This is a genomic window from Pseudomonas sp. FW306-02-D09B (assembly GCF_058782685.1).
In genome coordinates this window covers 1-57671 of sequence record NZ_JBYSXY010000016.1, presented here as the reverse complement: position 1 = coordinate 57671, position 57671 = coordinate 1, and the positions used below count along the sequence as shown (strand labels likewise).

General features: G+C 58.6%; 48 protein-coding genes and 1 tRNA gene (1 of these 49 running past the window's edge). 22 read left to right on the top strand and 27 right to left on the bottom strand.

All coding sequences use genetic code 11. The features are described 5' to 3' along the window. From pqqF to rpsU, 12 genes are all read right to left on the bottom strand, one after another. Nucleotides 1-1544 carry the 5' portion of a pyrroloquinoline quinone biosynthesis protein PqqF gene (gene pqqF / locus AC3WK5_RS23315; protein ID WP_103315903.1) on the bottom strand. The gene continues 940 nt to the left of window position 1, outside the view, so only the first 1544 of its 2484 coding nucleotides appear in the window; it begins with the start codon at nt 1542-1544; the stop codon falls past the left edge of the window. Nucleotides 1545-1592: 48 nt separating this feature from the next. Beyond that, nucleotides 1593-2387, bottom strand: a complete 795-nt coding sequence (locus AC3WK5_RS23310) for a carbon-nitrogen hydrolase family protein (RefSeq protein ID WP_054594328.1) — start codon at nt 2385-2387, stop codon at nt 1593-1595. Nucleotides 2388-2399: 12 nt separating this feature from the next. After that, nucleotides 2400-4082 carry a flavin monoamine oxidase family protein gene (locus tag AC3WK5_RS23305; RefSeq protein ID WP_103315904.1) on the bottom strand — a complete coding sequence of 561 codons (1683 nt, stop codon included), beginning with the start codon at nt 4080-4082 and terminating at the stop codon, nt 2400-2402. A 140-nt stretch (nt 4083-4222) separates the two neighbouring features. Continuing rightward, nucleotides 4223-4684: an Lrp/AsnC family transcriptional regulator gene (locus tag AC3WK5_RS23300; protein WP_008067391.1), complete on the bottom strand. Its 462-nt coding sequence runs from the start codon at nt 4682-4684 to the stop codon at nt 4223-4225. Nucleotides 4685-4791: 107 nt separating this feature from the next. Next, entirely contained in the window at nt 4792-5586 is a 795-nt protein-coding gene (locus AC3WK5_RS23295) for a WaaZ-like lipopolysaccharide core biosynthesis protein (protein ID WP_054598193.1), read from the bottom strand. A 1043-nt stretch (nt 5587-6629) separates the two neighbouring features. Continuing rightward, nucleotides 6630-6872, bottom strand: coding sequence for a hypothetical protein (locus AC3WK5_RS23290; RefSeq protein ID WP_054594326.1), 243 nt, complete (start codon nt 6870-6872; stop codon nt 6630-6632). Nucleotides 6873-6902: 30 nt separating this feature from the next. Next, the gene (locus AC3WK5_RS23285) at nt 6903-7145 is read right to left on the bottom strand and encodes a hypothetical protein (RefSeq protein ID WP_103315906.1); all 243 of its coding nucleotides are present in this window, start codon (nt 7143-7145) and stop codon (nt 6903-6905) included. A 345-nt stretch (nt 7146-7490) separates the two neighbouring features. Continuing rightward, nucleotides 7491-7567 (bottom strand) — tRNA-Ile (locus tag AC3WK5_RS23280). A gap of 15 nt (nt 7568-7582) precedes the next feature. After that, nucleotides 7583-11326: a bifunctional diguanylate cyclase/phosphodiesterase gene (locus AC3WK5_RS23275; RefSeq protein WP_103315907.1), complete on the bottom strand. Its 3744-nt coding sequence runs from the start codon at nt 11324-11326 to the stop codon at nt 7583-7585. A 123-nt stretch (nt 11327-11449) separates the two neighbouring features. Further along, nucleotides 11450-13297: an RNA polymerase sigma factor RpoD gene (gene rpoD, locus AC3WK5_RS23270; RefSeq protein WP_019693936.1), complete on the bottom strand. Its 1848-nt coding sequence runs from the start codon at nt 13295-13297 to the stop codon at nt 11450-11452. A 67-nt stretch (nt 13298-13364) separates the two neighbouring features. Next, nucleotides 13365-15326, bottom strand: coding sequence for a DNA primase (dnaG, locus tag AC3WK5_RS23265; RefSeq protein WP_285379220.1), 1962 nt, complete (start codon nt 15324-15326; stop codon nt 13365-13367). A gap of 489 nt (nt 15327-15815) precedes the next feature. Then, nucleotides 15816-16031, bottom strand: coding sequence for a 30S ribosomal protein S21 (rpsU, locus tag AC3WK5_RS23260; protein ID WP_002551877.1), 216 nt, complete (start codon nt 16029-16031; stop codon nt 15816-15818). A gap of 199 nt (nt 16032-16230) precedes the next feature. Here rpsU and tsaD point away from each other — a divergent pair, with 199 nt between their 5' ends. Beyond that, entirely contained in the window at nt 16231-17256 is a 1026-nt protein-coding gene (gene tsaD, locus AC3WK5_RS23255) for a tRNA (adenosine(37)-N6)-threonylcarbamoyltransferase complex transferase subunit TsaD (RefSeq protein ID WP_054594322.1), read from the top strand. A 36-nt stretch (nt 17257-17292) separates the two neighbouring features. On the opposite strand, the gene plsY is transcribed toward tsaD, so the two are convergent. Continuing rightward, on the bottom strand, nt 17293-17862 hold the full coding sequence (plsY, locus tag AC3WK5_RS23250) for a glycerol-3-phosphate 1-O-acyltransferase PlsY (protein WP_103319625.1): 570 nt from the start codon (nt 17860-17862) through the stop codon (nt 17293-17295). Between the two features lie 74 nt (nt 17863-17936). Here plsY and folB point away from each other — a divergent pair, with 74 nt between their 5' ends. Further along, nucleotides 17937-18290, top strand: a complete 354-nt coding sequence (folB, locus tag AC3WK5_RS23245; protein ID WP_103319627.1) for a dihydroneopterin aldolase — start codon at nt 17937-17939, stop codon at nt 18288-18290. Continuing rightward, a complete protein-coding gene (gene folK, locus AC3WK5_RS23240) occupies nt 18281-18799 on the top strand; it encodes a 2-amino-4-hydroxy-6-hydroxymethyldihydropteridine diphosphokinase (RefSeq protein ID WP_103319629.1) in 519 nt (172 codons plus the stop codon). Before folB ends, folK begins: the two co-directional genes overlap by 10 nt. Before the next feature lie 108 nt (nt 18800-18907). Here the strand turns inward: folK and AC3WK5_RS23235 are convergent, their stop codons facing one another. The 11 genes from AC3WK5_RS23235 to AC3WK5_RS23185 form a co-directional block, all read right to left on the bottom strand. Further along, nucleotides 18908-20137 carry a multifunctional CCA addition/repair protein gene (locus AC3WK5_RS23235; protein WP_103319631.1) on the bottom strand — a complete coding sequence of 410 codons (1230 nt, stop codon included), beginning with the start codon at nt 20135-20137 and terminating at the stop codon, nt 18908-18910. 63 nt (nt 20138-20200) lie between these two features. Beyond that, nucleotides 20201-21763 carry a SpoVR family protein gene (locus AC3WK5_RS23230; RefSeq protein ID WP_103319633.1) on the bottom strand — a complete coding sequence of 521 codons (1563 nt, stop codon included), beginning with the start codon at nt 21761-21763 and terminating at the stop codon, nt 20201-20203. Continuing rightward, nucleotides 21760-23031, bottom strand: a complete 1272-nt coding sequence (locus AC3WK5_RS23225) for a YeaH/YhbH family protein (protein WP_054594316.1) — start codon at nt 23029-23031, stop codon at nt 21760-21762. Before AC3WK5_RS23225 ends, AC3WK5_RS23230 begins: the two co-directional genes overlap by 4 nt. A gap of 208 nt (nt 23032-23239) precedes the next feature. Continuing rightward, nucleotides 23240-25162: a PrkA family serine protein kinase gene (locus AC3WK5_RS23220; protein WP_054594315.1), complete on the bottom strand. Its 1923-nt coding sequence runs from the start codon at nt 25160-25162 to the stop codon at nt 23240-23242. Between the two features lie 287 nt (nt 25163-25449). Next, nucleotides 25450-25779, bottom strand: a complete 330-nt coding sequence (gene glpE, locus AC3WK5_RS23215; RefSeq protein ID WP_054594314.1) for a thiosulfate sulfurtransferase GlpE — start codon at nt 25777-25779, stop codon at nt 25450-25452. 33 nt (nt 25780-25812) lie between these two features. After that, entirely contained in the window at nt 25813-26694 is an 882-nt protein-coding gene (locus AC3WK5_RS23210) for a symmetrical bis(5'-nucleosyl)-tetraphosphatase (RefSeq protein WP_103319635.1), read from the bottom strand. Then, a complete protein-coding gene (apaG, locus tag AC3WK5_RS23205) occupies nt 26694-27074 on the bottom strand; it encodes a Co2+/Mg2+ efflux protein ApaG (protein WP_103319637.1) in 381 nt (126 codons plus the stop codon). Before apaG ends, AC3WK5_RS23210 begins: the two co-directional genes overlap by 1 nt. Before the next feature lie 118 nt (nt 27075-27192). Next, entirely contained in the window at nt 27193-28011 is an 819-nt protein-coding gene (gene rsmA / locus AC3WK5_RS23200) for a 16S rRNA (adenine(1518)-N(6)/adenine(1519)-N(6))-dimethyltransferase RsmA (protein WP_103319640.1), read from the bottom strand. Next, nucleotides 28008-28997, bottom strand: coding sequence for a 4-hydroxythreonine-4-phosphate dehydrogenase PdxA (gene pdxA / locus AC3WK5_RS23195; protein WP_103319642.1), 990 nt, complete (start codon nt 28995-28997; stop codon nt 28008-28010). Before pdxA ends, rsmA begins: the two co-directional genes overlap by 4 nt. Continuing rightward, nucleotides 28994-30316 carry a peptidylprolyl isomerase SurA gene (gene surA / locus AC3WK5_RS23190; RefSeq protein WP_173859940.1) on the bottom strand — a complete coding sequence of 441 codons (1323 nt, stop codon included), beginning with the start codon at nt 30314-30316 and terminating at the stop codon, nt 28994-28996. Before surA ends, pdxA begins: the two co-directional genes overlap by 4 nt. Further along, nucleotides 30291-33107, bottom strand: a complete 2817-nt coding sequence (locus AC3WK5_RS23185) for an LPS-assembly protein LptD (protein ID WP_103319644.1) — start codon at nt 33105-33107, stop codon at nt 30291-30293. The genes surA and AC3WK5_RS23185 overlap by 26 nt, the downstream gene beginning before the upstream one ends. Nucleotides 33108-33237: 130 nt before the next feature. Here AC3WK5_RS23185 and AC3WK5_RS23180 point away from each other — a divergent pair, with 130 nt between their 5' ends. From AC3WK5_RS23180 to AC3WK5_RS23170, 3 genes are read left to right on the top strand one after another with little or no spacing between them, the layout of a single operon-like run. Continuing rightward, nucleotides 33238-34263, top strand: coding sequence for an aminoglycoside phosphotransferase family protein (locus tag AC3WK5_RS23180; RefSeq protein ID WP_103319646.1), 1026 nt, complete (start codon nt 33238-33240; stop codon nt 34261-34263). Continuing rightward, nucleotides 34260-34931, top strand: a complete 672-nt coding sequence (gene murU / locus AC3WK5_RS23175; protein WP_103319649.1) for an N-acetylmuramate alpha-1-phosphate uridylyltransferase MurU — start codon at nt 34260-34262, stop codon at nt 34929-34931. The genes AC3WK5_RS23180 and murU overlap by 4 nt, the downstream gene beginning before the upstream one ends. A gap of 1 nt (nt 34932) precedes the next feature. After that, nucleotides 34933-35700: a TerB family tellurite resistance protein gene (locus AC3WK5_RS23170; RefSeq protein WP_103319651.1), complete on the top strand. Its 768-nt coding sequence runs from the start codon at nt 34933-34935 to the stop codon at nt 35698-35700. Nucleotides 35701-35892: 192 nt separating this feature from the next. Here AC3WK5_RS23170 and AC3WK5_RS23165 read toward each other — a convergent pair whose 3' ends face one another. Beyond that, nucleotides 35893-36885, bottom strand: a complete 993-nt coding sequence (locus AC3WK5_RS23165) for an alpha/beta hydrolase family protein (RefSeq protein WP_103319654.1) — start codon at nt 36883-36885, stop codon at nt 35893-35895. 74 nt (nt 36886-36959) lie between these two features. Here AC3WK5_RS23165 and AC3WK5_RS23160 point away from each other — a divergent pair, with 74 nt between their 5' ends. The 10 genes from AC3WK5_RS23160 (at nt 36960) to trpE (ending at nt 49497) form a co-directional block, all read left to right on the top strand. Continuing rightward, nucleotides 36960-39350 (top strand): PAS domain-containing sensor histidine kinase, encoded by a 2391-nt coding sequence (locus tag AC3WK5_RS23160; protein ID WP_103319656.1) that lies wholly within the window; start codon nt 36960-36962, stop codon nt 39348-39350. A gap of 83 nt (nt 39351-39433) precedes the next feature. Further along, entirely contained in the window at nt 39434-40063 is a 630-nt protein-coding gene (locus tag AC3WK5_RS23155) for a response regulator (RefSeq protein WP_054598191.1), read from the top strand. Between the two features lie 416 nt (nt 40064-40479). Further along, the gene (locus AC3WK5_RS23150; protein WP_054594303.1) at nt 40480-41604 is read left to right on the top strand and encodes an ABC transporter ATP-binding protein; all 1125 of its coding nucleotides are present in this window, start codon (nt 40480-40482) and stop codon (nt 41602-41604) included. A 47-nt stretch (nt 41605-41651) separates the two neighbouring features. Continuing rightward, nucleotides 41652-42692: an ABC transporter substrate-binding protein gene (locus AC3WK5_RS23145; RefSeq protein WP_054594302.1), complete on the top strand. Its 1041-nt coding sequence runs from the start codon at nt 41652-41654 to the stop codon at nt 42690-42692. A gap of 226 nt (nt 42693-42918) precedes the next feature. Further along, nucleotides 42919-44166 (top strand): ABC transporter permease, encoded by a 1248-nt coding sequence (locus AC3WK5_RS23140; protein WP_054594301.1) that lies wholly within the window; start codon nt 42919-42921, stop codon nt 44164-44166. A 13-nt stretch (nt 44167-44179) separates the two neighbouring features. Then, nucleotides 44180-45004 carry an ABC transporter permease gene (locus AC3WK5_RS23135; RefSeq protein WP_103319659.1) on the top strand — a complete coding sequence of 275 codons (825 nt, stop codon included), beginning with the start codon at nt 44180-44182 and terminating at the stop codon, nt 45002-45004. A 210-nt stretch (nt 45005-45214) separates the two neighbouring features. Next, complete coding sequence (locus tag AC3WK5_RS23130) at nt 45215-46363, top strand: iron-containing alcohol dehydrogenase (protein WP_103319662.1); 1149 nt, start codon at nt 45215-45217, stop codon at nt 46361-46363. 92 nt (nt 46364-46455) lie between these two features. After that, the gene (rpe, locus tag AC3WK5_RS23125) at nt 46456-47130 is read left to right on the top strand and encodes a ribulose-phosphate 3-epimerase (RefSeq protein WP_019693907.1); all 675 of its coding nucleotides are present in this window, start codon (nt 46456-46458) and stop codon (nt 47128-47130) included. Next, nucleotides 47127-47945 carry a phosphoglycolate phosphatase gene (locus AC3WK5_RS23120; protein WP_054594298.1) on the top strand — a complete coding sequence of 273 codons (819 nt, stop codon included), beginning with the start codon at nt 47127-47129 and terminating at the stop codon, nt 47943-47945. Before rpe ends, AC3WK5_RS23120 begins: the two co-directional genes overlap by 4 nt. A 70-nt stretch (nt 47946-48015) precedes the next feature. Next, a complete protein-coding gene (trpE, locus tag AC3WK5_RS23115) occupies nt 48016-49497 on the top strand; it encodes an anthranilate synthase component I (protein WP_103319664.1) in 1482 nt (493 codons plus the stop codon). A gap of 176 nt (nt 49498-49673) precedes the next feature. On the opposite strand, the gene estP is transcribed toward trpE, so the two are convergent. After that, complete coding sequence (estP, locus tag AC3WK5_RS23110) at nt 49674-51584, bottom strand: esterase EstP (protein WP_103319666.1); 1911 nt, start codon at nt 51582-51584, stop codon at nt 49674-49676. A 400-nt stretch (nt 51585-51984) separates the two neighbouring features. Between estP and AC3WK5_RS23105 the strand changes: the two genes are divergently transcribed. The 4 genes from AC3WK5_RS23105 (at nt 51985) to AC3WK5_RS23090 (ending at nt 55239) form a co-directional block, all read left to right on the top strand. Further along, complete coding sequence (locus AC3WK5_RS23105) at nt 51985-52578, top strand: aminodeoxychorismate/anthranilate synthase component II (RefSeq protein ID WP_103319668.1); 594 nt, start codon at nt 51985-51987, stop codon at nt 52576-52578. A 9-nt stretch (nt 52579-52587) separates the two neighbouring features. After that, on the top strand, nt 52588-53637 hold the full coding sequence (trpD, locus tag AC3WK5_RS23100) for an anthranilate phosphoribosyltransferase (RefSeq protein ID WP_054594295.1): 1050 nt from the start codon (nt 52588-52590) through the stop codon (nt 53635-53637). Further along, nucleotides 53634-54470, top strand: a complete 837-nt coding sequence (trpC, locus tag AC3WK5_RS23095; protein ID WP_054594294.1) for an indole-3-glycerol phosphate synthase TrpC — start codon at nt 53634-53636, stop codon at nt 54468-54470. Before trpD ends, trpC begins: the two co-directional genes overlap by 4 nt. A gap of 67 nt (nt 54471-54537) precedes the next feature. Next, a complete protein-coding gene (locus AC3WK5_RS23090) occupies nt 54538-55239 on the top strand; it encodes a lipoate--protein ligase family protein (protein WP_054598190.1) in 702 nt (233 codons plus the stop codon). Here the strand turns inward: AC3WK5_RS23090 and crp are convergent. Further along, complete coding sequence (crp, locus tag AC3WK5_RS23085) at nt 55236-55880, bottom strand: cAMP-activated global transcriptional regulator CRP (RefSeq protein ID WP_054594293.1); 645 nt, start codon at nt 55878-55880, stop codon at nt 55236-55238. The two genes, AC3WK5_RS23090 and crp, sit on opposite strands and share 4 nt — an antisense overlap. Nucleotides 55881-56118: 238 nt before the next feature. Between crp and AC3WK5_RS23080 the strand changes: the two genes are divergently transcribed. Both AC3WK5_RS23080 and speD read left to right on the top strand, forming a co-directional pair. After that, nucleotides 56119-56541 carry an OsmC family protein gene (locus AC3WK5_RS23080; RefSeq protein ID WP_017138086.1) on the top strand — a complete coding sequence of 141 codons (423 nt, stop codon included), beginning with the start codon at nt 56119-56121 and terminating at the stop codon, nt 56539-56541. Between the two features lie 238 nt (nt 56542-56779). Then, the gene (gene speD / locus AC3WK5_RS23075) at nt 56780-57574 is read left to right on the top strand and encodes an adenosylmethionine decarboxylase (protein ID WP_054594292.1); all 795 of its coding nucleotides are present in this window, start codon (nt 56780-56782) and stop codon (nt 57572-57574) included. Nucleotides 57575-57671 lie beyond the last annotated feature (97 nt).

Sequence of the window (57671 nt, the reverse complement as noted above, 5' to 3'; positions counted from 1 at the left end):
TTCAGCAACCATTGATTGCCCGTTTCGCTGAAGGACAGCTCGACGCCTGCCTGACTGGCGTCATCGCACAGGCCTTGCAGGCTGCGGGCCAGTGTCGGCTGAAGATTGGCTGGCGGTGCGGAGTCGAGGCGCCAACGCAGGCAAATCGCCGCTTCGCCATTATCGCCTGCGAGACCTTGGCTGAACTGCATCGGCGAGCGCTCACGGCGACCGCGCGTGCGATCCTGGGCAAACGTGCGCAAGCCGCGATGAGCGCTGGTTTGTCCACGGATCAAACCGGCTGGTGCTGGCACTTCGGCGGAACGCAGGAACGGATTGGCGGGTGGCAGTTGCCAGACGACATCCAGGTTATCCACAGGTGTCGGGCTCATCTGCTGCACTATGGCTTTAAGCGCAATGACACCCGAATCCGACAGCTCTGGTTCAAGCTTCTCACTGTCCAGTCGGGCAAGTGCCAAGGCGTTGCTGGTTTGACGCTTTTGCTGTTGCAGCAGGGCATATTCTTCGCGCAGCTTTGACCAGTCGGCAGCGTCGGCGAAGAAGCTCAGCCAATCACCCAGCAGCTCACGGATTATCCCGGCCTGCGTTGCGGCACTGGCCGTCAGGTTGAACTCAACCTGCAGTAATGCTTGTCCGGCGAATTGGTACAGCGGCGCCGCCTTCAGGTTGTCGATCAATTGGCGATGGCGTAACTCGGCGAAGACGCCTCCCGGTTTCGACGTGTTCAGCCAGGTGCAGAGAAAATCCAGCGCTTCACGGGATGCGTTCGGCAAGGCTTCGAATGCAAACAGCAGGTTGAGTCGGCGTTCGTCAGCCTGTTGATAACTGTTGTTTGCGGTTGCCATCAACGCGGGCGGGGCGCTTTGCGGTTGCTGTTTACCGACGGCGAAGTCGCCGCTCAAACGCTCGGCCAGGCTACGCAACTCATCCACAGACTGCGGACCGGCAAGGCTCAGCGTTATTTGACCGGTTTGGTAGAAACGCTGATAGAACGCGCTTAAGGCCTGTTGAAACTCAGGCTGCTGTACCGCCAGGCTGTCGCGATTGCCGGCATGGAAACCGCGCAACGGATGATCTGGCGAAAGCCCTTCAAACAATGCGAGGTGTCGCTGTGCCTCAACATCTTGAGACCAGGCAATGAATTCAGCTTCCAGTACTTCCCGTTCACGCAACTGATCATCCGGATTCAGGCGCGGGTGGGCGAGCATGTCGCACAAACGCTCAAGCCCTCCGGCGAAGTCCTGAGGCGGCAGTTCGAAGAAGAAGTCGGTGGTGCGCTCGCGGGTGCTGGCGTTCAGTTGCCCGCCGTGACGTTGCACGTAGGCCATCAACCCATCGTCAGCAGGAAAGCGTTCGGTGCCGAGAAAGAACAGGTGTTCAAGAAAGTGCGCCAGCCCAGGCCAGGCCAGCGGCGCATCGTGACTGCCAGCAGCAACCCGTAAAGCCGCGGCGCAGCGTTTCAAACCGGGCGCATGACGAAGCGAAACCCGCAGGCCGTTGGCCAGGGTTTCGACGTGAGGGAGAAGGTGGGTCGGCGCAGGCATGAGCACTTCCGCTACTTAAGAAGTGCTCATGCTAGCGAAAACATGGGATCAGCGCTTGTTCAGCTCGCCGTAGAGTTCTGGTCGACGATCGAGAAAGTAGCGATTGGCGGCACGAGAATCGACCATCAGTTGGCGATCCAGCGTACCAACTATCAGCGCTTCATCCAGGCCGGCCTGGGCGATGCGACTGCCATCCGGTGCGGCGATGCTGCTTTGACCGCAGTAGTGGATCTCGCCTTCGTGCCCGCAGTAATTGGCGTACGCCACGTAACATTGGTTCTCGAAGGCCCGCGAACGCACGGTGACATCGGCGATGAAGTCGTAGGGAATCATGTTCGCCGTCGGCACCAGAATCAGCTCGGCGCCGGCCAGCGCCAGGCGCCGGGCGTTTTCCGGAAACTCCAGGTCGTAGCAGATCAAAAAGCCCAGCTTCCAGCCGTTGAGTTCCACCAATGGAAACTCATCCGGCCCAACGCTGAACATCGAATGATCGAGCTCGCCGAACAGATGAGTCTTGCGGTAGTTGGCCAGACGCTGGCCCCGGCTATCGATCAACTGCACGGCGTTATAGATCTGCCCGTCCTCGGCGCGTTCCGGATAGCCATACACAATGGCGATACCGGAGGCCTTGGCGATGCTCGCGATGTACTGCGCGCAAGTGCCGTCTTGCGCCTCGGCCAATGCGCCAACCGCTTCGGCGCCGATGTTGTAGCCGGTCAGGAACATCTCCGGGAACACCAGCAGATCAGCGCCTTTGGCCTCTGTAGCAAGCTTTTGCAGGCGCTGCAGATTGCCGGCAACGTCGAGCGGCAGCGGCGGGCATTGGTAGAGCGCTACGCGCATTTCGGAGTCCTCTTACTCGGGCAGGGCAATCGGGCCGATTTCATGGAACACATCGCCCGGGCCTGGGTTTTCGACGTGGGTTTTACCGCCGAAGTGATTCATGATGCCCCATACCGCGTTGAGCGAGGTTTGTACCGCGCCTTCGACCCAGGCCGGTGTCCACGAAACATCGTCGCCAGCGATAAAAATCCCACGCTGTTCGGCGGGCATGTCTTGTTGCATGAAGTGTGCATACATCCGCTGGTTGTAGCGATAGTGACCGGGCAGGGCGCCTTTGAATGCACCGAGGAAATGCGGGTCGGCTTCCCAGGACACAGTAATCGGGTCGCCGATGATGCGCGCGGCGATGTCGACTTTTGGATAGATCTTCCTCAGTGCATCCAGCGCCAGCTTCACGCGTTTTTCGATTGGTTGCGGAAGCATTTTCAACGCGTCGCTCATCCACGAATACGACAGGCAAATCACGCCCGGCTTGTCGTCGCCGTTATCGAAGAGGTAGGTGCCACGGGTCAGGCGATCGGTGAGGGTCATGCTCATCAGGTCGCGACCGGTTTCCGGGTCTTTGTCTTTCCAGAACGGCCGGTCGACCATCACGAAGGTTTTCGACGATTGCATGTAGCGGGTGCGGTCCAGGGCCATCCACATTTTTTGCGAGAACAGCGACTCTTCGCACTCGATCTGAGTGGTCAGCAACCAGCTCTGGCAAGTGGTCAGCACAGCGGCGTATTCGCGGGTGTCACCCCAGTTGTCGGTCACGCTGAAACGGCCATCGGCGGCGCGTGCGATGCGTTTGACCCCGGTGCGCGGTGCACCGTTGTGCAGTGAACTCAGGCTGGTGCCTGCCGGCCAGTGAGCGCAGCGCTCCGGCACATGGCGCCAGATGCCCAACGGCACCTGCTCTACACCGCCGACCACCAGGTGTTGGTGATCGTCGCAGTTGGTCATGACTACGCGGAAGATTTCCAGCATCGAGTTCGGGAAGTCCGAGTCCCAGCCACCGGTGCCGAAACCGACTTGGCCAAATACTTCGCGGTGGTGGAACGACAGCTTGGCGAAGGCTTTGGAGGTGGCGACGAAGTCGTAGAAAGTCCGGTCATCCCACAGCGGAACGAGGGTGTTCCACAGCTCTTTGAGGCGCGGTACATTGCGATCGCGGATCGCTTGCTGAATCTCGCCAAAGCGTGAGCCGTCTTCCAGTGCATCGGCCCAGGCGTCAGCCACTTCCTGGAACAGTGCAGGAAGGTCGGCGAGTTTCTGTGCGTAATGGGTTTGGCCTTCCAGGTCGATGACGGTGCTGCCGGAAGCTGGGGTCAGCGGGTTAGGGAAAGGCTTGGTCTCAAGACCGAGCTTGTCGACGTAGTGATAGAACGCAGTAGACGACACCGGGAAGCGCATGCCACCCAACTCGGCGATGATCCCTTCAGCGCCTTCGAAGGCCTGGGAGCGCAAGCGGCCACCCATTTTCGAAGCTTCATAGACGACCGGCTTGAGGCCCAGTTTCATCAGCTCGTATGCGGCCACCAGCCCCGCGATACCTGCGCCGACAATCGCCACTTCCGCGCCGTGGTTGTGCGCAGGAATACTGCCTAAGCCAGCCGGGTGCTCGATCCAGTCGTCAAAGGCGAATGGAAAGTCCGGGCCGAAAATGGTGACTGGTTTTTTACCGTCTGCAGGATGGCGATTGTTCTTGTTCATGGCTGACCTTGCTGGCGACTCGCACTCGGTGCTGAGTATAGGAAAAGACTGTCGCCATTCTAGGGAGCGTAGAGCACGTTAATAAGACGCAATGTGTCGTCGTTCTGCATATTGTTTGTGCAATATGACGAGATGATCGATCAAACTGGCTGGCCACGGTCAATTTTGCTGCTGAGGATGATCGACGTGGTGGTTTTTTCTACGCCGTCGACACTACCGATCTGGTCGAGCAACTGGTCGAGCTGTTCCGGTGAATCGGTACGCAGCCAGGCCACGTAATCGAATTCGCCGCTGACCGCACACAACTGCTGAACCTGCGCCATGGCGCTGAGCCGACGCAGTACTTCCTTGCCGGAGCGCGGTTGCACGGTGATCCCGACATAAGCCTGCAAACCGCCATCGACCACTCGCTGCCCGAGTCGCACGCCGTAGCCGGTAATGACCCGGGCCTTTTCCAGCCGCGCCAGGCGTGACGTCACTGTCGTGCGTGCAATCCCCAATTGCCGGGCGAGCATGGCCACGCTTTCACGAGCATTGATCTGCAAGGCCGCGATCAGTTGGCGGTCGATTTCGTCGAGGACGGGAGGGCGGGTATCAGGCAAGGTCATCTCCGGCGGCACATTTCGGTGGCGAGCATGTTACCGACTGGTGAGCCGTAAAGGGCTGTGCGATGGATCGGTTTACACGCAGAACACCTGCATGATGCAGGTCATTTGACCAAGGCCCTGACTTCTTGAATTTTTATATTGGGTATCACGCTGTCGGGGATTCTAGAGTTGCCAGAGAGGTTGTAGACAGAGAAGTTCTTGTTCATGACTTTTTTCGACATCAACTTCAATGACGGAAGAATTCGGGTGTGGAAATGTTGATCGAGTTCACACGGGGATATGCGGCTATCAGCCGTTTCATAGAACCGACCACTGGATTGTTGCAAGTCAACCCCGACCAGGATCACCTTGGTGAAACCGGCATGGTAGGCAAGTTGTAGAGCAAGATAAGCCACGGTGCGGGAGTCGAAAAAGCCATCGCTGAGATTTTTGCTAAACCCGATGCTCTTTCTTCGGTGGCCAAAAATAGAACGACTGCGTACGAGATCGTTGTTCTTTTTGAAGATCGAATCGACCCAGGATTGTTTAGCTGCCGACTTTAGCGCGTATAGCTTGCCGTGAGGTCGAATGCTGTTTCGCCGGATGAACTCCTCCCACAAGGCGACTCGCTGGCTAATCTGCATCGCGTGCGAAAATAGTTCGGGCTGCTGAGTCGGGAAGCTCATGTCCGTACAAGCGTAGAAAAACGGCTGGATCGCGGTGCCCTCGAAAAGTGCGACCGCGCCGTTCATTGTGATCATCGGTACATGAGCGAATTCTTCAATGGGAAAGTCTTTGGCGGAACTGCCGGAGGCAATGATGAAAACAGTTCCTGTTTCTATGTTGTGACACTCATTGAACCCGTTCACATAACTAAGTTTGTTATCGATCATGAAATATTTTTCGCTTGCGTTCATCAGGTGTCCGTTGGTCATGCCAATGGCATCGATTGTTTATTCTTGTCGGTGGTTGGCATCGATACCGAATTTCAAGATATCTGATAGCGCGTCATTCGTCATGGGGCTTCGATGTAGCCTGATGAGCGCTTGATATCGAATGTGGGTCAGGAAAGGGTCTCGAATACCAAGCCCGACACGCTCGTGCGACGTGGGTTTTCTATCGGGCCGACCGATGACCTGCTACTTGCGCCAAGGCGCGTGAACTCAAAAATGCACAAGATATTGCGCTGGGTATGCATGGGGTCATGAAAACATGAACTGTAGACGTTTTTTTCGCTAAATGCATGGCGTAAATGCCATGGGCTTGGCGTCCTGGACTTCTCATGGGTACAGAAAAGCCGCGCAATGCGCGGCTTTGAGTTTGGTGGGCCCACACGGACTTGAACCGTGGACCAAAGGATTATGAGTTGCTGGGCGAGCTGATATGCCTAGAGAAAGCGTTCGTAGGTGAACGTAGGCTGGCATAGCTGGAGGCCCCGTAATACGTGGTGTTAAGCGTAATTTTGAGAAGGTTGCTCAAGCTGAGTACTGTACCGTGGTTGTACTGATTTTGCAGCCTTTGAGTTTCGCAATTCGCCCCGCAGTGAATTCTTCGCCCACGATCTTCTGTAGTGCCCCCGGGCTAATTCTCTCGCAGCGCCAAACCACGTTCCATTCACAGATCGAGAAGCAAAACGCGGCTTGGCCTAAGGCATGCGTATAGTCTGACTTTAAAGGTTGGCGATTGCGGTGACCTTTCATGTGCGCTAGATCCGTGCTGTCTAGGATCAGAATTAGGCCCATTTCCGACTGCACCTGGCCTGCGTTACAGCCGCCACCCATCATTTAGCAGTGATTTTGGCGGCATCTAACCTACGTTAGGAGTTACCAGTATGTTCAAAGTAACCCCCCAATCCGCCGGCAAGGTCCAACGCTAAGATAATCGATCAACGCGCTGTTGATCGACTGTTGTCCCATATGATTTTGGGTCAGAGACGGCACCGAGAAATCGTGCCAGGGCTTCAGTCCCCCTCCGTGAACCGCCGCCGCGTCAGGAAAAGCACCACGCCCAGCGGCACGGCCAGCAGTGCTAGCAGCTCCAGGTCAAAGCCCAGCACCTGCTGCTCACCAACCTTGAAGATGCTGACCAAGCCCGTTGCCAGCAGCGCCAAACCCAGCCACTTGCGCAGCGGGTATGGTTTCAGAAACTGAACGAGGATCGCGCCCAGCACCAGAAGGACGACAGTTTGCATGATGTAGGGCATGTGCAGTTCCTCAGACCTTGATGACCAGCGTCACGACAGAGCGCTGTGGGCCAATCCCGCCATGGACCTCTCCCTCGATGCTGACCAGCGCGTCACCTGCATTCGGTCGTACATATCGACGACCATGCTGTTGACTTGGTAATGGGCGCGTTTCGCTTCGCCAAAGTGCAGCTCGCGCAGGCGACCTCGGTCGCTTTCCATGAGGGTGATTTGAGACCTATTGAAGACGATCCCTTCCTCGGACCTGTACTGCGTGGTCTGCTCGAACTTCATGCGCGTATCCATTCGTGCAAAAAGACGATGATTTTCTACAAGCGGTGACTAAGATGCAAACGGTCTTTGATGTGAGGCCCCGGGGAATTTGACGTCTGCACGGGTCTCATCGCCAGCGAGCCAACTCCCCGGCAGATAGCACCTCAAACTGGTGTCATGTATCTGTGGAGATCGATGGTGAGGATGTTGAGGGGTGGGTATACCGTCCATTCACGCTCGGTATCTGATAGAACCAGCGGTCTCTGTGGACGTTTTGTGGACACTGATAGTGAATTGAAAGGAAATGATCCATCGAGAGTGAATGTCTCAGATGCACAAAAGCCGCGCAGTGCGCGGCTTTGAGTTTGGTGGGCCCACACGGACTTGAACCGTGGACCAAAGGATTATGAGTCCTCTGCTCTAACCAACTGAGCTATAGGCCCTCAGTAGGCCGCGGATTATAGCGATGGTTTCCCGACTGTGCTATCCGAAAAGTCTGAAACTGCGATACGAAGAAAGGTTGCGGCGAATTCGTCGGCGGGTAGAGGCAGGCTAACGATGTAGCCCTGGATCTGTTCGCAACCCTCGGCAGTCAGGAATTGCTGCTGCGCGTGAGTTTCAACGCCTTCGGCTATGATCGTGAATTGCATGCTGCGGCCCAGGGCAATAATTGCGCGGACAATGGCGGCATCGTGCGGGTCGTCCGGCAGTCCGCGGACAAAGGACTGGTCAATTTTCAGGAAATCCAGCGGCAAGCGTTTGAGGTAGCTCAACGAGGAATAACCGGTGCCGAAGTCGTCGATGGCCAACTGCACGCCCAGACGTTTGAGTTGATGCAGGACTTCAAGTGCCTCTTCGGCTTGGCTCATGATGAAGTTTTCGGTGATTTCCAGTTGCAGGAAGCCCGGTTTGAGGCGGTTGTCCTTGAGCAGTTGTTCGATGCGGACCAGCAGGTTCGGCTGGCGTAGTTGTGCTCCGGCCAGGTTGACTGATAGCGGGCCGAAACTTTCATAGCGCTGGTTCCACTCATGCATCTGCAGGCAGGCCTGTTCCAGTACCCAGTCACCGATTTGCAGGATCATGCCGTTTTCTTCGGCCAGCGGGATGAAGTGCTCGGGCGGCACATCGCCGAAAGCTGGATGGCGCCAGCGGATCAGGGCTTCGGCGCCTACCAGGCGCGGATGGTTGAGACTCACTTTGGGTTGATAGAACAGCGTCAGCTCATTGCGCTCGATTGCGCGGCGCAGTTCATGCTCCAGTGCCACGCGTTCGCTGGCCTGTGCGGTCAGGTCGCGGGTATAGCTTTCAACCCTGTTGCGACCTTTGGCTTTGGAGCGGTACATCGCGGCATCGGCGTTTTTGACCAGCGTGGCGACGTCGATGCCGTCATTGGGGTAGAGGCTGGTACCAATGCTGGCGCTGATGAAGAACTCATGCTCGCCAGCCTGGAAGGGCGCGGTGAAGCAGTTCAGCAGCTTGTTGGCAATATGGTCGGCGTCGCTGGCTTGCTGCAGGCCCGGCAGCAGGATGATGAACTCGTCACCGCCCAGCCGCGCCACGGTATCGATGTCCCGAAGTTGCTCTTTGAGCCGCACCGCGATGCCTTTGAGCAGCAGGTCGCCAACCGGATGACCCAGGCTGTCGTTGATGTGTTTGAATCGATCGAGGTCAAGGAACAGCACTGCGCCCTGGCCACCGTTTTCTTGCTGGTTGTTGAGCGCGGTCAGCAGGCGGCTTTCGAAAAGCGTCCGGTTTGGCAGACCTGTCAACGGATCGTGGTGGGCCTGATAGTCGAGTTTGGCCTGGGCGTGCTTGAGGCTGGAGATATCGGCAAATACCGCCACGAAGTGGGTGATGAAGCGGTCTTTATTGCGCACCGCGCTGATGGTCAGCCAGCTGGGGTACAGCTCGCCATTCTTGCGGCGGTTGGAAATTTCGCCCTGCCAATGCCCTTCGGCGGTCAGTTGATGCCACATCGCCGCGTAAAAGGCGCTGTCATGCAGGCCTGAGGCGAGCAACCTTGGCGTATGGCCCAGGGCTTCGGTTTCGCTGTAGCCGGTGATTTCGGTAAACGCGCGGTTGACGGCGCTGATGTGCTGTTGGGTGTCGGTGATCAATACACCTTCTGCGGTGCTCTCGAATACCGTGGCGGCCTGTTGCAGTTTTTCCTGCATCAGATGCCGCTCGGTGATATCCCGGGCGATGGTCAGCATGCAATCGTCATCGCCAATTGGCAGCGGCCGGCTGGACATCTCGCAGAGACGGATCTGCCCATCGTTGCGACGTATATGGCAACTGAAGTCACGCACGAAGCCGTCGCGTTTCAACAGGTCGAGCATCTGCCTGCGTTCATTCAGGTTGACCCAGATGCCGAGGTCGAAGGTCGAGCGGTCCAGCGACATTGCGCTGTTGAAGCCGGTGATGCGGCTGAAGCCTTCATTGACCTCGATCAGCAGGCCGTCGCTCACGCGTGACAGCAACAAGCCGTCAGGGGACGCATGGAAGGCTTTGGCAAATTTCTCTTCTGAGGTTTGCAGTTGTTGTTGGGTTTCCTTGAGCTGGCTGATGTCACGCACTACCACGACCAGCGCGGGGGTGGTGTCGAGCTGGAAGGGTTCGGCGGAGATCAGGCCGGTGAACACCTGGCCATTGCTGCGACGAAAGGGCATCTCCAGATTGCGAATACTGCCGGCTTGCAAGCGCTGCAAGAGCCCGGGACCGACACCGGCGATGCCCCAGATGTTCAGCTCGGTGGCGGTCCGTCCGATCACTTCTTCGGCAGTGAGGCCGATTTGCTCTTCGAACGCCTCGTTGACCTCCAGCAGACAACCGTCGGACAGACGTGCAATAACCAGTATGTCCGGGCATTGCTGGAACACCGAGGCAAACTTCTGCTCGGAGCGGCGCAAGGCTTCTTCGGTTCTTTTGGCTTCGCTGATGTCGATCATCAGCCCGCGCAGTATCGGCTCGTGGCCGTGCTCTATCAGGCTGACGATATCGCGTACCCAAAGGCAGCGCCCGTCGGCAGTGATCACCCGGTAATCGAGGCTGTGATCGCGTCCGGCAAGTACTTCGTGATCACAAAATGCCTGGGCGCGCGTGAGGTCGGCGGGGTGGATGATATTGCGCCAGAAGCCCGGAATCAGCCAATGGGACAAGGGGTAGCCGAGCAGGCCTTCGGCATGGGGAGACACGTAGCTGTACGTAAAGTCGCTGATTCGCGCTTCCCAGGCTATCGCCGAAAGGCTCTCCACCAGGCCGCGGTAATGGTATTCGCTGGTGCGCAGCTCCTGTTCCAAGGCTACCCGGCGGGAAATTTCCGAGCTCAAGCGACGATTGATGCGGATCACCACGGCCAGAACGGTCACCAGCAGCAGTACGCCGGGCAAGCCGTACATCAGCAGGTCGGACCAGAAGGTGCGGTGGTCGAGGACATTACCGACCCAATGCTCCTGGATGGCGCTGATTTCACCGGGGCTCATGTCCGCCAGCACTTTATCCAGAATGCCGACCAGCATTTTGTCGTCTCGCGGTACGCCCATCGCCAATTGGTAGCGATACGGCGTTTCGCCGCTGACGTAGAGCCCGTCGAGTTTGAGTTGGCGAAGGCTCCAGACGCTTGAGGCCAGATCGCCGACTACCGCGTCGACCTCGTCGGTGGCCAGCGCCTGCAAGGTCGAACTGACATTGGGCATGGGGACCAGATTGAGGTCAGGATGGTGGGTGCGCAGCAGTTCATGGGGGGCGTAGTTTTCCACGACGGCAACTTTCAGGCCGTAAAGGTCTTCCAGCTTGTGCGGCTGTGCACCTTTCACATGGGCCAGGATGACGATCGGAAAGTCCAGGTAGGGCCGCGTGAACGCGAGGTAACTTTGCCGTTCGGGCGTCGACATGACGCCGGGCAAGAGGTCCAGCTTGCCCTGTTTGGCCTGTTCCAGGACTTCGGTCCAGCTCACAGGCTCAATGGGCGTGACCTTGATTGCCAGGCGATCACGCACGATGTTGATGTAGTCAGCGGCAAGGCCTTGGTATCGGCCTTGCTCATCGCGAAATTCAAACGGTGGCCAGGAAGCGTCGACACCCAGGCGAAGTTCCGGGTGAGCCGCAAGCCAGACACGTTCTTCGTCGCTCAGAGTCAGCGCGCCAGCCGTTGTGGTCCAGGTCATCAGCAATAGCAAAAGCACGGCCGGCAGTCTGGGCATAACGGTCTCGTTATGGCTTGGGGGGGAATGTTTCGAGTGTAGACGGGCTAGGCGGCGGGAGCGAAGCGAAGGGGATTTAATCTACAGAAAGCAAAACCCCCGGCAGGGCCGGGGGTTTTGTGATCACTCGTCGAGGAAGGAGCGCAAATGTTCGCTTCTCGTCGGGTGGCGCAGCTTGCGTAGCGCCTTGGCTTCAATCTGACGAATCCGCTCACGGGTAACGTCGAACTGTTTACCAACCTCCTCGAGGGTGTGGTCGGTATTCATGTCGATACCGAAGCGCATGCGCAGAACCTTGGCTTCACGGGCAGTGAGGCCGGAGAGAACTTCGCGAGTCGCTTCTTTAAGGCTCTCAACGGTAGCAACATCGATTGGCGACTGCATGGTCGAGTCTTCGATGAAGTCGCCCAGATGGGAGTCTTCGTCATCACCGATCGGGGTTTCCATGGAGATCGGCTCTTTAGCGATCTTCAATACCTTGCGGATCTTGTCCTCAGGCATTTCCATGCGTTCGCCCAGCTCTTCCGGAGTCGGTTCGCGACCCATTTCCTGCAGCATCTGACGGGAAATACGGTTGAGCTTGTTGATCGTCTCGATCATGTGCACCGGAATACGGATGGTGCGTGCCTGGTCGGCGATCGAGCGAGTGATCGCCTGACGGATCCACCAGGTGGCATAAGTCGAGAATTTGTAGCCGCGGCGGTATTCGAACTTGTCTACCGCTTTCATCAAACCGATGTTGCCTTCCTGGATCAGATCGAGGAATTGCAGGCCACGGTTGGTGTACTTCTTGGCGATCGAGATCACCAGACGCAAGTTGGCTTCGACCATCTCTTTCTTCGCGCGGCGGGCTTTGGCCTCACCGATCGACATACGACGGTTGATGTCCTTGATCTCGGCAATCTTCAAGCCGGTTTCGGCTTCAAGTGCGGTCAGCTTCTGCTGGCAGCGAACGATGTCGGCCTGCAGGCGACCAATGGCTTCAGCGTATTTGCTTTTGCCTTTGGCCAGTGCTTCGGTCCAGCTTTCGTCAACTTCGTTGCCCGGGAACTGGCGCAGGAAGTCGGCACGCGGCATGCGTGCATCACGAACGCAAAGTTGCATGATCGCGCGCTCTTGCTGACGCAGACGATCCAGGGCGCTACGTACACGCTCAACCAGGCCTTCGAATTGCTTCGGAACCAGTTTGATCGGCATGAACAGCTCAGCCAGCGCCAACATCTCGGCAATGGCCTGCTTGTTTTCACGACCGTGCTTTTTCAGCGCCTTGCGGGTGATTTCCATCTGATCGGCCACAGCGCCAAAACGCTGTGCTGCGATGACCGGATCCGGACCGCTTTCGGCTTCTTCTTCGTCGTCACTGGCTTCAGCGTCGTCGTCATCGGTGTCGTCATCCGCTTTCACGGCTTTCGGGTCGACAGGCGGCGGCACTTCTGCAGCAGGCGGCGCAATGCCGTCGTCCGGGTCGATATAACCGCTCAGGACGTCGGACAGGCGGCCACCTTCGGTGGTGACGCGAGTGTATTCGGAGAGAATGTGGTCAACCGTGCCAGGGAAGTGCGCAATTGCGCCCATCACTTCACGGATGCCCTCTTCAATACGTTTGGCGATTTCGATTTCGCCTTCACGTGTGAGGAGCTCTACGGTACCCATTTCGCGCATGTACATGCGCACTGGGTCGGTAGTGCGACCAATGTCGGTCTCAACCGCTGCCAACGCTGCCGCCGCTTCTTCTGCGGCTGCTTCGTCGGTATCGGCGTCGGCCAGCATAAGGGAATCCTTATCTGGCGCAACCTCGAATACGTTGATCCCCATGTCATTGATCATGCGGATGATGTCTTCCACCTGTTCCGGATCTGAAATATCCTCCGGCAGGTGGTCGTTGACCTCCGCGTAAGTCAGGTAACCCTGCTCACGACCAAGGGTGATCAACTCTTTGATACGAGACTGCTGTTGCGCTTTTCCGGACATAACACCCTATCCACTGAAGGTCTTGGCGGGCAAAAAACAAGCCGAGGATTATACCTTAGCTATGACCTCACGCGCCACTTGAGGTCGGGTTTGATGCGGAAACATTCCGTTTTAGTAGGTCGCGCATCTGATTTGCTATTTGATTCGCTTCCTCGGCAGTCAATCCTGGCTGCCGTGCTTTCTTGATGAGGTCGTCGAGGGTCTGCGTGTGCTGACCCGCTGATAACCTAGTAATGGTGTCTAAAAACTGTTGTTCAAGGTTGTCACCTTCAATTAACCACTCCTTTTCCGCGAGTGCTTTAAGCAGGCGTCCTTGCTCGGTTCCATGCCAGCGGGCCATTAGCTGGATAGAGTTTAGCTTAGGATTTTTTTGCACGGCCTCGATCAGGGCTATTAGCAGTTGCGCATAAGTGTTGCTTTCATTTGCGAAGTGGTCGGCGGTCTCAACTTTGCCGGCCAGTTGCGGATGATGAATTAGTGTGCGCAGCGCAATCAAGGTGGGGGCCTCGACAGCAATCGGGGTGCGGGGTGGGCTCCGCTCGTCGCGTTTGCCTTTCTTGTCCCAGGGTTTGTTGTCCCACTTCTTGCCGCCGCTGCCCGGTTTTTTCGGCGTCCAATCCTGTTGAGGTACATAGGCCTCTTGCGGTTGGTGGTAGTCGGAATAGTCCGGCATGGCGTCGTAATCGATGCCGGGGTCGTAGGCGGGAGGTGCATCCTGTGGCGCGCTGTGCACCAGCTGACTGACTGCCTCGCTGTTCAGGCCGGTAATTTCGGTCAGGCGCTGGCGCATCAGAGTGCGCAGGTTGGCTCCCGGGACTTTGTCGATCAGCGGCGCGGCGAGGGTGGCCATGTGGGCCTTGCCTTCGAGCGAGCGCGGATCGGACTCCTCGATCAACTGCTGAAAAAAATAGTCTGCCAATGGCTGGGCGTGTTGATTGATCCGCGCGCGAAAGGCGTCGGTGCCTTCGGAGCGGATCAGCGTGTCCGGGTCTTCGCCTTCGGGCAGGAACAGGAAGCGCGCACGCCGTCCGTCTTGCAGGCTCGTAAGCGTTGACTCCAGGGCGCGCCACGCGGCATTGCGGCCAGCCTGGTCACCGTCGAAGCAGAACAGTACGTTGGGCACCACGCGAAACAGCCGCTTCAAGTGTTCTTCGCTGGTGGCGGTGCCGAGTGTGGCGACGGCATTGCGCAGGCCTTGCTGGGCCAGGGCGATGACGTCCATGTAGCCTTCGACGACGATGATCTCATCGAGATTGCGGTTATTCTTGCGTGCTTCATACAGGCCGTAGAGTTCCTGGCCTTTATGAAATACCGGGGTTTCCGGTGAGTTCAGGTATTTCGGTTTGTCGTCGCCCAGTACTCGGCCGCCAAACGCGATGATGCGCCCGCGGCTGTCGCGAATCGGGAACATTACGCGATCGCGAAAGCGATCATAGCGTTTGCCGGTTTCGGCGTTCTCGATCAGCAGGCCGGCGTCGATCATGGCTTTTTGTTGCAGGGTGTCGCTGCTCAGATGCTTGAACAGATTGTCCCAGCCCGGAGGTGCGAAGCCGAGGCCGAAATCGCGGGCGATCTCGCCGGTCAGGCCGCGACCCTTCAAGTAGTCGACGGCTGCTTTTCGCGCCGGATGGCTTTTCAGTGCCTGGCGGTAGAAATCAGCAGCGGCGGTCAGCAGTGGGTAGAGCGGCGAGTCGGTCGGTTGCCGCGGTTTATGCGGGCGACCGCTTTCCTCGCGGGGGATTTCCATGCCGGCGGCTTTGGCCAGTTCTTCGACAGCCTGGGGAAAATCCAGGTTGTCGTGGTCCATGATGAAGCCGAGGGCATTGCCACCAGCGCCGCAGCCAAAGCAGTAATAGAACTGTTTGTCCGGGCTGACGCTGAAGGAGGGGGTTTTTTCTTTGTGAAATGGGCAGCAGGCGGTGTAGTTCTTGCCGGCTTTTTTCATTTGCAGGCGCGAGCTGACCACATCGACGATGTCGGTGCGGTTCAGAAGGTCGTCAATAAAGCTCTGGGGAATTAGCCCGGCCATGGCGTTCTCGTCATCACTGCGCTGAAAATCTAACCCGCGCGAAAGGCGGCCTGATGCTGGTCATTATGTTGAGGCGCGGAGGATGTGCGGCTCGACCAGGTATCGTCTGCGTATTCGCTGTCGGGAAGTGTATCTGCCGAAAATCCGCTGGCGTTAGTGCTCATCGGTATTCGACTGTTTGAAAGTGTTGCGCTGAGTCCGCATTGGCCAAAGGGAGGCCTCGGATAGCTCATAAGTGGGCACGCAAAATCGTGCCTTGGGCTGATCGTCGTGAGAGGAATCAGTAAAAGGTTGTGCTCGTCAGTAGCCTTGGAAGGCTCGTCAGAAGAGACGTGCACCGCTGGCAAAAGAGCCAGGTCTGACGTGTGAAGCAGGTTTGTCTCGGTCGCGTCTGCGGCTTTGACAGTGAAGCATCAAGCGATATCCGCAAATGCCATAAGCCCGGCTGAGGGCCGGGCTTGGCAGAAGCTTGCTACGAACGTCTGCGTATTAGTACAGACGAACGGCGCGGCGCTGTTCGCGCTGAACTTTCTTGGCGTGACGCTTAACAGCGGCTGCTGCTTTACGTTTACGCTCAGAAGTCGGCTTCTCGTAAAATTCGCGGCTACGAACTTCAGCCAGAACACCGGCTTTTTCGCAGGAGCGCTTGAAACGACGCAGAGCTACGTCGAAGGGTTCGTTCTCTTTAACTTTGACGGCTGGCATCCAGAGCTACCTTCATTCATTACCGGGGTCAACATCCTCGCGGCAAAAGTGCACTTGAAGACGTCGGTTTTTAAGGGTTGCGGATGTTAACCCCTCATCGCTCGGAATGCAAAGCCTCTGATCGAAAACCGCTGGTCGGGGCATCACGTGGCGACTATTATGCGCGCCTTCGAATTTAGCCTAAACAAGGCGCAAACCCATGCTAGTACTGGGATTAGAAACCTCCTGCGACGAAACCGGCGTCGCACTTTACGACAGTGAAAAAGGCCTGTTGGCCGATGCACTGTTCAGCCAGATCGACCTGCATCGCGCCTATGGTGGCGTGGTGCCGGAGCTGGCTTCGCGTGACCACGTCAAACGTATGCTGCCCTTGATTCGTCAGGTGTTGGCTGAAGCCGACTGCGTGCCGACCGAGATCGATGCCATCGCCTACACCGCGGGTCCTGGCCTGGTCGGGGCCTTGCTGGTGGGGGCGTCCTGCGCTCAGGCACTGGCGTTTGCCTGGGGTATTCCAGCCTTGGGTGTGCACCACATGGAAGGTCACTTGCTGGCGCCGATGCTGGAGCCGCAACCGCCCGAATTTCCGTTCGTCGCTTTGTTGGTGTCCGGTGGTCATACCCAGCTGGTTCGAGTCGATGGCATCGGTCAATACGAGTTGTTGGGCGAGACGCTGGATGATGCTGCCGGTGAGGCGTTCGACAAGACGGCGAAGATGATGGGCCTCAATTACCCTGGTGGTCCGGAAATCGCACGATTGGCCGCGCAAGGCGTCGCCGGACGTTTCGTGTTCCCGCGTCCGATGTGTGATCGGCCGGGTCTGGACTTCAGTTTCAGCGGCTTGAAAACCTTTGCCTTGAACACGTGGCAGCAGTGCGTCAGCGCTGGGGACGACGGCGAGCAAACACGCAGCGACATCTCGCTGGCCTTCCAGCAGGCAGTGGTGGAGACTCTGACCATCAAGTGCAAGCGTGCCCTGAAGCAGGCGGGCCTCAAGCGTCTGGTGATCGCTGGCGGCGTCAGTGCAAACAAGGCTTTGCGTGTGTCCCTGGAGAAAATGCTTGGCGACATGAAGGGCGACGTTTACTACGCACGTCCGGAGTTCTGCACCGATAACGGCGCAATGATCGCTTTTGCCGGGTGTCAGCGGTTACAGGCCGGTCAGCAGGAAAGTCTGGCGATCAGCGTGCAGGCGCGTTGGCCGATGGAGCAGTTGTCACCTGTGTAAAGACGGGTGAGTCAGGGTCGTACTCGGCAAGAGTATTTAAAAATGCCGTTCGCGCCCGGCAAACAGGTCGCGTAGATTGCCGCGATGGCGCCAGACGATCAGTGCTGTCAGTGCGCTCATGGGCAGCAATGCTCCCGGCTCCTGCCAGGCCAGCAGTGGCAGGGTCAGGGGCGTGGCGATCAGGGCGGCCAGCGAGCTGGTGCGTGTGAGGTAGAAGGTCAATAGCCACGCGCCGATAGCCAGGAGCGCTGCCGGAGGGTAAAGCCCCAGCAGCATGCCGGCAGCCGTTGCAACACCTTTGCCGCCGCGAAAGCGGAAGTACAGCGGATACAGATGGCCGATCACGGCATAGACGCCGACCCAGGCCTGTTGCTGTACCGAGAGGCTCGCAAGCCCTGCCATCAACACGGGTAGCAGGCCTTTGCAGAGGTCGCCGAGCAAGGTCAGGACGGCGAGTTTTTTGCCGGCCAGGCGTAACATGTTGGTGGCGCCGGCATTACCCGAGCCACTCATTCGCGGATCGGGGTTACCGGTCAGGCGGCTGAGCAAAATGGCAAAGGACAGAGAGCCAAGCAGGTAGGCGAGGATCGCCAGTAACCAAAACATGCTAACTATTCCGGGCGAGGACGCCCTGATTCTAACGGCGCATTGCGCCCTTGTCGTGCTGCGGAGAAGAGTGCTTGGACAGAGTGTTTATCGAGGGCCTGGAAGTCGACACGGTGATCGGTGCCTACGACTGGGAGCGCGGCATCCGTCAGTGCCTGCGTCTTGATCTGAGTTTCGCCTGGGACAATCGCCCGGCAGCGGCCGGTGATGACCTGACCCTGGCGCTCGACTATGCCAGCGTGACGGCACGTATTCAGGCGTTCGCCGAGCAGGCGCAGTACCAACTGGTTGAAACCTTTGCCGAGCGTCTGGCCGAAGTCTTGATGAGCGAATTCAAGATTAGCTGGCTGCGCCTCAAGCTGACCAAACCGGGGGCTATCCCGGCTGCAACGGGCGTGGGCGTGGAGATCGAGCGCGGATGTCGCTAACTCAGGTATTTCTTGGGCTCGGCAGCAATGTCGAGCGCGAAGCTCATTTGCAGGCGGGGCTGGAAGCGCTTGCCGGTTTTCTGGTGGATATACGCTGTTCGGCGGTGTTCGAAAGTCAGCCGGTGGGGATCAAGAGCGGGCCTTTTTTCAATTTCGTGGTATCGGCGTTTACCGATCTGCCGTTGATGGAACTGGACCGTCGGTTGAAGTTTATCGAGGCCGACAACGGTCGTTATGCCCCCGATCGCAAGGGTTTGCCGTTGGATATCGACGTGCTGCTGTATGGCGATCTGGTGGGCAATTTTGACGGATTGATCCTGCCTCGAGCGGAAATCCTGAAAAATGCCTTTGTGCTGTGGCCGTTGTCGCTGATAGCGCCGGACAGGGTGCATCCGGGTGTAGGTAAAAGTTTTGCCTCTCTGTGGAGTGAGGCGAAGATTGATCAGGTATTGGCGCCGGTTGCGTTTGAGTGGCGCGGTGAGCAGTTGACCCCTTCGAATCTGCTGTGACCTTGATGACGCCATCGCGGGCAAGCCTTGCTCCTACAGTATTGTGTCGTACGCCATTTACACGCTCGGCATAGGTCTCGTAGGAGCAAGGCTTGCCCGCGATGCTTTTCAAGCAGACGCCGCTTCTTTGTAGGCCTTCAGAGCCTTGAGCCGTTCGCGCTTGAGCGCCTCGCCCAGCTCCGGGCCTTTGAATCCCAGCTCCAGCAATGGCTGAACCGCCACGGTGCGTGCGGCGGTCGCCGCGCCTCGCAAATAATCCGCTTGTGGATAACTTCTCTGCTCAAGGCCTTTGCGGCCACGGGCATCCATTTCGCAGGCGTTGATGAATTCTTCAAAGCGCTGCGGCCGTCGGTAAACGTCGAAGCTCTGCAGCAATTCCAGCAATGTCGAGGGCTTCAGTTCCAGTGCGCGGTGACCATGGGTGTGGTACTCGCCAACCAGCAACGCCAGCTCCTGGCAGTCGCGCGGGGCCTTGAAGCGCTCGTTGACCGCTTTGATCAGATGCAGGCCCTTGTGCTCGTGAGCGATGTGTCTGGGCCACTGGCTCTCGGGTGTCAGGCCTTTGCCCAGATCATGCAACAGGCAGGCCCAGCGCACGGTCAGCGGCTGCTTGTGCAGGGCGGCCTGCTCGAGAACGCTCAGGGTGTGCACGCCGCTGTCGATTTCCGGGTGGTGGGCTTCGGGTTGTGGCACACCGAACAGCGCGTCAAGCTCGGGGATCAAGACTTTCAGGGCGCCACAGTCACGCAGAACCTGGATGAATACGTGCGGCTGATCTTCCATCAGGGCGCGGGAAATTTCTTTCCAGCTGCGTTCTGCGGTCAGCGCCTCAAGCTCACCTGATTCGCTGAGCTGACGCATCAGCTCCAGGGTCTCGGGGGCTACCGTGAAGCCGAGCCCGGCATAACGTGCGGCGAAACGGGCAACACGCAGTACACGGAGAGGATCTTCGGCGAACGCGGGGGAAACGTGGCGAAGCAGGCGCGCTTCAAGGTCGCGCTGGCCATGATACGGATCGGTTAATCGACCGTGATCGTCTTCGGCCATGGCATTGATCGTCAGGTCGCGACGAATCAGGTCTTCTTCCAGGGTGACTTCCGGACTGGCATGGAAGGTGAAGCCGCCGTAGCCGCGTCCGCTTTTGCGTTCGGTGCGGGCAAGCGCATATTCCTCGCCGCTTTTGGGGTGAAGGAATACCGGAAAATCGGCGCCTACCGGGCGATAGCCCTTGGCGAGCATTTCTTCGGTGCTGGCGCCCACCACCACCCAGTCGATGTCGGTAACAGGCTTGCCGAGCAGGCGATCACGGACCGCGCCGCCGACTTTATAAATCTGCATAAAAAACCTCCGTTAGCCCGACAGGATAACCCTTGCGTCGAACTTTCGGAGGTCCGGCTGACATCAAAGATGAATGACGGCGAGGTCCATCCGGCCGTATTCGCCCTCGCTATGCTCGCCTTTTGGCGGGACATGATGGGTTTTCATTACCTGGTCACCTTGCAGGGTTTCCAGGTGAATATCGAAGCCCCAGAGGCGGTGCAGGTGCTTGAGCACTTCCTCGGTGGAGTCCCCGAGTGGTTTGCGATCATGTTGCTGATGGCGCAGTGTCAGCGAGCGGTCGCCGCGCCGGTCGATACTGTAGATCTGTATGTTCGGTTCGCGGTTACCCAGGTTGTACTGTGCTGCCAGGGTTTCACGAATGGTCCGATAGCCTTCTTCGTCATGAATGGCTGGCACCAGCAGGTCGTCTTTCTGGTCGTCATCGAGAATGCTGAACAGTTTCAGGTCACGAATCACTTTGGGTGACAGGTACTGCAGGATGAAGCTTTCGTCCTTGAAGCTGCTCATGGCGAACTTGATGCTAGACAGCCAGTCGGTCCCGGCGATTTCGGGGAACCAGCGGTAATCCTCTTCAGTAGGGGCTTCGCACATGCGCCGAATGTCGCGGTACATGGAAAAACCCAGGGTGTAGGGGTTGATGCCATTGTAGTAAGGGCTGTCGAACCCGGGCTGGAAGACTACGCTGGTGTGAGAGGCCAGGAACTCCATCATGAAGCCGTCGGTCACCAGGCCCTCATCGTACAGGTCGTTCATCAGGGTGTAGTGCCAGAACGTCGCCCAGCCCTCGTTCATGACCTGAGTCTGACGCTGTGGATAAAAGTACTGCGCGATCTTGCGCACGATCCGTACGATTTCCCGTTGCCATGGCTCCAGCAGCGGGGCGTGCTTTTCGATGAAGTAGAGGATGTTCTCCTGCGGTTCTGCCGGAAAGCGTGCGTTGTCTTTCTCGTTGAACTTGTCTGCGCCTTTTGGAATGGTGCGCCACAGGTCGTTGATCTGCTTTTGCAGGTGTTCTTCACGATCCTTTTGCCGACGTCGCTCTTCTTCCGCGGAAATCGGATAAGGACGTTTGTAGCGGTCGACACCGTAGTTCATCAGGGCATGACAGGAGTCGAGCAGGTCTTCCACGGCATCGATGCCATGGCGTTCTTCGCATTGCATGATGTACTGCTTGGCAAACACCAGGTAGTCGATGATCGAGCTGGCATCGGTCCAGGTGCGGAACAGGTAATTACCCTTGAAAAAGCTGTTGTGGCCGTAGCAGGCGTGGGCCACTACCAGTGCCTGCATGCAGATGGTGTTTTCTTCCATCAGGTAGGCGATGCACGGGTCCGAGTTGATCACGATCTCGTAGGCCAGTCCCATCTGGCCGCGACTGTAGGACTTCTCGGTGCTGAGGAAGTGTTTGCCATAGGACCAGTGGTGATAGCCCAGCGGCATGCCGACAGAGGCGTAGGCATCCATCATCTGCTCGGCGGTAATCACCTCGATCTGGTTGGGATAAGTATCCAGCGCGTAGCGGGCCGCAAGGCGGCTGATTTCCCGGTCGTAGGCCTGGATCAGCTCAAACGTCCATTCGGAGCCGGTGGATATGGGTTGGCGCTTCTGCTCTTTGGCGGTCATGTCACTAACCTGCGCTGGAAGAGTTCACGGAAAACCGGATAGATATCCCCGGCTGAAACCAGCTGTTGCTGGGCAAACGTATCGGAAAAGGCTTCGCTGATACGCTCGTATTCGTACCACAGGGCCTGGTGTTCGCGGGGGGTAATCTCCACATAAGTGTAGTACTGCACGAATGGCATGATCTGGTTGATCAGGATGTCTCGGCAGATCGGCGAGTCATCGTTCCAGTTGTCACCGTCGGAAGCTTGCGCGGCGTAAATGTTCCAGTCGTTGCTCGGATACCGTTCGGCCATGATCTCCTGCATCAGTTTCAGGGCGCTGGAAACGATGGTGCCGCCGGTTTCGCGAGAGTAGAAGAACTCTTCCTCATCGACTTCCCGGGCGCTGGTGTGGTGGCGGATAAACACCACATCGATTTTCTCGTAGTTACGCTTGAGGAACAGGTACAGCAGGATGAAGAACCGTTTGGCGATGTCCTTGGTGGCTTGGGTCATGGAGCCGGAAACGTCCATCAGGCAGAACATTACCGCCTTGGAGCTGGGGTTGGGCTGCTTGATCAGCAGGTTGTACTTGAGGTCGAAGGTGTCGAGAAACGGCACACGGTTGATGCGCGCGCTCAAGCGTTCGATTTCTGCCTCGATTTCCTGAATATCGCCGAAATTGTCTGGTTCTTCCTGTTTAAGTCGTGCCAGTTCCTCTTTTGCTACCCGCAGTTTCTCCCGGCTGCTGCCTGATAGTGCGATACGCCGAGCATGGGCCGAGCGCAGGGTGCGGATGATGTTGATCCGTGAAGGATTGCCTTCGTTGCTGATGCCGGCGCGCACGGTCTTGAAAGTATCAGTGCCGCTCAGGTTGCGCTTGACCAGGTTCGGCAGCTCCAGGTCCTCGAACATGAACTCGAGAAATTCTTCCTGGGTGATCTGGAACACAAACTCGTCCATGCCCTCGCCGGAGTTGCCGGCCTTGCCGGGGCCTCTGCCGCCGCCACCTCCCGGCGGACGAGCAATATGCTCGCCGCTGGTGAACTCCTTGTTGCCGGGATGCACGATGGTCTGCTTGCCGCCGCGACCATGGTGAAGCACTGGCTCGTCGATATCGCGGCCAGGAATGCTGATTTGCTCACCGTGCTCCATATCGGTAATGGAACGCCGGCTGACCGCCTCTTCGACGGCCTTCTTGATGTGATCACGGTAGCGCCGCAGAAACCGCTGACGGTTTACCGTGCTCTTGTTCTTGCCATTGAGACGTCGGTCGATCACATAGCTCATGACTGCTCCTTAGAAGCTGTCTTGAGAAATCGCGAGCAAGTCTGGCGGTAATGGGCGCGGGGCAGGAGGCGCGATCTTGCGCCTCCCGTACCACCTGCGCGTTGCCTGGACTTCGCTGCCGATTTCCAAACACCTTCCTGAAACCTGTGTAACAGAAATTTGTCATGCAGGCTCCGGGCTAACGACAACCGGTCTGACCGGCAGCGTATTACTGCGATTTCCTGACCCGCAGGTACCACTCGGAGAGCAGTCGTACCTGTTTGTCGGTGTAGCCGCGCTCGACCATCCGTGTAACGAAGTCGTTGTGTTTCTGCTGGTCCTCTTTGCTGGCCTTGGCGTTGAAGCTGATAACCGGCAGCAGATCCTCGGTGTTCGAGAACATTTTCTTCTCGATGACCACCCGCAGCTTCTCGTAGCTGAGCCAGGTCGGATTCTTGCCGTTGTTGTTGGCCCGGGCACGCAGGACGAAGTTGACGATTTCGTTGCGGAAATCCTTCGGATTGCTGATGCCCGCCGGTTTCTCGATTTTCTCCAGCTCTTCGTTGAGGGCTACGCGGTTGAGGATCTCGCCGGTTTCCGGATCGCGGTATTCCTGATCCTGAATCCAGAAGTCCGCGTAGAGCACATAGCGGTCGAAGATGTTTTGCCCGTATTCGCTGTAGGATTCCAGGTAGGCGGTCTGGATTTCCTTGCCGATGAACTCGATATAACGCGGCGCCAGGTACTCTTTCAGGAAGCGCAGATAGCGCTCGCGGGTTTCCGCCTGGAACTGTTCCTGTTCGATCTGTTGTTCCAGCACATAGAGCAGATGCACCGGGTTGGCTGCGATTTCATGCGGGTCGAAGTTGAAGACTTTCGACAGGATCTTGAAGGCAAACCGGGTCGAAAGACCGTTCATGCCTTCGTCAACGCCCGCGGTGTCGCGGTATTCCTGGATCGATTTGGCCTTCGGATCGGTGTCCTTGAGGTTTTCACCGTCATACACGCGCATTTTTGAGTAGATGTTCGAGTTTTCCGGCTCTTTGAGGCGTGAGAGCACAGTGAACTGAGCGAGCATCTTCAGTGTGTCGGGTGCGCAGTGGGCCTTGGCCAGGGAGCTGTTGAACAGCAGCTTGTCGTAGATCTTCACTTCGTCACTGACCCGCAGGCAATACGGTACTTTGACGATGTAGATCCGGTCGATGAAGGCTTCGTTGTTCTTGTTGTTGCGGAAGGTGTGCCACTCCGATTCGTTGGAGTGCGCGAGCAGGATCCCGGTGAACGGAATCGCGCCCAGGCCTTCGGTACTGTTGTAGTTGCCTTCCTGGGTGGCGGTCAGCAATGGGTGCAGCACCTTGATTGGTGCCTTGAACATTTCGACGAATTCCATCAGGCCCTGGTTGGAGCGGCAAAGTGCACCCGAGTAGCTATAGGCGTCGGCGTCGTTCTGCGGGAACTCTTCCAGTTTGCGAATATCGACCTTGCCCACCAGCGCCGAGATGTCCTGGTTGTTTTCGTCACCCGGTTCGGTCTTGGCCACGGCGATCTGGTTGAGGATCGACGGGTAGAGTTTGACCACCCGGAACTGGCTGATATCGCCTCCGAATTCGGCCAGGCGTTTGGTCGCCCAAGGCGACATGATGGTGTTCAGGTAGCGCCGCGGAATGCCGAAATCCTCTTCGAGGATTGCGCCGTCTTCGGTGGCGTTGAACAGCCCCAGCGGAGACTCGAACACCGGGGAGCCCTTGATGGCATAGAAGGGCACTTTTTCGATCAGCTGTTTCAGCTTCTCGGCCAGGGATGACTTACCGCCACCGACGGGGCCGAGCAGGTAGAGGATCTGTTTCTTCTCTTCCAGGCCCTGAGCTGCGTGGCGGAAGTAGGAGACGATCTGGTCGATGCATTCTTCCATCCCGTGGAAGTCTTCAAAGGCCGGATACCGACGGATCACCTTGTTGGAAAAGATGCGCGACAGTCTCGAATTGGTCGAGGTGTCGAGCAACTCCGGTTCGCCGATGGCCAGCAGTAGTCGCTCGGCGGCGGACGCGTAGGCGCTACGGTCCTTTTTGCACAGTTCGAGATACTCCTGCAGAGTGAGCTCTTCCTGCCGTGTGGACTCGAAGCGTTGTTGGAAGTGGCTAAAGATACTCATGACGTCACCTCGCTCGATACGTGGAGCCGACGTCGGATCAATCAGTGGATGCTGGCAAGCAACTGAAAGTGCAGTTGCCTTTTACCCCCCTGAACACCTTCAAAGCTATCAACCCTGAAAGCTACTCCCGATGATCCGTGCGCCGGTGTACCGGCTCTCCCCTGTTTTGGATGGCCTGAGGCTAAGGATAGTTCGGAATCTGCAAGGTAAGGGGGGCAATGCGTAGTTTTGTTATGACTACCGTTCGTCAGCCCACGGCGGGCGTGGGCTGGAGCGTGTGAAAAAAATTATTCGGCAGTGCCTTGCGCTGTTTCCGAGGGATAAATCGTACGCCAAAGCTCGAATCCACCGTCCATGCTGTAGACGTCGGAAAAGCCCTGGCTGACCAGATATGCGGCGGCGCCCTGGCTGGAATTACCGTGATAGCAAACCACTACGGTCGGTGCGTCGAGGTCGGCGGCGGTGATGAATGCGTGCAGGGAATGATTATCCAGATGCTTCGATCCGCTGATGTGCAGTGCGGCAAAAGTTGCCGGATCGCGGACATCGACTACCACCGCGCCTTGTTCGCGCAATGCCTGGGCTTGTTCTGGGGGGATGCGTTTGAATTCGCTCATGGCGGGCTCCTGTGGCCTGACTGAAAGCGCAGCCTAGCGCTTGGCGCTGGCCGACAATAGTTCGGGGGTCGTTGGGGGGACATACGGCAAGGTGTGGCCCTGGGCATCGCATTTGCAATGCAGGCGCTCGCCGGTATCAACGTTCATCAAGGTCATCGAGCCACCCCAGACACAACCGCTGTCCAGGGCGAAGATGCCCGGTTCGTTACATTTACCTTCGAGCGCGGCCCAGTGGCCGAAAATGATCTTCTTTCCGCGGGTCTTGCGTTGCTGGTGTGAGAACCAGGGGGCGTAACCGGGTAGCGCGCTATCGAGGCCTTCCTTGCTCTTGAGATCTAGCTTGCCGTCGCTGGTGCAAAAACGCATGCGAGTGAAGTAGTTGGTGATCACCCGCAGGCGGGCAACACCTTTAAGGTCGCCGTCCCACTTAAGCGGTTCGTTGCCATACATGCCATCGAGGTAGGGCGCGATGCGGTTGTCGTCACGTAATACTTCTTCGACTTCGGCGGCGCACTTCAAGGCTTTGCGCAGGGACCACTGCGGCGGTATACCGGCATGGACCAAGGCAATATCGCGTTGTTCGTCGTAGTGCATGAGCTTTTGCTGGCGCAGCCACTCAAGCAGGTCCTCGCGATCCGGGGCTTCGAGGATTTCACGCAGGGTGTCGGCTTTGCGCAAGCGTTCGATGTTGTAGCCGGCAGCCAGCAAGTGCAGGTCATGGTTGCCCAGTACGCACACCAGCGATTCGCGGATGCCATAGAGAAAGCGCAGGGTTTCCAGCGATTGCGGGCCGCGGTTGACCAGGTCGCCGACCAGCCACAGATGATCCGTTGCAGGGTCGAAGGCAACCCGCTTGAGCAGGCATTGCAGGGGCTCAAGGCAGCCTTGCAGGTCGCCGACGGCGTACGTCGCCATCAGTGCAGGGCTCCGGGCACCGCCAGGCGGAATGGCGCGATGATAGCGTCGAAGTGTTTACCGTCTTCAGCGAGCATTTGATAAGTCCCCTGCATGTTGCCAACGCGGGTAGTCATCACGGTGCCGCTGCTGTAGGTGTGGCTCTGGCCGACATCGATCAGCGGTTGCTGACCCACCACGCCTGCGCCGCGAACCTCTTCGACATGGCCGTCGCCATCGGTAATTACCCAGTGCCGCGAGAGCAACCTGGCCGGTAGCAGGCCGTTGTTCTGTACGGTAATGGTGTAGGCAAAGGCAAAGCGGTTCTGCTCGGGTTGCGATTGTTCTGCCAGATAGCGGGTGACGACGCTGACGTCAACCTGATAGCGAGGATCGGACATGCAAGAGGCCTTAAAAGCTAAGCGGGGCGCGTAACTGATTGAGGTCAGTCTAGGCCAGGTACCGGGTAGTAAACCAGACTGGAAGGCTGGTGTCCTACCCGATAACGCTTCTGACCTGTCAGATGTCGGCAGGCTGCTCGGCGACTTGTTCGCTGAGCTTGTCAGCCAGACGGACGAAGGCCGCCAGATCGAGCTGCTCCGGGCGCAGGCTGCCATCGACGCCGGCGGCTTCGATTTCAGCATTGCTCAGCAGGGCCTTGAGGGTGTTGCGCAGGGTCTTGCGGCGCTGGTTGAAGGCTTCGCGAACGACGCGCTCCAGCAAGCGATGGTCTTTGGCCGGGTGCGGCAGCACGGCGTGCGGTACCAGGCGGACGATCGCCGAGTCGACTTTTGGTGGCGGGTTGAAGGCGCCAGGGCCGACGTTGAACAAGTGTTCGACCCGGCAGTGGTACTGAACCATGATCGACAGGCGACCCCAATCGCCACCGCCAGGACCTGCCGCCAGTCGTTCGACCACTTCCTTTTGCAGCATGAAGTGCATGTCGCGGATGATGCCTGCGTTGTTCAGCAGGTGGAAAATCAGCGGCGTGGAGATGTTGTACGGCAGGTTGCCGACCACGCGCAGGCTGTTGGGTGCGGCATTCAGGCTGTTGAAGTCGAACTTCAGTGCATCGCCCTGGTGCAGGTTGAAATTGCTCTTGCCGGCGAATTGCTGGTTGAGGATCGGGATCAGGTCCTTGTCCAGCTCAACCACGTCCAGTTGGGCGCCGCTATTGAGCAGGCCTTCGGTGAGCGCGCCCTGGCCCGGACCGATTTCCAGCAGACGGTCATCGGGCTTGGCATGAATGGAGCGCAGGATGCGGTCGATAACGCCAGCATCGTGCAGGAAGTTCTGGCCGAAACGCTTGCGCGCCCGGTGTTGGTAATGCTCGGTCATAAACGGGTCTCGGCCATCTGGTAGGCGGTTTCCAGGGCGACTTGCAGGCTGCCGGTGTCGATTTTTCCGCTGCCAGCCAGGTCCAGGGCGGTGCCGTGGTCGACTGAAGTGCGGATGATCGGCAAGCCGAGGGTCACGTTGACTGCCGCGCCGAAGCCTTTGTATTTCAGCACGGGCAGGCCCTGGTCGTGGTACATCGCCAGCACCGCATCGCAGTGCTCCAGATATTTGGGGGTAAACAGAGTGTCGGCGGGCAGGGGGCCACGCAGGTCCATGCCTTCAGCGCGCAGACGCTCCAGGGTTGGTTCAATGATGTCGATTTCTTCGTGGCCCAGGTGTCCGCCTTCGCCGGCATGCGGGTTGAGTCCGCAAACGAGGATGCGTGGCCGGGCGATGCCGAACTTTTGTTGCAGGTCGGTGTGCAGAATCCGTGTAACCCGCTCCAGGCGTTCAGGGGTAATTGCATCGGCAATCTCCCGCAACGGCAGGTGCGTGGTAACCAGCGCGACTCGCAAGCCGCGTGTGGCGAGCATCATCACCACTTGAGGGGTGTGAGTCAGGTCTGCGAGGAACTCGGTGTGGCCGGAGAAGGCAATGCCCGACTCATTGATCACGCCCTTATGCACGGGGGCGGTAATCATTCCGGCGAAGTGCCCGTCCAGGCAGCCAACGCCTGCGCGGGTCAGGGTTTCCAGGACAAAGGCGGCATTGGCCTTGTCCAGTTGTCCGGCAGTAACCGGTGCGCTGAGCGGAGTATCCCAGACATACAGGCTGTTGGCCGGCGCAGGAATGTCCGGCCAGCTGTCCGGTGTTACCGGCAGCAGATCAACGACCACGCCCAGCTGCGCGGCCCGCTCAAGGAGCAGGGCGCGGCTGGTAATGGCAATCAGGGGATGTGGCTGGGCTTGCGAGGCGAGTAGCAGGCACAGGTCAGGACCTATGCCGGCCGGCTCGCCGGGTGTCAGCGCAAAACGCTTGGGGTTCACTTCGCCGCCTGGTCGACGCCAGGGAGCTTGATTTCAACGTAGGCTTCGTCACGGATCTGACGCAACCAGGTTTGCAGCTCTTCGTCGTATTTGCGGTTACGCAGTACGGTCATTGCCTGCTGTTCACGGGCCTGGCTGGTGCTGTCGGTGGCGCGGCGGCCAAGGACTTCCAGTACGTGCCAGCCATATTGAGTCTTGAACGGCTTGGACAGCTGACCTTGTTGGGTCTTGGCCATGACTTCGCGGAATTCCGGCACCAGCGCGTTCGGGTCGATCCAGTTGAGGTCGCCGCCGTTAAGGGCAGAACCCGGGTCTTCCGAATAGCTTTTCGCCAGTTCAGCGAAGTCTTCACCCGCAGAAATACGGGTGTAGAGCGATTGAGCCAGAGCCTTGGTTTTTTCTTCGTCGCGGATCGGGCTCGGTTTGACCAGAATATGGCGAACGTGTACTTCGTCACGCACCTGATTGCCGCCGCCGCGTTTTTCCAACACTTTGAGGATGATGAAACCGCCCGGTGTACGTGCCGGTTGGGTGACATCGCCCACTGACATGGCACTCAGCTCGCGGTCAAACGGAGGTGGCAGTTGAGCGGCTTTACGCCAGCCCATGTCGCCACCTTCCAGTGCGTTGTCGCTCGCGGATTTGGCGATGGCCAGTTGAGAGAAGTCAGCACCCTGCTTGAGTTGCTGATAGATCTCCATGGCCTGGCGCGCAGCGTTCTGAATCGCTTCCGAATTGGCGCTTTCCGGTGTCGGGATCAGGATGTTGGCCAGGTGCAGTTCTTCAGAGAGTTGCACTTTGCCCAGGTCGGAGGCGAGGAAGTTTTTCACTTCCTGCTCGGACACCTGAATCCGTTCGGCCACACGACGCTGGCGAACACGGCTGATGATCATCTCGCGACGGATCTGGTCACGAGCGTCGTCGTAAGACAGGCCGTCGTGAGTCAGTGCCGCACGGAACTGATCTACAGTCATGTTGTTGCGCTGGGCAATGGTGCCGACAGCCTGGTTCAGTTCTTCATCGCTAATGCGGATACCAGAGCGTTCGCCAATCTGCAGTTGCAGGTTTTCGACGATCAGGCGTTCGAGCACCTGCTGTTCCAGCACGCTGGTTGGTGGTGTGCCGCCACCGCGCTTGGCGATGGTTTGCTGAACTTCATGAACCCGCTGGTCCAGCTGGCTCTGCATGACCACGTCGTTGTCGACGATAGCCACCACTTTGTCGATGGACTGTACCGCGGCGTTAGCCGCGGTACCCAGGAACAGCGCGCCCAGCAGCAGCGGGCGCAGACAATCAGAAAGCTTGGTCTTCACGTTCACGATAACCTTGAATGCCTTTGTCGAGGAAGCTCTCTACCTTGGTGCCAGTAACGCCACCGAGACCTTTCAGAACAATTTGGAGGAAGACGCCATGGTCGCCTTTTTCGTTTTGCGGGGCTTCTTGACTGAACTCGTCATATGACACCCAGTAACGGTTGATCAGGCGCAGTTTCCAGCAGCAGTTGTCGTACTCGAAACCACCGAAGGCTTCCAGGGTGCGGTTGCGGTTGTAGTCGTACTGCCAGCGGCTGATGGCATTCCATTGCGGCACGACTGGCCAGATAACCGAGAAGTCGTGCTGTTTGATCTTGTAGTAATCCTTCACATAGCCAGGTTGGCCAGGGGTGCCGTAGTCGCCGCCACCCACTGTCCATTTACCCGTCGTCTGGTCGTAACGAATCTGGTCATTGCGATAGCGATAACCGGCGTTGATGACCTTGTTTGGATTATCTTCCGGCTGGTAGTGGAACATCGCGCTACCCGAGCGAGGTTTGCGGCTGTCCGGGTCCCAGTTGTAGTCGGCTGTGGTCCGCCAATCGCGGTTCCAGCGGTATTCATATTCCAGGGCGTACGGCGAGACGTTGGAGTGCGCATCGGCACGGGTTCTTGCATCGATACCTGGCAACTGTACTTCGCGGTCCTTGAAGTACATGGCCTGGCCAACGCTGATGCGTTGACGTTCGAAACCGTTGTCTTCGATCCAGCGGTTGGTCACGCCCAGCGACAACTTGTTCTCGTCGCCAACGCGGTCGGAGCCCGAGAAGCGGTTGTCGCGGAACAGCGAGGCGTAGTTAAACGTGTACTCGCCGGTGTCGAATACCGGGATGTCGGACTGATCTTTCTCTGGAACATAGAGGTAGTACAGACGAGGTTCCAGGGTCTGGCGGTAGTTCTTGCCGAACCATTGAGTGCTACGGTCGAAGTACAGCCCGCTATCAATGCTGGCGATTGGCACGCCGCGATTCTGATTACGACCAAACGTACCACCGATGTAGTCGGTGCCATTTCGCGCAGCAGCAGCTTTGTTATCGATGATTTCCTGCTTGCCTGTTCCGTCGAGATCAAGATCGTATTGTGTGTACTGGTACTTGAGCGATGGTTTCAGGAAGCCATAGGTCCAGTTGAGGGGGAGACTGACAGTTGGCGCCAGATTTAGGCGGTCGCCATTGGCGCGTGCCAAACCGTTGACGTTGGTGTCGAGTCGATCGGACGGGGTGCCGTCCTGGTCGAAATATTTCCCTGTTTGCAGGCTCCGCTCAAACCGTACGGCTTCTGTTTCGTAGGCGAAGTTCAGCCCGCCAGGATGTTGCGGTAGGGCACCGTTGAAGGTGATCTGCGGCAGGCGGTTGTACGGCGTGATGTTGGAGATCGTTGCCAGCTGAAATGCCTGTGCATTCACGCGGGCGGTGTAGGTATCGCCACGGTAGGTGACTGCACCTTGCTGATTCACGAAGTCGCGGCTTTGAACGCCTATCTGATCGGATTGCAGATCCTGGAAGTAATACGGGTCGCTGATTTTGGTGTAGTCGACCTCGGTCATTACCCGCGAATCCAGCCCGCCTTTGTGCTGCCAGTTGAGCAGGTAGCGGGTTTTTTCGTAGTCGGACTGCAACTTGCGTTCGGTGTCATCGTCGTTGAGGTACGCGGCGCCGAACTGACCTTCGCTGGACTTGGTCAGGTAGCGGAACTCGCCTTCCATCAACATGCCGCGCTTGCTCATGTAGCGCGGGTACACCGTGGCATCGTAGTTCGGTGCCAGGTTGAAGTAGTACGGTGTGACCAGCATGAAGCCGGTTTTGGTGCTGGTGCCGAAGCTAGGCGGCAGGAAGCCGGACTGGCGACGGTTATCTATAGGGAAATAGATATACGGGGTGTAGAACACCGGAATGTCCTTGACCCGCAGTGTCACGTTGGTCCCGGTACCGAAACCGGTCGCCGGGTTCAAGGTGATGTTGTTGCCCTTGAGCTGCCAGGCGTTGCTGTTCGGTTCGCACGTGGTGTACGTACCATCCTTGAGGCGGATGATCGCGTTCTCGGCACGTTTGGCATACAGCGCGCTGCCGCGGACACGGGATTTGTGCATCACGTATTCGGCGTTGTCGACCTGGGCTTCACCGGTATCGAGTTGCACTTCAGCGTGATCGCCGACGATCAGTGCGCCGTTGTCGCGCACGCGCACGTTACCGTTCAGATCGCCACGGTTTTCGGCTTGATACAGGTTGGCTTCATCGGCCTCGACCTGCATGCTGCCCTGGCGCATGACCACGTCACCGGCGAGGGTCGCCACCTGTTCATCCTGCTGGTAGCGGGAGGCTTTGGCGCCGATAAACGTCGGGGCGTCACTTTTATTCGTCGTGTCATTCATGCCAGGACGAATTGGTTCGATATAGGAACCAGAGCAATAAGGACCTGTTTCAGCCAATTGGGCAGCGGTGAGTTTCTCACGCGGGACCCAGTCGAGGTGGCTGTAGTCGGCGCTACGCGACTTCAGGGCGCGGCCCTTGGCTTCGGTGACCAGCACAGGCTTGTTGGCGGTTTCGCCACCTGCAGTGCTGCTCTCGGCCGTTGACTCGTTGCCCGAACTGACCGCGCTGCCCTCATGTACAGGGCGCGGTGGTAATTGGGCTGCGTTGGCTTTTGGCGCGCAGTCCCAGGCACCCGAAGCAGAGACTGAGCAGTCATACTGTTCCGCGGCGACCACGAACGAAGTGGCTAGAGGTTGCAGGGCCAGCAAACTGCCGGTGACCAACAACGGAAATTTTTTACGAAACGCGGGGGATTTCAATGCCATCTTATTAGTCCGGGCTTCCTGCGTGCCATCTGCCCGCGGTGTGGGCCGCACGCCTCTCGATGGTCTGAAAAAGATGCTGGATAATAAAGCATGACCCGCTTGACGGCTAGCGCCGTCGGAGACCCTTGTAATGCCTGACCAAGATGTACGCTTGCAACACCTGAAAGTTTGGCTCGATGAGCAATTGGCAACGCTGTTTGCCGCACAAAGTTGGGGGGCCGTACCCCCGGCCACATTGACCGCGGCCAGCAGCGACGCGAGTTTCCGCCGTTACTTCCGTTGGGAAGGCGCCGGCCGCAGCTTCGTCGTGATGGATGCTCCACCGCCCCAGGAAAACTGCAAACCGTTCGTGGATATCGCCTTTTTACTGGCGAAATCCGGAATTAACGTGCCAAAAATCTACGCACAAGATCTTGAACGCGGTTTTCTTTTACTCAATGACCTGGGCAACAAGACCTATCTGGACGTGATCGACAACGAAAATGCCGACGATTTGTTCAAGGATGCCTTGCAAGCGTTGCTGGCTTTTCAGCAGTTGCCGATGGATGCGCCACTGCCCAGCTATGACGTGGCACTGTTGCGCCGCGAACTGGAACTGTTCCCCGAGTGGTATGTAAAGCGCGAGTTGGGCATCGAGTTCGATTCGGCGCAGCAAATGCTCTGGCAACAAGTCAGCGACAAGCTGATCGACAGTGCCCTGGCCCAACCGAAAGTGCTGGTGCATCGCGACTACATGCCACGTAACCTGATGCTCAGCGAGCCTAACCCCGGCGTGCTGGATTTCCAGGACGCGGTGTACGGGCCGGTGACTTATGACGTGACGTGCCTGTTCAAGGACGCCTTCCTCAGCTGGCCCGAGGAGCGTGTGTGTGCTTGGCTGGCGAACTACTGGCAGCAAGCGGGGGCTCTCGGTATTCCGGTTCAGCCTGATTTCGAAGACTTCCTGCGCGCCAGCGACCTGATGGGTGTGCAGCGTCACCTGAAGGTGATCGGCATTTTCGCCCGCATCTGCCATCGCGACGGCAAGCCGCGCTACCTCGGCGACGTGCCGCGCTTCTTTGCTTATATAGAGGCAGTGATCGCCCGTCGCCCTGAACTGGTGGAACTGGATGTGTTGCTGGCCAGTCTGCGCCAGTCGGTCGGAGTGACTGCATGAAGGCAATGATTCTGGCGGCCGGTAAAGGCGAGCGCATGCGTCCGCTGACCCTGACCACACCCAAGCCGCTGGTGCGCGTTGGCGGGGTGCCGCTGATCGAGTACCACCTGCGAGCGCTGGCGGCGGCAGGTTTCAGCGAGGTGGTGATCAATCACGCCTGGCTGGGACAGCAGATCGAAGATTACCTGGGCGATGGATCGCGCTATGGCCTGAGCATCCAGTACTCGCCGGAAGGTGAACCGCTGGAGACGGGCGGCGGGATCTTCCGTGCCTTGCCGCTCCTCGGTGATGAGGCCTTTGTGGTGGTCAACGGTGATATCTGGACCGATTACGACTTCACGGCATTGCGTCAGCCGATGGCGGGCCTGGCCCATCTGGTACTGGTCGACAACCCGGACCATCACCCGAGCGGCGATTTCAGTCTGGTCGATGGTCAAGTGCGGGACGGCCAGCCAGGTACGCAAACGCTCACCTACAGTGGCATCGCGGTGCTGCATCCGAAGCTCTTCGCGGCGTGCGTGGACGGCGCCTTCAAACTGGCTCCGTTGTTGCGCGACGCCATGGCGCAAGGGCAGGTGAGTGGCGAGCAACTGCGTGGGCACTGGATCGATGTCGGCACGCATGAGCGTCTGGCGCAGGTCGAACACTTGATAGAAGCGAGCTACTGATATGTTGTGGCCAGGGACTCTGATCGGAGCCGGAGCGGGCTTTGCGATAGCCAGCATTCCGGGGGCCATACTCGGTGCATTGTTGGGGCAGGCGCTGGATCGGCGCTTGCAGGTGCAAAGCCTCGGGCAGTTGCGTGAGCGACTCGGCGGTCGGCCGATGTTGCGTAACGATGAATTACTGTTTGTATTGCTGGGACGCCTGGCCAAGAGCGATGGCCGGGTGGTGGATGGTCATATCCACCAGGCGCGTCAGGAAATGCGTTCGCTGGACATGAGCGAATCGGCGCAGAAACGTGCAATCGCGGCGTTCAACCGTGGCAAGTCGGGGCATGATCACTTGCGCAGCTACCTGCGCCGTTTAAGCGCGCAGCCGCATGCCGCCGAAGGTGTGTTGCGCGCCTGTTGGCGGATGGTCTGGGCCGACGGGCGTGCCGGAAGCGCGGAGCTTGAGCTGATTTTGCAGTGGGGCAAGTGGCTGGGCTGGACGCCGGAGCAGGTGCAGGCCCTGGCCAGCGATTACGAGCCACAAAAGAAGACTCTGGTTAACAGCGCGGCGGCATATCAGGAGGCGTTGCGGCTGCTCGGGGTATCTGCCACCAGTGAGCCGTCGCAAATAAAGCGTGCGTATCGACGCCTGCTCAGTCGCCATCACCCGGACAAGATTGCCGGCACGGGGGCGACACCTTCCCAGGTGCGCGAAGCGACTGACAAGACTCGCGAGTTGCATAACGCCTATAAGTTGATACGCGAGCGGCGGGGTTTTCGGTAATTGGCACAAACCTGTGGCGAGGGGGCTTGTCGGAACGCCGCATCGCCCCGCTGGGCAGCGAAGCGGCCCTAAAACCGACTGCCACGCTCTCTCAGGGGCACCGCATGCACATGATTGGCGACTGCTGCGCAGCCGAACGGGGGCAAGCCCCCTCGCCACATTGGTTTACGGGGACTTCGCTGTATCCACCGATCAACTCCCGGTGTTCTGCGGATTCAACCAGCCGCGCACACGCCGGAACAATTGTTCCTGCTCGGCAGCGCTGTTACCCGGCAAAGTCTTGAGCGCCAGCTGATTGAACGTCGAGGCCTTCAGGCGTTTGCTGGCCTGCAAACGCTCTAGGGCAGCGCTCTGCACCAGCGCCTTGTCCTTGTAGTAGATGTCGAAGGTCGCCAGCTTCAAGGTGGTGGTCAACTCCGCCAGTCCGGGTTTCACTGTCACGGGTGTCTGCGCGGCGACCATCACGAATTTCGCGACTTGCGACGGTTGTTTTTCGCTCAGGTAGCGCGCGGCCCAATAAGCCCCCGTACCGTGACCGAGCAAGACGATGCTGCGAGCATTTTGTTGTTCGGCGAACGCAATGGCTGCGTCGATCCGTGCGTAGATCCGCTCGGCGTCAGCCTTGGCTTGCTCTTCGCTGGTCTCGGCAACCGCGCGATCGGCGATATCTCCTTCACCGCCGGCCACTTGCTCGATGGGGGCCGCAGTGCTGGCGTCTTTGCTGCCGGTCTCGGGTTTGGCCGGCGCGGGTGCGACGTTGACGACGCGCGCTTGCGGGGCATTGCTTTGCAGGTCTGGCAGAGTAAGACTCAGGCTGCCCCAGTCGGCATCCGGTAGTTTTTGCCGCAAGGGACTGATCGCTTGAGGCCAATCAGCGGTTTCTCCAGCGCCGGGGATGATAATCACCGCACCTTTTGGGGTGCTGGTATTGGCCGGTTTCCACAGCGCGAGAAAGCTGTCACTGCCGGCCTGCAACGACTGTTGCTCTTGCGCGGGAACCGTTCGTTCGAGAGCGACGGCTTCTTCCTGGCTACGCTCTGGCAGAGGCTGGCGTTCGGCCGGTTTTGCTTCGGCGGGTTTTTCCGCGGTAGCGGATGCCGGGGCGGCAGCCTGAGCTGAAAAGGCACAAGGCAGTATCAGCAACAGGCACAATGCTGGCAGTGCCAAGCGGTAGACAGGGGGCATCGGATATTCCAGGCCAGAAGTAATCCCGGCAGCCTAATGGGTTGGTCAGTATTTGTCAGTGTGTGAGACTTCGGATGATGCGTTTTCGCTGCCTGTTGGTTATCGGCTGTTGCTGGCTTCCCTTGATGGCATGGGCGGCACCGGCGTTGCCTGCGCATGGTGCGCCGTTGAGCGTCGAGCAGCGCCAGTGGCTCGCTGAGCACAGCGAACTGCGCGTGGGTGCGGTGCTGCAAGCACCTTTTGCACAGTACGACCGGCGCTTGCAGCGGTTGTCCGGAGCCAATATCGAACTGATGCAGTGGCTGGCCCGCTCGCTGAATATCGAGTTCTCGTGGCGCCACTTTCCTGATGTGGCGCAACTGGAAGAAGCCGTGCGCGAAGGTGAAGTCGACCTCGCGCCGGGTATGACCCAAACCCCCGCCGGCTTGCGTCTATGGCAATTCAGCGACCCGTACATGCGTGTGCCGCAACTGGTGGTTGGCGAACAGAAGGGTGCCGGTGCCATCGAATTGGAAAAACTCGACAGCCTTTCGCGGGTCGCTGTACGCATGCCGAGTGCGATTGCCGACTATCTACGCAACACATACGGCAATCTCAACTTGCAAGGCGTGCCGACGGAGCGTGAGGCACTGCAACTGCTGCTGGCTCAACAGGCCCGCTACGCCGTCGTTGATGAAGCCCAACTCAGCCGTTTGTCGATCGAACCCGAATTCTCCGGGTTGGTGGTGGTCGGCGATATTGGCCTGCCGCAATTGCTACGGGTGGCGACCCGCCGCGACTGGCCGGAGTTGGCCGGCATCGTCGAAAGCGCCTTGCATGCGATTCCCGCCAAGGATCTTGAGCAGTTGCACGCGAGCTGGCTGCAACCCAAATACCCGCGCCTGACCGAGTCGCCGGGGTTCTGGCAAAACCTTTGCCTGTTGTTGGCTGTGTTGTTCCTCGGCAGCATGGCCATCGTGCTGTGGCAGCGCCGTCAGCAACATACCCTTGAGCAGCGTTTACTGGCGGCCCGCGAAGACATTGCCCTGCGCGAGGCCAGCGAAGAAGCGTTGCGCCTGACGCAGTTTTCGATTGATCAAAGCACGGTCGGGATCCTCTGGGTCAATTGGGACAGTCATGTGCGTTACGCCAACCGTGCGGCGGAGGCGATGCTCGGTTATGCGCCGGGTGGCGTCATTGATCGGCCACTGATCGACTTCGAGCCCGGGTTGCACATGGACCGTTGGTTGAGCCTGTGGAAGAGTGCCCGGGCCAGTGAAGACGCGCCACAAAGTTTCGAAACCAACTGCGTGCGCGCCGATGGCAGCATTTTGCCGGCCGACGTGTCGTTGAGTTTCCTGCGGTTTCGCGACAGCGAGTATCTGGTTGTTTACCTCAACGACGTTACCGAGCGCCGTCGGGCTCTGGCCGCCCTGCAGGAAAGCGAAGCCCGGTTACAGGGGATTGCCGCCAACGTGCCGGGCCTGGTTTTTCGCCTGGAACGGGCGCCGGTGACCGGGCAAATCGACTTTGCCTACATCAGCGAGGGCAGCGAAAGCCTGGTGGGCTATTCACCGGCAACCTTGAGCCGTCGCGACATGGGCCTGCGCAGTCTGGTGCATCCGGATGACAAGGCGAGTTATCACCAGACCCAGGATCACGCATTGGACACCGACAGTGACTGGTCGTGGCAAGGCCGGATTCTCACTCGCCAGGGCGAGCAGCGTTGGGCCGAGATCAAGGCCATCACGCGTCGGCTCGACGATGGCGCATTCGTCTGGGACGGGATTGTCTGGGACATCAGCGAGAGCAAACGCATCGAGCTGGAGCTGGCCAGCTCCCGCGAGCAATTGCGTGAACTGTCTGCGCACCTGGAAAGCGTGCGGGAAGAGGAAAAGGCCCGGATTGCCCGTGAAGTCCACGATGAGTTGGGTCAGATGCTGACGGTGCTGAAGCTGGAAACCTCGATGTGCGAATTGGCCTACGCCGAACTCGATCCGGGCTTGAGTGAGCGTCTCAACAGCATGAAACGCCTGATCGCCCAACTGTTCCAGCTGGTACGGGACGTGGCCACGGCCTTGCGCCCGCCGATTCTCGATGCCGGGATCGCGTCTGCCATCGAGTGGCAGGCCCGGCGTTTCGAAGCGCGCACGCAGATCCCGTGTCTGGTGCAAGTGCCGGATAACCTGCCGACCCTCAGCGATGCCAAGGCTATCGGTCTGTTCCGGATTCTTCAGGAGGCGCTGACCAATGTCATGCGCCATGCGCAGGCGCATACTGTTGAACTGACACTGGTGCAGGAAGGCGACGAGTTGTGCCTGACGGTCAGCGATGATGGCGTAGGCTTTGTCGCCCCCGAAGGCAGGCCGACTTCCTTCGGGGTGGTCGGCATGCGTGAGCGGGTGCTGATCATGGGCGGCCAGTTGTCGCTGGAGAGTGAGCCGGGCGAGGGCACGACCCTGTGCGTATGTGTGCCGCTGGATTGATGAAAGATCGGGGCGTCCCTCTGTAGGAGTTGCCGCAGGCTGCGATCTTTAACGGCGCTCAACCCATCAATGAGGAGAAAAGCGTGATCCGTGTACTGGTAGCCGAAGACCACACCATCGTCCGTGAAGGCATCAAACAGTTGATCGGCCTTGCCAAGGATTTGCTGGTGGTGGGGGAGGCGAGCAATGGCGAGCAACTGCTCGAGACCTTGCGCCACATTCCCTGCGAGGTGGTGTTGCTGGATATCTCCATGCCCGGGGTTAACGGGCTGGAGGCGATTCCGCGGATTCGCGCACTGAACAATCCACCGGCGATCCTGGTGCTGTCGATGCACGACGAGGCGCAAATGGCGGCTCGTGCACTGAAGGTCGGCGCTGCCGGTTATGCCACCAAGGACAGCGATCCGGCGTTGCTGCTGACGGCGATTCGCAAGGTCGCGGCAGGCGGGCGTTACATCGATCCGGAGCTGGCAGACCGAATGGTCTTCGAGGTCGGCCTGACGGATTCGCGGCCGCTGCATTCATTGCTCTCGGAGCGCGAGTTTTCGGTGTTCGAGCGCCTGGCCCAGGGTGCCAACGTCAATGAGATCGCCCAGCAACTGGCGTTGAGCAGCAAAACCATCAGCACCCACAAGGCGCGGCTGATGCAGAAACTCAACATCACCTCCCTCGCCGAACTGGTGAAGTACGCGATGGAGCACAAGCTCCTCTGACACCACCCCTGATCTGCGTCCACCACACACTCGTAGCAGCTGGCGAAGCCTGCGTTCGGCGGCGAAGCCGTCGCAAATTCTGCAACCGCTTTCTTTCAGGCAGATCGCGTTAACCGGATTACGACTGCTGCGCAGCCGAACGCAGGCTTCGCCAGCTGCTACAGGAACGTGTTGGCATGTCCATTTGCGACATGATGAAAAGCCCGACCCCAGCGGCTTTTGTGGCTTGCAGCCTGATGCTGGCCACTATCGTTTATCGACATACCCAATCCCGCCATCCTTGTAGGGCAATCCCTACACCCAACCTTCCATCCGGCTGAGGCGATTCTCTCCTGCACCCCGATTTGCGCGGTCTGCAGGCTCCACTAGGCTTAGTCCTCAGCAGTCCTACATATAAAGAATACAAAGGTGCAGGTATGAGCGAGGTCGATTCAAGCGCTGGAGCGAATGATGTTCTGGTCAGCTTTCGTGGAGTGCAAAAGAGCTACGACGGCGAGAACCTGATCGTCAAAGACCTCAACCTGGAGATTCGCAAAGGCGAATTCCTCACCTTGCTCGGGCCGTCCGGCTCCGGCAAGACCACCAGTCTGATGATGCTCGCCGGTTTCGAAACGCCGACCGCCGGCGAAATCCTGCTGGCCGGACGTGCGATCAACAACGTGCCGCCGCACAAACGCGACATCGGCATGGTGTTCCAGAACTATGCCTTGTTCCCGCACATGACCGTGGCCGAGAACCTCGCGTTCCCGCTGACCGTTCGTGGTCTGAACAAAAGTGACGTCAGTGACCGGGTCAAGCGCGTGCTGAGCATGGTTCAGCTCGACGCGTTCGCCCAGCGTTATCCGGCGCAGCTTTCCGGTGGTCAGCAACAGCGTGTGGCCTTGGCCCGGGCGCTGGTGTTCGAGCCGCAACTGGTGCTGATGGACGAACCGCTGGGTGCACTGGATAAACAGCTGCGTGAACACATGCAGATGGAGATCAAGCACCTGCACCAGCGCCTCGGCGTGACCGTGGTCTACGTGACCCACGACCAGGGTGAAGCCCTGACCATGTCCGATCGCGTGGCGGTCTTCCATCAAGGCGAAATCCAGCAGATCGCGCCACCGCGCGAACTCTATGAAAAGCCGAAAAATACCTTCGTCGCCAACTTCATTGGCGAGAACAACCGTCTCAACGGCCGTTTGCACAGCCACACTGGCGACCGCTGCGTGGTTGAGCTGGGGCGTGGTGAAAAGGTCGAGGCGCTGGCGGTGAATGTCGGCAAGACCGGCGAGCCAGTGACGCTGTCCATTCGTCCGGAGCGCGTGAGCCTTAACGGTTCCAGCGAATCGTGCGTCAACCGCTTCTCGGGAAGGGTGGCGGAATTCATCTATCTGGGCGACCACGTCCGTGTTCGCCTGGAAGTCTGCGGCAAGACCGACTTCTTCGTGAAACAGCCAATCGCCGAGCTCGATCCGGCGCTGGCGGTCGGAGACGTGGTACCGCTTGGCTGGCAGGTCGAACACGTTCGCGCGCTCGACCCACTTCTAGAGGCGAACTGATCGCCCCCGCTTCACCAACACCAACCCGCACGTGGAGAGAACAATAAATGTTGAGATCCCTGAAACTCACAGCACTGGCACTTGGCATGATGGGCGCGGCCCATGCAATGGCCGGCCCCGACCTGACCGTGGTGTCGTTTGGCGGCGCGAACAAGGCGGCGCAGGTCAAGGCCTTCTACGCACCGTGGGAAGCCGCGGGCAACGGCAAGATTGTCGCCGGTGAATACAACGGTGAGATGGCCAAGGTCAAGGCCATGGTCGACACCAAGAGCGTGTCCTGGGATCTGGTAGAGGTTGAATCGCCAGAACTGTCCCGTGGTTGTGACGAAGACATGTTCGAGCCGCTTGACCCGGCACTGTTCGGCAAGTCCGAAGACTACGTGAAGGGCGCCATCCAGCCATGCGGCGTGGGCTTCTTCGTGTGGTCGACCGTGTTGGCCTACAACGCCGACAAACTGGCAAGCGCTCCGACCAGTTGGGTGGATTTCTGGGATACCAAGAAATTCCCGGGCAAACGCGGCCTGCGTAAAGGCGCCAAGTACACCCTGGAATTCGCCTTGATGGCCGATGGCGTTGCGCCGAAAGATGTCTACAAAGTGCTGGCCAGCAAGGACGGTCAGGACCGCGCCTTCAAGAAACTCGATGAGCTCAAGCCAAGCATCCAATGGTGGGAAGCCGGCGCTCAGCCGCCGCAGTACCTGGCTTCCGGCGACGTGGTCATGAGCTCGGCCTATAACGGCCGGATCGCTGCCGTGCAGAAAGAAAGCAACCTGAAAGTGGTATGGAACGGCGGCATCTACGACTTCGATGCCTGGGCGATTCCAAAAGGCCTGGATAAAACCCGCGCCGCCGCCGCGAAGAAATTCATCGCGTACTCGGTCATGCCGCAACAGCAGAAAACCTACTCGGAAAACATCGCCTACGGCCCGGCCAATACCCAAGCCGTACCGCTGTTGTCCAAAGAGATTCTGAAAGACATGCCGACCACCCCGGAAAACATCGCCAACCAGGTGCAGATCGACGTCAGCTTCTGGGCTGACAACGGTGAGCAACTGGAACAGCGCTTCAACTCGTGGGCTGCGAAGTAACCACAACCTGCGATGGTGGGTTCGCCCACCTGTGGGAGTGGACTTGTGGTGAGGGGGCTTGCCCCCGTTCGGCTGCGAAGCAGTCGTAAAACCATTGCATGCGGTGTAGCTGATGCACCTTGATTGCAGATTTCAGGGCCGCTTCGCGACCCAACGGGGGCAAGCTCCCTCGCCACATAAGTCCGCTCCCACATTAACGATTGATCGAAGAATTTCGGAGTTCGCCATGGCCATCGCCGTTCCCCTGAACGAGGGCACCAATCGCACCTTGAAGCAGCGCCTTGCGCATGCCGAACGGGTCAACCGCTGGAAGGCCCAGGCCCTGATCGCGCCGTTGGTGCTGTTTCTGTTGTTGGTGTTTCTGGTGCCGATCGTGGCGCTGCTCTACAAAAGTGTCAGTAACCCGGAAGTGGTCGGCGGGATGCCGCGCACCGTGGCTGCCATTGCGACCTGGGATGGCCGAGGCTTGCCGGCGGATCCGGTCTTCAAGGCTGCCAGCGAAGACCTTCTTGAGGCCCGCAAGAATCAAAGCCTGGGCGATCTGTCCAAGCGACTGAATATGGAGTTGGCCGGCTATCGCAGCCTGCTGACCAAAACCGCGCGAGCGCTGCCGTTCAAAACTGAACCGGCCTCCTATAAAGATGCACTCGAAGCGCTGGATGAGCGTTGGGGCGACCCGGCCTACTGGCAAGCGGTACGCCGTAACACCAGCAGCATCACGCCGTATTACTTGCTGGCAGCGGTCGACCACCGGATCGACGACCTCGGCGAAATTGCCCCGGCGACCCCTGATCAGGCGATCTACCTCGAGATTTTTGCCCGGACCTTCTGGATGGGCCTGGTCATTACCGCGATCTGCCTGGTGCTGGCCTATCCGTTGGCGTATCTGCTGGCCAACCTGCCGTCACGTCAAAGCAACCTGCTGATGATTCTGGTGCTGTTGCCGTTCTGGACCTCGATTCTGGTGCGGGTGGCGGCGTGGATTGTCTTGTTGCAATCGGGCGGGCTGATCAACAGCGCGTTGATGGCGATGGGCATCATCGATAAGCCGCTGGCACTGGTGTTCAACCGCACCGGGGTTTACATCTCGATGGTGCACATCCTGCTGCCGTTCATGATTCTGCCGATCTACAGCGTGATGAAAGGCATCTCGCCAACCTACATGCGTGCGGCGATTTCCCTGGGTTGCCATCCGTTCGCCAGCTTCTGGCGGGTGTATTTCCCGCAGACTTATGCCGGTGTCGGCGCTGGTTGCCTGTTGGTGTTCATCCTGGCGATTGGTTACTACATCACCCCGGCGCTGCTCGGCAGCCCGAACGATCAGATGGTCAGTTACTTCGTCGCCTTCTACACCAACACCAGCATCAACTGGGGTATGGCGACCGCACTCGGAGGGCTGCTGCTGTTGGCGACTGTCGTGCTCTATCTGATTTACAGCTGGCTGGTAGGCGCAAGCCGCCTGCGCTTGAGCTAAGGGGAGAATCGAAATGCTGAGTCCTTATGTGTCGCCCATTGAGCGGGTGTGGTTCTACAGCTTGCGCATTCTCTGCGGGCTGATCCTGTTGTTCCTTATTCTGCCGGTGCTGGTGATCATCCCGCTGTCGTTCAACTCAGGGAGTTTTCTGGTCTACCCGTTGCAAGGTTTCTCGCTGCACTGGTACCAGGACTTTTTCGCCTCGGCCGAATGGATGCGTTCGCTGAAGAACAGCATGATCGTCGCCCCGGCGGCGACGGTACTGGCGATGGTCTTCGGCACGCTGGCGGCGATTGGCCTGACCCGTGGCGATTTCCCCGGCAAGGCGCTGGTGATGGCGCTGGTGATCTCGCCGATGGTCGTGCCGGTGGTGATCATCGGGGTGGCCAGCTACCTGGCCTTCGCGCCGCTGGGATTCGGCAACAGCTTTATCTCGCTGATCGTCGTGCATGCGGTGCTGGGTGTGCCGTTCGTGATCATTACCGTGTCGGCGACATTGCAAGGCTTTAACCAGAACCTGGTGCGTGCTGCCGCCAGCCTGGGGGCTTCGCCACTCACGGCGTTCCGCCGCGTGACCTTGCCGTTGATTGCACCGGGGGTGATTTCCGGGGCGCTGTTTGCCTTCGCGACGTCGTTCGATGAGGTGGTCGTCACGTTGTTCCTTGCCGGCCCTCAACAGGCGACATTGCCACGGCAGATGTTCAGCGGCATCCGCGAAAACCTCAGCCCGACCATCGCCGCCGCGGCAACACTGCTGATCGCCTTCTCGGTGTTCCTGCTGCTGACCCTGGAATGGCTGCGTGGCCGCAGCGAGAAACTGCGTACCGCACAGGTCTGATGCCAGTCTCTGGTAGCGTTTGATCTCGTAGGAGCATAGCTTGCTCGCGATGCAGGCACCTCGGTGTACCTGATGAACCGCGTTATCGTTCATCGCGGGCAAGCCTTGCTCCTACAGAAACATCTGATTATTCACTGATTGAATAACAGACAAACCCCAATCCCCAGCTACTATTGTGCCCAGCTCCCCTATTCATAAGAGGCTGCGCACATGAGTATTTCCTCTTTCAAAATTGCTCACAAACTGCTCACCGGTGCTGGCGCCATTGAGCAGTTGGCCGCCGAGCTGACCCGTCTGGATGTCGACAACCCACTGATTGTCACCGATGCCGCGCTGGTCAAGTCAGGCACGGTGGAGCTGGCGCTGGCGCAATTGGATGGACGTACTTACGAGATTTTCGATCGGGTGTTGCCCGACCCGGAAATCGCCATCGTTGAAGACTGCATGCGCGTCTACCGCGAAGGCGGGCATGACGGCCTGATCGGACTCGGCGGCGGCAGCGCCATCGACATCGCCAAAAGTGTTGCAGCCTATGCCGGTTACCACGGCGCGCTCGAAGACTTGTTTGGTATCGATCAGGTGCCGCGCAAAGGCCCACCGCTGATTGCGATTCCGACCACCGCCGGCACCGGTTCGGAAGTCACCAACGTGGCGATACTGTCCGACAGGGTCGCGCAGTTGAAGAAAGGCATCATCAGTGATTATCTGTTGCCGGACGTGGCGCTGGTCAGCCCGCAAATGACCCTGACGTGCCCGCGCAGCGTGACGGCCGCCAGTGGCGTCGATGCGCTGGTGCACGCTGTCGAGTCCTACCTGTCGCTCAACGCCTCGCCGATCACCGATGCACTGGCCATCGGCGCTATCAAGCTGATCATCAAGGCATTGCCCAAGGCCTACACCAATCCTTCGAACCTGCAGGCCCGTGAAGACATGGCCACCGCCAGCCTGATGGCCGGCATGGCGTTCGGCAACGCCGGGGTCGGCGCGGTGCATGCCTTGGCGTATCCGCTGGGCGGACGTTTCAACGTGACGCACGGTGTCAGCAACGCCTTGCTGCTTCCGTATGTCATGGCCTGGAACAAAATGGCGTGCATCGAGCGTATGCAGGATATCGCCGAGGCGCTTGGGGTGAAAACGGCGCAGTTGAGCGCTGAAGAGGCGGCAGATAAAGCGGTCGAGGCCATGGCGCGACTCTGTGCCGCAGTGGAAATCCCCCAAGGCCTGCACAGCCTCGGCATACCAGAAGATGCAATCCCGGCGATGGCTGTGGAGGCCGCAGGAATAGAGCGATTGATGCGCAACAACCCGCGTAAATTGAGCACCGCCGATATCGAGAAGATCTATCGAGCGGCCTACTAGGACCAGACCCAATCATCGCGGTCACGGTGCGCGCGTCAAAGCATGAGGTATACAATGCGCGCCATCGTGATTCTGCTCAAAAAAGGTGCGTCATGCAGCCCTTCGCTATTGCTCCGTCGATTCTCTCCGCTGATTTCGCCCGTCTGGGCGAGGAAGTAGACAACGTTCTGGCCGCTGGCGCCGACATCGTTCACTTTGATGTCATGGACAACCACTACGTGCCAAACCTGACCATCGGGCCGATGGTTTGTTCGGCATTGCGCAAATACGGCATCACCGCGCCCATCGACGCGCACCTGATGGTCAGCCCGGTAGACCGCATCATTGGCGACTTCATCGACGCCGGCGCGACCTACATCACCTTCCACCCGGAAGCCACGCTGCATGTCGACCGTTCCCTGCAAATGATCCGCGAAGGCGGTTGCAAGGCGGGCCTGGTGTTCAACCCGGCGACCCCGCTGGACGTGCTCAAGTACGTTATGGACAAGGTCGACATGATCCTGCTGATGAGCGTCAACCCGGGCTTCGGCGGGCAGAAGTTCATTCCCGGCACTCTCGACAAGTTGCGTGAAGCGCGCGCGCTGATCGATGCCTCGGGCCGTGACATTCGTCTGGAAATCGACGGTGGCGTGAATGTGAACAACATCCGTGAAATCGCCGCCGCTGGCGCTGACACCTTCGTCGCCGGTTCGGCCATCTTCAATGCGCCGAACTACCAGGAAGTGATTGAAAAGATGCGCTCCGAACTGGCGCTGGCTCGCCCATGAGTGGTTTTGAGCAGTTGTTCCCGGGGCGTCTGCCGCGGCTGGTGATGTTCGATCTGGATGGCACGTTGATCGATTCGGTGCCGGACCTCGCAGTGGCTGTGGATAACATGCTGCTCAAACTCGGGCGTGCCCCGGCAGGTCTCGACGCGGTGCGCGAATGGGTGGGCAACGGTGCGCCGGTGCTGGTCCGTCGTGCACTGGCGGGCAATATCGATCACGCGAGTGTCGATGATGTCGAGGCCGAGCATGCGCTGGAGATCTTCATGGAAGCCTACGCGGACGGCCATGAACTGACGGTGGTCTACCCTGGCGTACGCGACACCCTGAAGTGGCTGCACAAGCAGGGCGTCGAAATGGCGCTGATCACCAACAAGCCGGAGCGCTTCGTTGCACCCTTGCTGGATCAGCTGAAAATCGGCCGCTACTTCCGCTGGATCATCGGCGGCGACACCCTGCCGCAGAAAAAGCCTGACCCGGCGGCGCTGTTTTTCGTGATGAAGATGGCCAATATTCCGGCCTCGCAATCGTTGTTTGTCGGTGACTCGCGCAGCGACGTGCTCGCGGCCAAGGCGGCCGGCGTGAAGTGCGTAGCCCTGAGCTATGGCTATAACCATGGCCGGCCGATTGCCGAAGAGTCTCCGGCGCTGGTGATTGACGATCTGCGCAAGCTAATTCCCGGTTGCCTGGATCCAGCCGCTGAGATAACGTTGGCCGACGCTGTTCAATCCCCTCCTGGAAACTCCATCGTGGTGGTCACTCGCAAACTCTGGATGAAAGTCATCAAGGCCCTGGCCCGCTGGCGTTGGCGCGCCTGACTCGATCCTGGCCGGCTATCCGGCGCGTTTGCACACCTGACTGTTAGACCCTCACGCCACGAGGCACCTCATGATCCGCGAAGAATTCCTGCGTTTGGCCGCTGCCGGCTACAACCGCATCCCGCTTGCCTGTGAAACCCTTGCCGACTTCGACACGCCGTTGTCGATCTACCTGAAACTGGCCGACGAGCCCAACTCCTATCTTCTGGAGTCGGTGCAGGGCGGCGAGAAATGGGGCCGTTACTCGATCATCGGGCTGCCGTGCCGTACGGTGCTGCGGGTGCATGATCACCACGTCAGCGTGACCGTCGATGGCGCCGAGGTGGAAAGCCACGAAGTTGAAGACCCGCTGGCTTTCGTCGAAGCGTTCAAGGCGCGCTACAACGTGCCGACCATTGCCGGACTGCCTCGCTTCAACGGCGGGCTGGTGGGCTACTTCGGTTATGACTGCGTGCGTTACGTGGAGAAGCGTCTGGGCAAGTGCCCGAACCCGGATCCGCTGGGCGTGCCGGACATTTTGCTGATGGTCTCCGATGCGGTGGTGGTGTTCGACAACCTGGCCGGCAAGATGCACGCCATCGTGCTGGCCGACCCGTCGCAGGACAACGCCTTCGAGCAAGGTCAGGCGCGTCTGGAAGAGCTGCTGGAAAAACTCCGTCAGCCGATCACTCCACGTCGCGGCCTGGACTTCAGCAAGCAACAAGCGGCTGATCCGGTGTTCCGTTCCAGTTTCACCCAAGACGATTACGAGCGGGCGGTGGACACCATCAAGGAGTACATCCTCGCCGGTGACTGCATGCAGGTGGTGCCATCGCAACGGATGTCCATCGACTTCAAGGCCGCACCGATCGATCTGTACCGGGCGTTGCGCTGCTTCAACCCGACGCCGTATATGTACTTCTTCAACTTTGGCGACTTCCATGTCGTTGGCAGTTCGCCGGAAGTGCTGGTGCGGGTCGAAGACAACCTGATCACCGTGCGCCCGATTGCCGGCACCCGCCCGCGCGGTGCCAACGAGGAAGCCGACCGGGCGCTTGAAGAAGACCTGCTGTCGGACGACAAGGAAATCGCCGAGCACCTGATGCTGATTGACCTCGGCCGCAACGACACCGGTCGCGTGTCGGAAATTGGTTCGGTGAAACTCACCGAGAAAATGGTCATCGAGCGTTATTCCAACGTGATGCACATCGTCTCCAACGTCACCGGCCAGTTGAAAGCCGGCCTGACCGCGATGGACGCACTGCGGGCGATTCTGCCGGCAGGTACGTTGTCGGGTGCGCCGAAGATTCGCGCAATGGAAATCATCGACGAACTGGAACCGGTCAAGCGTGGCGTCTATGGTGGCGCGGTCGGTTACTTCGCCTGGAACGGCAACATGGACACCGCGATTGCAATCCGCACTGCGGTGATCAAGAACGGCGAACTGCATGTGCAGGCCGGTGGTGGCATCGTGGCTGATTCGGTGCCTGCGCTCGAATGGGAAGAAACCCTGAACAAGCGCCGCGCGATGTTCCGCGCCGTGGCCCTGGCCGAGCAAACCCCGCAAGACTGAGCTGTAACGAAGGAGCTTGTTGTGGCGAGGGAGCTTGCTCCCGCTGGCCTGCGTAGCAGGCCCCTTTATGGCGACTGCTTCGCAGCCGAGCGCGAAGCAAGCTCGCTCGTCACATCAGAGAGCGCCCAAAATAACGCTGCCCCCGTGAGGAGGCAGCGTTTTTTATGGCCTGCGGTTTAGAAGTCCAGGCTGACACCCACGTTGATGCCTTGTTGGGTGAAGTCGTCATCCTTGCGAATGTTGTAGCTGGCCCGTAGCGCCAGGTCTGGAGTCAACTTCTGGCTGACGCCCAGGTTCAGGCGGTTCAGGTTGGTTTGCGGGGTGTAGCCCTGCAGGGTGAAATGGTTGTCGGGCAGGCTGTTGAGGTTCATGGTCAGGTCCTGGGTGTCGTCCTTATATTCGCGTTCGTGGGCGAACTCGCCGAACACCTGAGTCTGCGGGGTGATTTGGTACTTGCCCTGTAAACCGACGCCTAGGCGTTTCGAGGTGCGCTTCTGGTCTCCGAAGGTCAGTGCCGTGGAGTCGTTGCCGTTCTCCGAGTAACCATCGACTTGCACCTTGGCGTAGTCGGCGCTGATGAATGGCGACAAGTGCCACGGGCTGCTTGCCTGCTGCGCAATGTCGTAACCCAGGCGACCGGTGATGGCCAGCACAGTGCCGTTGGTATTGCCTTTCTCACCGCGTTCGTTGACGCCCAGGTCGAACTTGCGTTTGAGACTGTCGTAGTCCAGATGCCCAGCCGTCATTGCCGCGTCAGCCCACCAGCGATTTTGCTGATATTGAGCGAACGCCGTTCCCATGTACGTGTTGAGTTTGTACTGCGAATTGTCGTTGCCCGCTTCCAGCTTCTGACGATAGAAGCCGGCAGCCACGCCAACACGCCAGGCCTCGTCGAGACGGTAGCTACCGCCAATGTTCAAGTTGTAGCCGTTGCCATCTGCACTGGCTGCACTGCGTTGATCATCAAAATTCAGGTGCTGACCGCCACCGGCGACAATCGCACGCCACTGACCGATGTTTTGCCAGTTCTCCCAGTCGGATTGCCATTGGTTGCGCAGTTCATCCTGATGCGCGCGCAGGGTGGCGTGGGCCATTTCCGGTAACAGTGTCAGTTCCCAGGGGGCTGCCAGTATGGAATACGCGTAATCGGCGATCAGGCGTTGCCCGGTTTCGGTCGGGTGCACCGAGTCGTTGTAGATCAGCTTGGTCGGGTCCGGCGTGGCGCTGTTGATCCCGTACCGGGCATTTTCCGTACAGCTGTCACCGCTGAAGCAGGTTGCGGTGAGGTTCTGGTCGGTGGCCAGGCCAAATTGCGCCGGGTTGGCGAAGGTCTCTTTGAGCAGCACCGGAATATTCAACGGGATGACTTCGGCATTGACGTGCTGCAACTGGCTGACCAGTTCAGTGTTGAACTGGGCGCTGAGCTGGGAGGTAAAGGCCTGCAACGGGCTGCCATTGATCGCCGGGGTCAGCCCGATATCTGGCAGTAGCCAGACCATGATGTATTTGGCGCCGGCCTGTTGCAGCGTTTGCACACTGCTGACCAGCCGATCGGCTGCGGCATTGGCCTGATCAAGACTCGTTACCCGGCCCTGGAGGAAGTCATTGCCGCCACCGGAGAGGTAATAGAGCGCGTTCGGGTCAGCGCGAAAGTTGTTGCTCGGCAGATAACCGGGCCGACTGCGCTCACCGGTGTCCGAAGTGGTGGTGATCGAGTCGAGGATCTGATCGGTACGGTATCCACCTACCGCCCAGTTGTTACCGTCTGGCAGGCCTTCACTGGCGCGGACCGCCGAGGTCGAAGCGGCCGTTTGATCGGGTGAAAACCCCAGTTTCCCCCCCAGTAACTGCGTCGAGTTGGCGGCGCGAACCTCGCCGTTGCCATCCTTGTAGGTCGGTCCGACGCGGTTGGTGAACCGCTCGGTTGCGCCTGCGGGGCCGCCTGTATCGGTAAATTGCCCGGCGTCGTTCAGGCTGTCGCCAAAGACAATGAATTTCGTATAGGGCGCGGGGGCCGCAATCGCCTGGGCGCAGGCCATTGCAAGAACACAACTGGCGAGCGGTACAAACATCGTCTGTTTGATCATGAGCAAGTCCATTTATTTTATTGTTGTAGTGAACGGAACGACAGTACCAAAAACTTTCGCGTTTTAGCTATGGCTAAAGGCTGCATCGATTGCTTGCTCTGCGCCATATTGCACCCTCTGCTCAGCTAAGTTACTGTGCGGGAACGTATGAATGAGACCTTCCCCGTGTTGATCGTCAGCAAACTCTTGGATCAAGTCATCAAGGCCCACGCCCGTTGGCGTTGGCGCGCCTGAACTTTCTCTGCCGGCCCGGCCGGACCTGTGCCTGTTTGCCTTCTTTACCCGTATGAAATGCCGCTTTTGCCGGTTCCATTCCAGCAACTGACCGAGCGTTGCAAGACTGCGGGTAAATCATTCGAAGGCCGTCTCAAAAGTCAGTGAATTCAAGAGGTTTCAAACCATGTTGCTGATGATCGATAACTACGACTCTTTTACCTACAACGTTGTGCAGTACCTTGGTGAGCTAGGCTCCGAGGTCAAGGTTGTGCGCAACGATGAGCTGACCATCGCCGAAATCGAAGCACTCAAGCCTGAGCGCATCGTCGTGTCCCCCGGTCCATGCACCCCGACCGAAGCCGGCGTGTCCATCGAAGCCATCAAGTATTTCGCCGGCAAACTGCCGATTCTTGGCGTTTGCCTGGGCCATCAATCCATCGGCCAAGCGTTCGGTGGTGATGTAGTGCGCGCCCGCCAGGTTATGCATGGTAAGACTAGCCCGGTATTCCATGAGGACAAGGGCGTGTTCGAAGGTCTGAACCGTCCGCTGACGGTCACCCGCTATCACTCGCTGATTGTGAAGCGTGAAACCTTGCCCGATTGCCTGGAACTGACCGCCTGGACTCAGCTCGAAGACGGCTCGATCGATGAAATCATGGGCCTGCGTCACAAGACATTGAACATCGAAGGGGTGCAATTTCATCCTGAGTCGATCCTGACCGAACAGGGCCATGAGCTGTTCGCCAACTTCCTCAAACAAACCGGCGGCACGCGCTAAGGACTTTCCATGGATATCAAGACTGCCCTGAGCCGTATCGTCGGCCATCTGGACCTGAGCACTGATGAAATGCGCGATGTGATGCGCGAAATCATGACCGGGCAATGCACAGACGCACAGATTGGCGCGTTCATGATGGCCATGCGCATGAAAAGCGAGAGCATCGACGAGATCGTCGGCGCCGTTTCGGTCATGCGTGAACTGGCGGACAAGGTCGAGCTGAAAACCCTCGACGGTGTTGTCGATGTAGTCGGCACCGGCGGTGATGGTGCAAACATCTTCAACGTCTCGACGGCTTCCTCGTTTGTGGTGGCGGCGGCGGGTTGCACCGTGGCCAAGCACGGTAACCGAGCGGTATCGGGTAAAAGCGGCAGTGCCGACTTGCTGGAAGCGGCGGGGATTTACCTGAACCTGACGCCGGTTCAAGTGGCGCGTTGCATCGACAACGTCGGCATCGGCTTCATGTTCGCCCAATCGCATCATGGTGCGATGAAACACGCTGCCGGCCCGCGCCGCGATCTCGGCCTGCGTACACTGTTCAACATGCTCGGCCCGCTTACGAATCCGGCCGGCGTGAAACATCAGGTGGTAGGTGTGTTCAGTCAGGCGTTGTGCCGACCGTTAGCCGAAGTCTTACAGCGCATGGGCAGCAAACATGTGCTGGTGGTGCATTCGAAGGATGGCCTGGACGAGTTCAGTCTGGCGGCGCCAACCTTTGTTGCTGAATTGAAGAATGACCAGATCAGCGAGTATTGGGTCGAGCCTGAAGACTTGGGCATGAAGAGTCAGAGCCTGCACGGCCTGGCGGTGGAAAGCCCGGCGGCTTCGCTCGAACTGATTCGCGATGCCTTGGGGCGGCGCAAAACCGAGAACGGTCAGAAAGCTGCAGAAATGATTGTGCTCAATGCCGGTGCTGCGTTGTACGCCGCTGATCATGCGGTCAGCCTGAAAGAGGGCGTTGCCCTGGCTCATGACGCGCTGCATACCGGCCTTGCGCGTGAAAAGCTTGAAGAATTGGGTGCGTTTACCGCGGTATTCAGAGTGGAGAATGAGGCATGAGTGTACCGACGGTTCTGGAGAAGATCCTCGCCCGCAAAGTCGAGGAAGTGGCTGAGCGCAGCGCTCGCGTAACGCTTGCCGAGCTGGAAGCACTGGCCAGGGTGGCCGATGCTCCGCGTGGTTTTGCCAAGGCGCTGATTGCCCAGGCCAAGCTCAAACAACCGGCGGTGATTGCTGAAATCAAGAAGGCTTCGCCGAGCAAGGGCGTGATTCGCGAGAACTTCGTGCCGGCCGAAATCGCCAGGGACTACGAGAAGGGCGGGGCAACCTGCCTCTCGGTGCTGACCGATGTCGATTTCTTCCAGGGCGCCGACATTTATCTGCAGCAGGCGCGTGCGGCGTGCAAGCTGCCGGTGATCCGCAAGGACTTCATGATCGATCCTTATCAGATCGTCGAAGCCCGTGCGCTGGGCGCTGATTGCGTGCTGTTGATCGTTTCCGCGCTGGATGACGTGAAAATGGCCGAACTGGCAGCCGTCGCTAAAGGTGTTGGCCTCGACGTGCTGGTCGAAGTCCATGACGGTGATGAGCTGGAGCGGGCCTTGAAGGTTCTCGATACTCCGCTGGTCGGCGTGAACAATCGCAATCTGCACACCTTTGATGTCAGCCTGGAAACCACGCTCGATCTGCTGCCGCGCATCCCGCGCGATCGCCTGGTCATTACTGAAAGTGGCATCCTCAATCGCGCCGATGTCGAGCTGATGGAAATCAGCGAGGTGTATTCGTTCCTGGTCGGTGAAGCATTCATGCGCGCCGAGAACCCGGGCACTGAACTGCAACGCTTGTTCTTTCCAGAGCGTGGCGTGGCGGTCAGCAGTTCTACACTCGACTGAACCTGATTCAATGAAGAAGCCGGCGTTGCCGGCTTTTTTGTATCCACCGCAAAGGATTCGCACTGCCATGACTCACCCTATTGCCTTGACTGTCGAAGCCGGTCTGCGTGCCGAGCAGGATTTGTTGGCGACGGTCTGTGCCGGCGACCAGGAGTTTGGTTTGCTGTTCTGGCAGCCGAGCGATCGAGCGCTGGTCATGCCCCGGCGCTTGAGCCGTCTGCCGGGGTTTGAGGCCGCTTGCCAAGCGTCGGCGGCACACGGTTGGCCGGTTTTGTTGCGTGAAACCGGCGGTGAACCGGTGCCGCAGTCGGTTGCGACGGTCAATATCGCGCTGGTGTATGCACCGCCGCGCAGCGAAGGTGACCACGGTAGGATCGAAACCGCTTATCGGCGTCTGTGTGATCCGATTTGTGCGCTGCTGACGGAACTCGGTGGCAAGCCTTCATTGGGTGAAGTCGAGGGCGCTTTCTGTGATGGGCGTTTCAACGTCAATCTCGATGGCCGCAAAATGGTCGGCACCGCTCAGCGCTGGCGCCAGAGCAAGGGTGGTCAGCGTCCGGTGGGTTTGGTGCATGGTGCGCTGTTGCTGGACGACGAGCGGGAGTCGATGGTTGAGGCGGTGAACCGTTTTAACGAGGCGTGCAGTCTGGAGCAGCGGGTTCGCGCGCAGAGCCATATCGCCCTGCATGAACAATTCGCCGCCCCGGATGCCATCGCGCGGCTGGACACCTTGTATCGGCAAATGCTCGCCGAGGTGATGTCGGCTTAGCGGGTACCGAATACCACCATGGTCTTGCCTTTGACGTTGACCAGATTGCGCTCTTCCAGATCCTTGAGCACGCGCCCGACCATTTCCCGCGAGCAACCGACGATCCGGCCGATTTCCTGACGGGTAACCTTGATCTGCATGCCGTCCGGGTGCGTCATGGCGTCAGGCTGTTTGCACAGCTCCAGCAAGCAGCGCGCAACCCGCCCGGTGACGTCGAAGAACGCCAGGTCGCCGACCTTGCGTGTGGTATTGCGCAGGCGCTGGGCAATCTGGCCGCTGAGCACATAGAGAATGTCCGGGTCTTGCTGGGACAGCTCGCGGAACTTGCAGTAGCTGATCTCGGCCACTTCGCATTCGACCTTGGCGCGAACCCAGGCGCTGCGTTCCTGTTCTTGCCCGGCTTGTTCGAACAGACCCAGCTCACCGAAGAAGTCCCCGGCATTGAGGTAGGCGATGATCATTTCCCGACCATCGTCGTCCTCGATGAGAATGGTGACCGAGCCCTTGATGATGAAAAACAGCGTATCCGAACGATCGCCAGCGCAAATGATATTGCTCTTGGCCTGATAGCGACGGCGCTGGCAATGCATCAATAACTTGTCGAGGTTCTTGATTTTGGGTGTTGGGGTAATAGCAACCATGGTTGTATCCCGAAAAGACTGCACGGTGTGTTATGGATTTTTTATGAATCGCTGATGACGGCCGAAAAAAACAGCAGGCTAAGTGCCATGAAATTGGCGCCAGCTTAACAGACACATTCCGTCGTTATTCGATAATTTATCAATACTGTAAGTGTGTTGCTTGCGCTGATGCCAGTCGCTGTCAACCGAAGGCCCTGTGCTAAGCTGGCGACCCTTTTTTAACAGTGGAGTCTTGGCGATGAAGGCACGCATCCAATGGGCTGGCGAAGCCATGTTCCTCGGTGAGTCCGGTAGCGGTCACGTGGTGGTCATGGACGGTCCGCCTGATGCTGGCGGTCGGAACCTGGGTGTCCGTCCGATGGAAATGCTCCTGCTCGGTGTGGGCGGTTGCAGCAATTTCGACGTGGTCAGCATCCTGAAGAAGTCCCGCCAGGCTGTGGAGAGCTGCGAAGCCTTCCTCGAAGCCGAGCGTGCGACTGAAGATCCCAAGGTCTTCACCAAAATTCACATGCACTTCGTGGTCAAGGGCCGGGCACTGAAAGAAGCTCAGGTCAAACGCGCCATCGAACTGTCGGCGGAGAAGTATTGCTCGGCGTCGATCATGCTCGGTGCGGCGGGTGTCGCCATCACCCACGACTACGAAATCATCGAACTCGGTTGATTCGACATTCAACTATCATAAATGCAGTGCAGACTCTGGCGATCATTGGCCCAGGTCTGCATAATGCGCCACTTTTTTCAGGGCCGTGATCGGTCAGCCGACAGATCACACACCCGAACAGACAACCAAAATCGCCATCGCGAAGAGGTGTTAACCGTCCTACGCTGGTGCGTCGTTCGCATCTGACGGGCATGCTTGATCACGCGGCCGGGCCGCATACATAGAGAGTTTTTAAACGGTGAAAAGCAAACTCAAGCTCCATGGGTTCAATAACCTGACAAAGACCTTGAGCTTCAACATCTATGACATCTGCTATGCGGAAACTCCGCAAGACCAGCAGGCTTACGTTGAGTACATCAATAAAGAGTACAACGCCAAGCGCCTGACGCAGATCCTCACAGAAGTTGTCGATATCATTGGTGCCAATATCCTGAACATCGCCAGTCAGGACTATGAACCCCAGGGCGCCAGCGTCACGATTCTGATCTCTGAAGAGCCGGTGACCCCGACCGACAGTCAGATCGAAGAGTCGCCGGGCCCGTTGCCCGAAATCATCCTGGCCCACCTCGACAAGAGCCACATCACGGTGCACACCTACCCGGAAATCCATCCGGTGGACGGTATCGCAACGTTCCGTGTGGATATTGATGTGTCGACTTGTGGCGTCATTTCACCGCTTAAGGCGCTCAACTTCCTGATTCACCAGTTCGATTCGGATATCGTGACCGTGGATTACCGCGTGCGCGGCTTCACCCGTGACATCGAAGGCAAGAAGCACTTTATCGATCACGAGATCAACTCGATTCAGAACTACCTCTCCGAAGACACTCGCGACGCGTATCAGATGACCGACGTGAACGTGTACCAGGAAAACCTGTTTCACACCAAAATGCTGCTGAAGAACTTCGAACTGGATAACTACCTGTTCGGCGACGCCACCAGCAACCTGTCCTCTGAGCAACGAGCTCAGGTGACTGAGCGGGTGAAACACGAAATGCTCGAGATTTTCTACGCACGGAACATGTCGAGCTGATCTTTGAAATAAAGATCGAAGTGTCTAGTCCTGAAATAGGTTTACACCTGTTTCAGCCTCAAAACGCCCGATGCACCGCATCGGGCGTTTTGTATTT

What these genes read in the sequence shown, in the direction of transcription:
- AC3WK5_RS23310 (WP_054594328.1), bottom strand. Translation starts at nt 2,387, where the DNA reads ATGCGCGTAGCGCTCTACCAATGCCCGCCGCTGCCGCTCGACGTTGCC.
- AC3WK5_RS23305 (WP_103315904.1), bottom strand. Translation starts at nt 4,082, where the DNA reads ATGAACAAGAACAATCGCCATCCTGCAGACGGTAAAAAACCAGTCACC.
- AC3WK5_RS23295 (WP_054598193.1), bottom strand. Translation starts at nt 5,586, where the DNA reads ATGAACGCAAGCGAAAAATATTTCATGATCGATAACAAACTTAGTTAT.
- AC3WK5_RS23290 (WP_054594326.1), bottom strand. Translation starts at nt 6,872, where the DNA reads ATGCCCTACATCATGCAAACTGTCGTCCTTCTGGTGCTGGGCGCGATC.
- AC3WK5_RS23285 (WP_103315906.1), bottom strand. Translation starts at nt 7,145, where the DNA reads ATGAAGTTCGAGCAGACCACGCAGTACAGGTCCGAGGAAGGGATCGTC.
- AC3WK5_RS23275 (WP_103315907.1), bottom strand. Translation starts at nt 11,326, where the DNA reads ATGCCCAGACTGCCGGCCGTGCTTTTGCTATTGCTGATGACCTGGACC.
- rpoD (WP_019693936.1), bottom strand. Translation starts at nt 13,297, where the DNA reads ATGTCCGGAAAAGCGCAACAGCAGTCTCGTATCAAAGAGTTGATCACC.
- dnaG (WP_285379220.1), bottom strand. Translation starts at nt 15,326, where the DNA reads ATGGCCGGGCTAATTCCCCAGAGCTTTATTGACGACCTTCTGAACCGC.
- rpsU (WP_002551877.1), bottom strand. Translation starts at nt 16,031, where the DNA reads ATGCCAGCCGTCAAAGTTAAAGAGAACGAACCCTTCGACGTAGCTCTG.
- tsaD (WP_054594322.1), top strand. Translation starts at nt 16,231, where the DNA reads ATGCTAGTACTGGGATTAGAAACCTCCTGCGACGAAACCGGCGTCGCA.
- plsY (WP_103319625.1), bottom strand. Translation starts at nt 17,862, where the DNA reads ATGTTTTGGTTACTGGCGATCCTCGCCTACCTGCTTGGCTCTCTGTCC.
- folK (WP_103319629.1), top strand. Translation starts at nt 18,281, where the DNA reads ATGTCGCTAACTCAGGTATTTCTTGGGCTCGGCAGCAATGTCGAGCGC.
- AC3WK5_RS23235 (WP_103319631.1), bottom strand. Translation starts at nt 20,137, where the DNA reads ATGCAGATTTATAAAGTCGGCGGCGCGGTCCGTGATCGCCTGCTCGGC.
- AC3WK5_RS23230 (WP_103319633.1), bottom strand. Translation starts at nt 21,763, where the DNA reads ATGACCGCCAAAGAGCAGAAGCGCCAACCCATATCCACCGGCTCCGAA.
- AC3WK5_RS23225 (WP_054594316.1), bottom strand. Translation starts at nt 23,031, where the DNA reads ATGAGCTATGTGATCGACCGACGTCTCAATGGCAAGAACAAGAGCACG.
- AC3WK5_RS23220 (WP_054594315.1), bottom strand. Translation starts at nt 25,162, where the DNA reads ATGAGTATCTTTAGCCACTTCCAACAACGCTTCGAGTCCACACGGCAG.
- glpE (WP_054594314.1), bottom strand. Translation starts at nt 25,779, where the DNA reads ATGAGCGAATTCAAACGCATCCCCCCAGAACAAGCCCAGGCATTGCGC.
- AC3WK5_RS23210 (WP_103319635.1), bottom strand. Translation starts at nt 26,694, where the DNA reads ATGGCGACGTACGCCGTCGGCGACCTGCAAGGCTGCCTTGAGCCCCTG.
- apaG (WP_103319637.1), bottom strand. Translation starts at nt 27,074, where the DNA reads ATGTCCGATCCTCGCTATCAGGTTGACGTCAGCGTCGTCACCCGCTAT.
- rsmA (WP_103319640.1), bottom strand. Translation starts at nt 28,011, where the DNA reads ATGACCGAGCATTACCAACACCGGGCGCGCAAGCGTTTCGGCCAGAAC.
- AC3WK5_RS23185 (WP_103319644.1), bottom strand. Translation starts at nt 33,107, where the DNA reads ATGGCATTGAAATCCCCCGCGTTTCGTAAAAAATTTCCGTTGTTGGTC.
- AC3WK5_RS23180 (WP_103319646.1), top strand. Translation starts at nt 33,238, where the DNA reads ATGCCTGACCAAGATGTACGCTTGCAACACCTGAAAGTTTGGCTCGAT.
- murU (WP_103319649.1), top strand. Translation starts at nt 34,260, where the DNA reads ATGAAGGCAATGATTCTGGCGGCCGGTAAAGGCGAGCGCATGCGTCCG.
- AC3WK5_RS23170 (WP_103319651.1), top strand. Translation starts at nt 34,933, where the DNA reads ATGTTGTGGCCAGGGACTCTGATCGGAGCCGGAGCGGGCTTTGCGATA.
- AC3WK5_RS23165 (WP_103319654.1), bottom strand. Translation starts at nt 36,885, where the DNA reads ATGCCCCCTGTCTACCGCTTGGCACTGCCAGCATTGTGCCTGTTGCTG.
- AC3WK5_RS23160 (WP_103319656.1), top strand. Translation starts at nt 36,960, where the DNA reads ATGATGCGTTTTCGCTGCCTGTTGGTTATCGGCTGTTGCTGGCTTCCC.
- AC3WK5_RS23150 (WP_054594303.1), top strand. Translation starts at nt 40,480, where the DNA reads ATGAGCGAGGTCGATTCAAGCGCTGGAGCGAATGATGTTCTGGTCAGC.
- AC3WK5_RS23145 (WP_054594302.1), top strand. Translation starts at nt 41,652, where the DNA reads ATGTTGAGATCCCTGAAACTCACAGCACTGGCACTTGGCATGATGGGC.
- AC3WK5_RS23140 (WP_054594301.1), top strand. Translation starts at nt 42,919, where the DNA reads ATGGCCATCGCCGTTCCCCTGAACGAGGGCACCAATCGCACCTTGAAG.
- AC3WK5_RS23135 (WP_103319659.1), top strand. Translation starts at nt 44,180, where the DNA reads ATGCTGAGTCCTTATGTGTCGCCCATTGAGCGGGTGTGGTTCTACAGC.
- AC3WK5_RS23130 (WP_103319662.1), top strand. Translation starts at nt 45,215, where the DNA reads ATGAGTATTTCCTCTTTCAAAATTGCTCACAAACTGCTCACCGGTGCT.
- rpe (WP_019693907.1), top strand. Translation starts at nt 46,456, where the DNA reads ATGCAGCCCTTCGCTATTGCTCCGTCGATTCTCTCCGCTGATTTCGCC.
- AC3WK5_RS23120 (WP_054594298.1), top strand. Translation starts at nt 47,127, where the DNA reads ATGAGTGGTTTTGAGCAGTTGTTCCCGGGGCGTCTGCCGCGGCTGGTG.
- trpE (WP_103319664.1), top strand. Translation starts at nt 48,016, where the DNA reads ATGATCCGCGAAGAATTCCTGCGTTTGGCCGCTGCCGGCTACAACCGC.
- estP (WP_103319666.1), bottom strand. Translation starts at nt 51,584, where the DNA reads ATGATCAAACAGACGATGTTTGTACCGCTCGCCAGTTGTGTTCTTGCA.
- AC3WK5_RS23105 (WP_103319668.1), top strand. Translation starts at nt 51,985, where the DNA reads ATGTTGCTGATGATCGATAACTACGACTCTTTTACCTACAACGTTGTG.
- trpD (WP_054594295.1), top strand. Translation starts at nt 52,588, where the DNA reads ATGGATATCAAGACTGCCCTGAGCCGTATCGTCGGCCATCTGGACCTG.
- trpC (WP_054594294.1), top strand. Translation starts at nt 53,634, where the DNA reads ATGAGTGTACCGACGGTTCTGGAGAAGATCCTCGCCCGCAAAGTCGAG.
- AC3WK5_RS23090 (WP_054598190.1), top strand. Translation starts at nt 54,538, where the DNA reads ATGACTCACCCTATTGCCTTGACTGTCGAAGCCGGTCTGCGTGCCGAG.
- crp (WP_054594293.1), bottom strand. Translation starts at nt 55,880, where the DNA reads ATGGTTGCTATTACCCCAACACCCAAAATCAAGAACCTCGACAAGTTA.
- AC3WK5_RS23080 (WP_017138086.1), top strand. Translation starts at nt 56,119, where the DNA reads ATGAAGGCACGCATCCAATGGGCTGGCGAAGCCATGTTCCTCGGTGAG.